Below are 52,979 nucleotides of genomic sequence, written 5' to 3' on the forward strand. Positions count from 1 at the left end.
CCCCGCCCGGCTCGCCGCGCGCCGCGACACCGCCTTTGGCACCGGGGCCTCCGGTGCGCCGCGGTCGCGCATCTTGGTTACGGTCCCGACCGAGGCCGCCTCTGATCCCAGTCTGACCCGTGACATGATCCGAGCGGGGGCGGACGCCATGCGGATCAATTGCGCCCATGATGGTCCCGAGGTCTGGGACGCGATGATCACCAACATCCGCGCAGCGGGCGTTGAGATCGGACGCTATGTTCCGATCCTGATGGATTTGGCCGGGCCGAAACTGCGCACCAGCGCTGTCGCCGGTCCCAACAAAGCGCGGGTGTGTGTCGGTGATCGGCTTGATATTCTGCGCGAACCTCCGAAAGCCAAAGCCAAACACGCCGCCCTCTCGCTGAGCCACCCGGACCTGATCGACCGGCTGACCCCCGGTATGGCCGTGTTCATTGATGACGGAAAAATCGGCGCGGAAGTGGTTGAAATCACGTCAAAAGGCGCGAAATTGAAAGTCACCCGCGCCGGGCCTGAAGGCGTCAAACTCAAAGCCGAGAAAGGCTTTAACCTGCCGGCGGTCGAGATCGACATCCCCGCCCTGACCGAGGAGGACCGCCGCGCGCTTGATTTCGTCGTCGGGCGCGCCGATCTGATCGGCTATTCCTTTGTGCAGACGCCCGAAGACATCCGACTTTTGATCGCCGAAGTCGATAAACGCCTGACCGAAGGTGGCCACCGCCCCGGTGTCGTGTTGAAAATCGAGACCAGCCAAGCCATTCGCAACCTGCCCCGTTTGATCGTGCAATCGGGTGCCTTGTGTGAGACCGCCGTGATGATCGCGCGCGGCGATTTGGCGGTGGAGATCGGGTTGGAGCGCATGTCGGAGATGCAGGAGGAAATCCTCTGGCTCTGTGAAGCGGCGCATACGCCCGTGGTCTGGGCCACGCAGGTGCTTGAGGGCCTGATGAAAGAAGGCCTCGCCACCCGTGCTGAAACCACTGACGCCGCCATGGCCCAACGCGCCGATTGTGTGATGCTCAACAAGGGGCCGTATGTCTGTGACACCATCCGGTTTTTGTCGCGGGTTTTGGGTCGGATGGATCGGCATATGTCGAAAAAATCCGCCCGCCTTGGACCGCTGCGCTCTTGGCGTGGAAATATTTCGGTGTAACACCCCCTCTGGACGCCCGCCCGCCTATTCCCTATATGTTCACTCGGATATAGGAGAACGCGCAGATGAGCGAAGAGGCAAATCCCGTCGAGGGCACACCGCTGATCAAACCGTCGAGCACGGATCACCCGCTGCATGATGCTGTGGTTGAGGCCTGTCGCACGGTCTATGACCCGGAAATTCCGGTCAACATTTATGACCTTGGTCTCGTCTATACGATTGATATCAATGATGAAAATGAAGTTCTCATCTTGATGACCCTGACCGCGCCGGGCTGTCCGGTTGCTGGCGAAATGCCGGGTTGGTTGGCCGATGCGATCGAACCTTTGGCCGGGGTGAAACATGTCGATGTCGAACTGACATGGAACCCGCCATGGGGCATGGAAATGATGTCCGACGAGGCGCGTCTTGAGCTTGGCTTCATGTAAACACCGGGATTTGACCCAGATTTGAGACCCAAAATGGCCTGTGCGCTGCGGCGGCAGGCCATTTTTATGGCAGATCCTTTGGGGTGCGTCGTTTGGTCCCCGGCCAAAGCCAAAACTGCCACCGCCGGTCCCGCGCCCGCAGCCGCCGAAGCTCCGCCTCACGCAGCGCTTTCTCGGTCTGATAGCCCGTTGGGGCCTGCGTGCCGACACGCGGCAGATTGATCGGAAAGACCGGCCACATGGGCATCTCCACAGTTGCAATTTTAAAAGATTGAAGCGACTGTAACGACGGAGGTATATCCAAAACACCCAACATATTGGCAATTCAGGTTTCAAAAATGAAAGACGCCCTTGGTCGCGGCATGCCAAAATTGGATGATTATTACCTGTTTCTCGCCGTGGCGGATGCGGGCGGACTGTCGGGGGCAGAAAAGGCCACTGGCACCTCCCAGCCCACGCTGTCCCGCCGCATGGGGGAACTGGAACGCACTCTTGGCAAGCGCTTGTTCGAACGTGGCCCCCGCGGCTACACATTGACGTCAGAGGGCCGCGCGTTGTTGCAAGAGGCCGAAGCGCTGCGCGAAGCCGCCACGCGTCTGTGCCGCTTTCAACTCAGAGACACAGCGCCCGAAGTCCGCATCACCGCAGGCGGTTGGACCACGCGCTATGTCGCCCGTCACCTGTCCAAAATATGGACGCCGGACTGTGCGTGGCGTCCGGCCCTGATGGCCTCAAACTCCAACGTCGACATTGCCCGACGCGAAGCCGACATCGGCATCCGCAACCGCCGTCCAGATCAAAGCTGGCTCGCCGGGCGCAAACTTTCACCGATCACCTATGCCGAATATGCGGCCGGGCCAGAGGTGGCGGGCTATGTCACCCTGCACCACGACATGCCAACCACGCCGTCGGAACGTTGGCTGCGCAGCACGCTCCCCAACGAGATCATCGCCACCGCCTCAGACGCCCGCTCCGCCGCCGACATGGCGGTTGCAGGCATCGGTCGCGCGATCTTGCCAACCTTCGCCGGGCGCGATGTCGCGGGCCTCATGCAGGTCTCGCCAGAGATCGCCGCGCTGACCCATGACGAATGGCTGGTCTGCCACCATGACGCCCGCCATGACCCTCCCGTGCGCGCCGCCTTGGACGGTTTGGCGGAGCTGTTGACGGCCCCGGAACGGTTTGCCGCGTAGAGCAACCTGTTTTGGGTGCATAACACAAAACGCACCCCATATAGGGTGCAAATATAACAACGCACCCTAAAATGGTTGCATATCATAAAACGCACCCTATATTGGGTGCATCATGACCCAAAACACCCGTAAAATCGCCGTTTTGACCGGCGACCTCGTCAATTCCACCGGGCTTGGCCCCGCAAAAATCGAACGCGCCTTCGCCGCTCTCGAAGACTGCGCCGCAACGCAGGCCGAGTGGATGGGCGAAAGCCTGCACTTCACCCGCCACCGCGGCGATGGCTGGCAAGTCGCACTGGCCGAGCCGAAATACGCGTTGCGGTCCGCTTTGGCGTTTCGGGCGGCTTTGCGGGCGCAGGGAGAGGAATTTGACAGTTATATTGGGATTGCAGAGGGTGAGGTTGAGGGTGAGATTGGACCGGATTTGAATGAGGAAACGGCAAAAGCATTTTCTGTATCTGGAGAAAAACTAGAGCATGTAAAATCGGGGGAAGCCTTGGCAGACATAAAACTGTCTTCAACCGGAATACGAATGCTTTACGACCGATCCACCCCACAGGATGCTCTCGCAATTGCTCTCGACGGATACGCTTCGGAATGGACGCAAGTACAGGCCGCAACCATTCAAGAAATTCTGTCTCCTGATTACGATCTAAACTTTTCAAAGACAGCGATAAAACTTGGAAAGTCACGCCAAACAGTTACGAAAACAATTCGCGCATCCCAATACGTGAGAATATCTCTCGCATTGGCGAGCATGGAAACTTGGATTGACAACAATGCCTGAAACCCTCGCCGCACTTTTCCTCGCCCATGTCCTTGCCGACTACGTGTTTCAGTCCTCCGCCATGGTCGACACCAAATCCAAACCCGAAACGCTGTTTCTGCATTTTCTCATCGTCTTGCTCACCGCCATGGCGACCACTGGCCAAGTGGCCTCCCCGGCAATTTACGCTCTTGCGTTGGTCCACGTCACCATTGATGCGATCAAGGTCACAGCCTTTTCCGACAAATTCCTGCCACATCTCAGCGACCAAGCGCTGCACCTGCTCACCCTTGCGATCTTCGCCAAAGCCACACCAGACATCTACGCCACCGGTGCCTATGGCGATCTCTCCTGGTTGCCCAAACTCATGCTTTATGCCGCCGGATTGATTTATGTCACCCGCGCGGGCGGGTTTGCTGTGGGCAAATTGATGGCGGGGTTTGGTGCCAATCCGATTGAGGAGAGCCTTGATAAGGGCGGGTTTTGGATTGGGCTGTTGGAACGCGGGCTGATTTTTCTGTTGTTGATCGGCAATATGGCGGGCGGCATCGGGTTTTTGGTCGCGGCGAAATCGGTGTTGCGCTTTGAGGCGACGCAAGACGGAAAAAAGGCGGAATGGGTGATCATCGGCACATTGGCCTCGTTCGGCTGGGCCCTTGCGGTGACGCTGGCGGTGATGTTCGTGGGCGCACAGCTACCAGACCTTGGAATCGCGGGCCAAACACCCTAGATTAGGCTCAAAGGAGACCTTCTCATGTTCGGCATTCCCGGAAAACAAGCTGTCACCCTCACGCCAGCCGCAACCAAGCAAATCGCGCGGTTGATGGAGAAAGATGGCTCCAAAGGCCTGCGCATCGGCATCAAAAAGGGCGCTGCGCCGGGATGGAATACACCATGGACTATGTGTGCGAGGTGGATGCGATGGACGAGGTCGTTGAACAGGACGGCGCGCGGGTGATGATCGCACCCATGGCGCAGATGTTCCTGTTTGGCACCGAGATTGATTACGAGGTCTCGCTTTTGGAATCCGGTTTCAAATTCCGCAACCCGAACGTGGTGGACGCCTGTGGCTGTGGCGAGTCGATCAAGTTTGACGAAAGCCTGACGCAGGGCACCTGATGGCCGCTACCCCCGACGAGATAGAACATGCGCGCGACCTTTTCGCAGCGCTGTCGCCGATCACAACGGGACGGATGTTTGGCGGCACTGCGCTTTATGTCGATGGGGATGTGATGTTTGCCTGTCTCTTGGGCGGAACGATCTGGATGAAATCCGACACCAGCACAGAGGCGGCGTTTACTGAGGCTGGCGCGCGCCCATTTTCATATCAAAAATCCGGCGGCACCACGGTGGTACCCTCCCTCATGTCCCTGCCCGACAGTGCTCTGGACGATCCAGAAGAGGCCATGCACTGGGCGCGATTGTCCTATCCCCCCGCCCTGAAAGCCGCCGAAGACAAACGCCGTCAAAAGGCCCGCAAAGCCGCGAAAAAGGCCGCATCATGAGCGTGTCCGACGAAGACATCGCCTTTGTCCACGAGTTGTTTGAGGCCGTCGGTCCGATCAGTCATCGCAAAATGATGGGCGGGCTGTCGATCTATTCGGACGGTCAGATTTTCGCGATCCTCTCCTCCGAGGGCCGGATTTACCTCAAGGCCAAGGACGCGTTCGCCGAAGCCCTCGCAGTCGAGGGTGCGGAGAAATTCGAGATGGGGGACGGGCGTGGGATGAATTACTGGACCCTGCCCGAAGCCGCACTTGATGATCCAGAGCTTGCGGGCGGTTGGGCACGGCGGGCCTTGGACGCGCTTTAACGCGCCCAGCCCTTTTCCCTACCTGTGCCTTACTGTTCCAAAGCGTCGATCATATCGACCCGCGTGCCGTGACGACCGCCCTCAAATTCAGCCGTCAAAAAGGCCTCAACGACACTGAGCGCCAGACCCTCCCCAATCACACGCGCGCCAAGCGACAGCATGTTGGCGTTGTTGTGCTGGCGGATCATGCGAGCGGAAAACTCATCGGTACAGACGCCACAGCGGATGCCTTTGACCTTGTTGGCCGCCATCATGATGCCCTGCCCCGTGCCGCAGACAATAATGCCAAACCGACAGTCGCCGGAGGCCACATGCCGCGCGGCAGCTTCACCATGGAGCGGATAATGCGTGCTTTCGGGGGTCGTCGGGCCAATATCGACCACCTCCCAACCTAGAGAGGCGACATGCGTGGCAATCGCTTGGCGCAACGCAATGGCGGCGTGATCACTGGAAAGAACGATGCGGGTGTTGGCGGTCATGGCAATGTGGTCCCGTTGTTTCAAAGCCGGTGTGCGGCGTGTCTCTGCTGCCGCTTGTGGCGTCAATTTCACCGCAATTCAAGTCCGCGTGGCCGCCTCTTTGCCACCAAAGGCTCAGCCCAAATGTCGCAGATCCCCGCCATCGCCCCAAAGCGCAGCTCTCGACGGCACATTTACCCCGATTTGCGCCACATCAGAGACGTTAGCGCCCACAGTCGCTTGACTAGCCCCAAGAGGCTGCAATGATGCGGCCAACATGGAGAAGGAGAGCACGCATGGGACGCAAACTGGCCGCAGGCAATTGGAAAATGAACGGGCTCAACGCCAGCCTCAAAGAAGCGCAGGCGCTGGCCGAGATGTTCCCGGCTCCGAAAGTCGACATTCTGTTGTGCCCGCCCGCGACCTTGGTGGCAAGCATGGCCGCCGCGCTGGCTCACACCAAAATCGACGTTGGCGGGCAGGATTGCCATATGAAAACCTCCGGCGCGCATACGGGCGACATTTCGGCGGAAATGCTGGCCGATGCGGGCGCGGATTACGTCATTTTGGGTCACTCCGAGCGGCGCGCCGACCATGGCGAAACCGACGCTGTGGTCTGTGAAAAAACCATGGCGGCGGTGATGGCGGGGCTCAAACCCGTGGTCTGCGTTGGCGAAACCTTGGCACAGCGCGAGGCGGGCGAGACATTGGAGATCATTCACCACCAACTCTCGGCATCTCTTCCCGACGCGGTGGACCTGTCGAAACTCGTGGTCGCCTATGAGCCGGTTTGGGCCATCGGCACCGGCAAAATCCCGACACTTGAACAGATCGCAGAGGTCCATGACGACATCCGTGCCACGTTGACCGCGCGCTATGGCGACACGGCCAACGATGTACCGTTGCTCTATGGCGGCTCGGTCAAACCGGGCAATGCCGCCGAAATTTTCGCCACCTCCAATGTCGATGGCGCGCTGGTCGGTGGCGCCTCGCTGAAAGCGGCGGATTTTGCCGGCATCATCACGGCGCTCGAAGCAGCCTGACATAGAAAACGCCGCGCTTTTCCAAAAGCGCGGCGTCCCCCGCCTTTAGAGCGCGGTCACATCATGGTCATAGAGCCAGGCAAATCGTTCGACCGCCTGGCGCGGTGCAATCTGACCGGCAAAGCGCAAAGCGGCATGACCGACAAAGCGTTTTGCCCCGCTCAAATGATAGTTTTTCGCATTGGCATTGGCCGCCTCGATCACCCGAACCACCCGCGCGCGGCGCAGTGATTGATAGGCCGGAAGCGCTTGATCTAACGGCAGTTTTGCCAAACAATCGGCCAAGACCCAAGCATCCTCCAAGGCCATATTCGCGCCCTGCGCCAAAAATGGCAGGGTCGGATGGGCCGCATCCCCCAAAAGCGCTGTGCGATCTGAATGCCAACGCAACGCCACCGGATGCCGGAACAGCCCCCAGCGCGCAACCTCTGTGACCCGCCCCAAAAGCCCCTTCACCCCGGGGCAGAAATTGGCAAAATGGCTCAACATCTCCGCCGGATCACCGGGGTGGTTCCAGCCTTCTTCACGCCACTCCGGGCGCTCTTCGACCGCGACGATGTTGATCAAACTGCCGCCCCGTAACGGGTAGCTGACCACATGCCGCCCCGCCGCCATATGGACCATCGCCAAAGGCGCCTCGCCGCCCGTCGCCGCAACCGTGGCGCGCCATGCGGTTTGGCCGGTGAAAAACGGTTTGGCCGGACCATTGAGTATCGGGCGCAGCACGGAGTTGACCCCATCCGCCCCGAGCACCACGTCATGACGCGCCTCTTGTTTTCCCGACTCTGCCCCCGCGGCAAACACAAGGCTCACCCCATCCGCATCGCCATGAATGGCCTGAACGCTGTGCGACAGGCGGATGTCGACCGCCAGATCACGCGCGCCCTGTTCGAGCAACCCGATCAAGTCGGCGCGGTGCATCAGCAAGAAGTCGTCATTCGGACGGGCTGTTTTGACATCCAGGTGCAAGACCTCGCGCCCCGTATAGCCATCCATCAACCGCACCCCCTCTGAGCGCATCGACACGGCTCCCGCATCCAGCCCCAAAGCGGTCAAAACCCGCGCGCCATTAGGGGTGATTTGCAACCCGGCGCCGACTTCGGTGATCTCGGGGGCGCGTTCATAAACGGTGACCTTGGCCCCGCGCAGCGCCAAGGCCCGCGCAAGTGCAAGCCCCGCCACACCCGCGCCGAGGACGGCAATATCCTGACCAATCAACATGGAACGTTCCTTATCTCTGGTCCCGCTGTCGCAAAAGAAAACACCGGGAGATGTCCCCCGGTGTTTGCCATATCTGTACACAGTCTGTCACGCGCGCATAATGCCGCGAGAGGACATAGCGAACGACCCAGTTCAGCGATCAATCATCCCCCGATCGCGTGAGCGATCAATCGTCCCCCGATCGCCTAAGCGATCAATCGTCGCGATGTACTTTTTCGCGGCGCTCGTGGCGTTCTTGTGCTTCCAAAGTCATGGTCGCAATCGGACGCGCGTCGAGACGCTTGAGCGAAATCGGCTCGCCCGTCACTTCGCAATAGCCATATTCGCCCTCATCAATCCGGCGCAGCGCCTGTTCGATCTTGAGCACCAGTTTGCGCTGACGGTCCCGTGTGCGCAGCTCAAGCGCGCGGTCGGTCTCCTCAGAGGCCCGGTCGGTGATGTCAGGAATATTACGCGTGCCGTCCTGCAAGCCTTCGATGGTGTGGCGGCTTTCGTCCAAAAGATCGGCTTTCCATGCCAAAAGCTTGCGGCGGAAATATTCGAGCTGACGCTCATTCATGAAAGGTTCACCCTCAGCGGGGCGGTAGTCATCAGGCAGGAAAGCTTCGGCCTTCATCTTTGTCACCTTTGTCGTGTCAGTGAGCGCGCCTATGGCCAATGATGTATTGTCGTCAGCCATCCGGCACCCTCCAATTGCGGCTCGTTTACCGCGTTTGTTCAGGGATGTCACGTCACAATCTCTGTCGCATTGCACCTTTCCCAAGCCTTGTTATGATCCGGCTTACCCCTTGTCAGAGAGCGCACATAAACCGATGAAATTCTCCTCCACCGACAGCTATATTGCCCCCACAGACCTCACCGTCGCCGTGAATGCCGCCATCGCTTTAGAGCGGCCTTTACTGGTCAAAGGCGAACCGGGCACGGGCAAAACCGAACTGGCCCGCCAAATCGCCAACGCCTTGGGGCTTGAGATGATTGAGTGGAACATCAAATCCACCACCCGCGCCCAACAAGGCCTTTATGAATATGATGCGGTGTCGCGGTTACGCGACAGTCAATTGGGCGATCCCCGCGTCGAGGACGTGCGTCATTACATCAAAAAGGGCAAACTCTGGCAGGCGTTTGAGGCCGACAAAAAGGTCGTGTTGTTGATTGACGAGGTTGACAAGGCCGATATCGAATTCCCCAACGACCTGTTGCAAGAGCTCGATAAAATGGCGTTTCACGTCTATGAAACCGGCGAGACCGTCAGCGCGAAACAGCGCCCGGTGGTGATCATCACCTCAAACAACGAAAAGGAACTGCCCGACGCGTTTTTGCGCCGCTGTTTTTTCCATTACATCCGATTCCCCGACATGGACACGATGCGCGCCATCGTCGGCGTGCATTTCCCCGGGATCAAAGAGCGGCTTTTGAGCACCGCCCTGAGCCAGTTTTACGACATCCGCGACACGCCAGGCCTAAAGAAAAAGCCCTCGACCTCCGAGGTTCTGGATTGGCTGAAACTGTTGCTGGCCGAGGACCTGTCGCCCGAAGATTTGGCGCGTGACGGCAAGGATGCGCTACCGAAATTGCACGGCGCGCTTTTGAAGAATGAACAAGACGTGGCGCTGTTTGAACGCCTGGCCTTTATGGCGCGCGGCGGCGGGCGGCGTTAACCGCCGTTGCCTCACTCCGCCTTGGCTGCGGCTTTGGGCGCGCGGGGCTTTTTCGGCTTGGCTGCGGGGGCGACGGGTTTCGCCGCGGCCTCTGCCTTGGTCGCGGCTGCCGCTTTGGCGGCGCGCGGTTTCGCAGCCGCCTTTTTGCGTGGCGCTTTGGGCTTTGGCGTCTCCGCCACTTGCGTCAGTTCCGCCTGTGCCGCAAGCCAATGCTCTTGATCCCGACCCTCGGGTTGCCCGTCTTTGAGCCAAAGGAAATAGGCCGCATCGCGGATGTGATCGTCGGTTTGGGTCTGTTGTGTCATGTGTCAATCTGATGGGTTGTGAGGGGTGATGCCAGTGTAACACTGGGACTAAGCACCCGTGGTTAAGATTTCGTGACAGAACCCGCAGGCTACACCACCTTAAGGCGAAAACCGCCGCGCAAATGCACCGAAGCCATACAGGGCGCATGGTTTTCAGGCAGTTCAAAAACGCACACACGGGCTTGCCTCGGGTCGCACAAAAGATCACAGCTTGCAGCAAGACCCCACAAGGAGTGCCCCATGTCCCTGATCATTCGCCCGTTGACCCCAGAAGACCGCGCGCCTTGGGCAGCGCTTTGGCGCGAGTACCTGACCTTTTATGACACCACGCTGCCCCAAGAGATTTATGACGCCACATTCGCGCGTCTGGTTGACCCTCAGGCGGCGGAACGCGGCGCTTTGGTGGCAGAGCTTGACGGGCAACTCATTGGGCTGGTTCATTATATTTTCCACGCCCACAATTGGCGGATTGAAGATGTGTGTTACCTCCAAGACCTGTTTGTCTCTGAAGCGGCGCGCGGCACCGGGGCCGGGCGGGCGCTGATCGAAGGCGTTTATGCGCTGGCCGATGCCCATGGCACCCCCAATGTCTATTGGATGACGCAGGAGTTCAACGCCACGGCGCGCCAGCTCTATGACCGCATCGCCACCCTCACGCCTTTTATCAAATATACGCGCAGCTAGAGGCCCGGGCGCAGGCTTTGATTTGCTTTTGGCGCGCAGTGCCGTAAATTCTCCTCGAATTGGAGACGCGCGCGCCACAGTTGCTTGGTTTGATCCCTGATACTCAGCTCATAATGCGTAAAGACATAAGGTTTGGCACATATGAAAACCGATCCCCGCACGGCGCCTGTTCCCGCGCCCACAGCGCCGACAAAGCCCCGTGTCTTTCGCCCCGCTTTTGGCCTCCTAAGCCTGTCGCTTTTGGCTGCCTGCGCCACGACCCTGCCGCCACACCCGCACTTGACGCGCGCCCCCGCAATGATGCTGGACCTGCCACCGATGAAAGTGTTTTCCGGTACAGTGCCGCGCCAAACCACCCGCTCCAATGCCTCTCTGGCGCGCGACTTCCTTGATCTCAGCTTTGCCCTGGAAAACGGCACGCCGCTCGCACAAATGACCCGGTTTGAAGGCCCGATCACCCTGCGCGTCACCGGCGCACACCCACCGATCTCGCTTGGCCCCGATCTGGCCGCGCTTTTGCGCCGCTTGGACCAGGAGGCCGGGATCAAAATCACCCGAGTTTCGGCCCATAGCTCCGCCTCGATCACCATCGAAACCCTCCCCCATGGCGAATTGGCCCGCCGCGCCCCCAACACCGCCTGTATCGTCGCGCCCAATGTCTCGGACTGGGGCGAATTCAAACGCGCGCGGCGGCAAAATCTGAGTTGGACCCAAGTCGACACCCGCACCCGGCTGGCGATTTTCATCCCCGATGATGTCGCGCCGCAAGAAATCCGCGATTGCCTGCACGAAGAATTGGCACAGGCCCTCGGCCCCCTCAACGATCTCTACCGCCTTGCGGATTCGGTCTATAACGACGACAATATCCATTCGGTTTTGACCCCGTTTGACATGTTGATGCTCAAAGTCACCTATGCGCCCGAGTTACAGTCCGGCATGACCCGCGCCGAGGTGGCCGCCCGCCTACCCGCGATTTTGAAACGGCTGCATCCGGCGGGTGAAGCCGTCCAGACCCCCATCCAAAGCCCGACCCCGCGCGCTTGGACCGATCATGTGATCGACGCGATGAGCGCGGGGCCGATCCCGGCGCGCAAAGCCGCCGCCGACTCCGCCGTGGCCATCGCCCGCGCCCAAGGCTGGGATGACACCCGTGCCGGGTTTTCGTGGTTCCTTTTGGGCCGTTTGGCGCTAAGTTCTGATCGTGCCTTGGCCCATAGTGCCTTGACGCAGGCGGCGCATATTTACGGCGCGCATCCCGAAACCCGATTTCATGCTGCCCATGTCGCGATGCAACTCTCGGCGCTGGCCCTCGCCGAAGGTCAAGATCAAGCCGCCTATGAAATCGCCGCCCGCGCCATTCCTGCCGCGACCGAGGCCGAAAACGCCGCGCTCTTGGCCTCGTTGATGTTGACCGAAGCCGAGGCCTTGGATGCCATGGGCCGCAGCGGTGATGCGCGCGCGCTGCGCCTCGACAGTCTGGGCTGGGCACGATATGGCTTTGGCTCAGATGCAATGGTTCGGGCCCGCGCCGCCGAGATTGCCGCCCTCGCGCCATGAAGGCACGCGGTTTGGTCGGTTTTAGCGCACAGCTTGGCGCAAGGGACCCGCACAAGGGAGCAAAAAGATGATCGTGATCCTTCTGGCGCTGATCGGCGGCCTCTTTGGCTGGCGCATGGCCAAAACACGCGGCGGCAACCGCCTTGATAAGCTGCAATATGCTGCGGTGTATTTGATGGTCGGTGCTATGGTCGGCCTGCTGTTGACCGTGATCATCGAGCGGCTGATCTAAGGGGACGGGCCGATGTTCCTGCCGTTCTTCCATAGCTTGCGCGCCGAGGGCATTCCGGTCTCTTTGCGCGAATATTTGGCCTTTTTGGAAGGCATGGATCGCGGACTGACGACCTATGACATCGACGGGTTTTACTATCTCGCCCGCGTCACCATGGTCAAAGACGAACGTCACCTGGATCGTTTTGATCGCGCCTTTTCCAAATCTTTTCAGGGCCTTGAAAGCATTTCCTCAGAAGACGTCTTAAACGCCGTCGATCTGCCCGAAGACTGGCTGCGGCGCGAGATGGAGAAACATCTCAGCCCGGAAGAAATGGCCGAAATCGAAGCCTTGGGCGGGTTTGAAAAGCTGATGGAGACGCTCAAACAGCGCCTTGAAGAACAAAAAGGTCGGCACCAAGGCGGCAACAAATGGATCGGAACAGGCGGCACCTCGCCCTTTGGTGCCTATGGCTACAACCCCGAAGGCGTGCGCATCGGTCAGGATAAATCCCGCCACCGCCGCGCCACCAAAGTCTGGGACAAACGCGAATTTCGCAACCTTGACGACACGGTCGAACTGGGCACGCGCAACATCAAAGTGGCGATGAAACGGCTGCGCAAATGGGCCAGGGACGGCGCGCATGAAGAGCTTGATCTCGACGGCACCATCCGTTCCACCGCCGAACATGGCTATCTCGACGTACAAACCCGGCCAGAGCGGCGCAATGCCGTCAAAGTGTTGATGTTTTTCGATGTCGGCGGCTCGATGGACGATCATATTCGGGTGGTCGAGGAGTTGTTTTCCGCCGCCCGCGCCGAGTTCAAGCACCTCGAATATTACTATTTCCACAATTGCCTTTACGAAGGCGTCTGGCGCGACAATGCTCGCCGTTGGGGCGAAACCGTGCCGACGCGCGAGGTGATGAACACCTATGGCAAGGATTACAAAGTGATTTTTGTCGGTGACGCCTCGATGTCTCCCTATGAAATCGCCATGGCAGGCGGCGCGAATGAGCATTGGAACCAAGAGGCGGGCGAGGTCTGGCTGACCCGGGCGCGCAACACCTGGCCCGATCACATCTGGCTCAACCCGGTGCCGGAGGCGCATTGGGGCTACACCCACTCCATCGGCATGGTGGAAGAGATCTTCGACCACCGCATGGTGCCGATGACGCTTGAGGGGTTGGAACGCGGCATGAAGCTTTTGGGACGATAACACTTGGCCAACGCCCGCCCTGCCCCCATATTCACATCATGTTGAGATTTACCCCCATCCTCCTCGCCCTGATCATGGGCCTTGTCATGTACCGCGTCTCGGCGTGGCGCACTGTGCGGCAGTTGGAGGCGCAATCCAATGAGCTGGCCGACCCGGAGCTATCGCGCGTGTTTCGGCGCTTGGCCGAGGCGCTCGATCTGCCGCGCGTTCGGGTCTATCTCTATGAGATCGACCCGGTCAACGGCCTCGCAGCCCCCGATGGCAAGGTCTATATCACCCGTGGATTTTACAACAAATTCCGCGCAGGCGAGATCACATCTGAGGAAATGGCCTCCGTCGTCGCGCATGAATTGGGGCATGTCGCCTTGGGCCATTCCAAACGGCGGATGATTGATTTTTCAGGGCAGAATGCGCTGCGCAGCGCCATGGCGATGATCTTTTCACGGTTCATTCCGGGCATCGGCCCCTATATCGCCACCTGGCTCACCCAAATGCTGGCGGCCAAGCTGTCGCGTTCGGATGAGTATGAGGCGGACGCCTATGCCTCCGCCCTGCTGATGAAAGCCGGGATCGGCACAGGGCCACAAAAGTCACTGTTTGACAAGTTGAACCGCCTGACCGGCGCGCATGGGGCCAAGACGCCCGCGTGGTTCATGAGCCACCCCAAGGTCGAAGAGCGGATCAAAGCGATTGAGGCCAATGAGGCGAAATGGGCGCGTTAAGCCGCCCTTCATTGCAGGTCAAATACTCAAATGCTTTACGACAAAGCCTTACCCAAACGCGGCATCCGCGCCTTTTTCATCAGCTTGCGCAGCTCCCACGGCTGACCTGAGAGACGTTCCGCCTCTTGCCGCACGGTCTCAACCGCGCTTGCGACCTCGTCGGGATAATCCGACCAGAGCCGCCACAAAAAGCTGTCCGGGTCCCAGCGTTCAAGCCCCTCTTCGGCCAAGATATGCCGTGGGAAATCCTGCGCGTTCATCGTGATGATCGCATCGGCATTGCCGGCAATCGCCGCGGCCAAAACATGGATGTCATTTTCGTCTTTGAGGTGCAATCGCGCCTCAAGACCTTCGTGGCGTTTGATCGAGGCATTGGGAAAGGCGGCTTTGACCAATGCCACCTCACCCCGCGCTTGCGCCTCGCCCAAAGGGCCGATTTTACGCGCGGCGCGGGCCCATTCCTCAAGGATGCGATCGGACCAGAGGGGGGTGAAAAGCCCCTTGGACGCCACAGTCAAAAGCACCTCCCGCATGACGGTGGGGTACAAGACACAGGCGTCCAAAAGCGCTTTCATATCAAGGCCTTTCGCACCGATCTTAGGGCATCATGCGGTAGAACAGGGCTTTCAAATAGCCGCTTTCCGCAAGCTGCGGCATGAGGGGATGATCCGCGCCCGCAAAGCCCGTATGAATCAGTTGCGCCGAGCGTGCGGCACGTCCAATGCCCCGGTTACAGGCGTTGCGGAAAGTTTCAAGATCGGCAGCGTGCGAGCAAGAACACAGACCCAAATAGCCGCCCTCACGCACCAAGGGAGCCGCCATTCGCGCAACCCGCTCATAAGCGCGCATGCCCTTTTCGAGGGCGTTTTTCGAGGGCGCAAAAGCGGGTGGATCACAGATCACCACGTCAAATGTTTCGCCCTCTTCCAACAGCGCCGCCATGGTGTCAAACGCGTCGCCTTTGCGGGTGGCAAAACGATCTGTCGCGCCCATCGCCGCCGCGCCCTGTTCGGCCAGTTCAAGCGCCGGTGCGGAACTGTCAACGGAGAGCGCAGACGTGGCCCCGCCCGCGAGCGTTGCCAAGGCAAAGCCGCCAACATGAGAAAAGACGTCCAGAACGCGCTGGCCGTGACCAAGGCGTTGGGCGAAAGCGTGGTTTGGCCGTTGATCGTAGAACAGCCCGGTTTTTTGCCCGCCCATGATGTCGGCCATATAGGTGGCGCCGTTCATCTGAACCGGGATCGGACCATCAATCGCGCCCGTGAGGATATCGGTCTTTTCGTCCAAACCCTCAAGCCCGCGCGCCCGGCCCGTGCCGTTCATCACCACGGTGGAGACGCCGGTCACTTGGCGGAGGGCGGCGGTGAGCATCTCGATGCGCACATCGGCCCAGGCGGCGTTGGGTTGCACCACGCAAGTGTCCCCGAACCGGTCGATCACCACGCCCGGAAGGCCATCGGCCTCGGCATGGACCAGCCGGTAAAACGGCGCGTCAAACATATGGGCGCGGTGCGTCAGTGCTGCGGCGAGTTTGGCCACAAACCACGCCTCGTCAATCTGCTCGTCTTCTTCGCGGGCCAGGACCCGGCCAAAGATGCGTGAATTTGGATTGACGGCAACGAGGGCCAGAAAATGGCGCTCTGCGTCTTCCAGCCGGGCGATGGTGCCGGGCTGGATGGATTTGGTACGGCGATCAACGACCAATTCATTGTCATAGACCCAAGGGGCGCCGTGGCGAATGGCCCGGGCGTTGGCTTTGGGTTTGAGGCGGATGGTCGGGATGGAAAATGAGGGCTCTGTCATAGAGCCCTCATATCTGTGTTCTGACCCTCAGGACAAGAGGGATCCGTGCAAGCGGGATCAGAGCGTCATCGGTTTGCCAAGTTCCGCTGTGATCACTTGCGCCAGATGGGCATCAATCCGCGATTTTTGGGTGATGCCAGCCCGGTCGGCCACAATGGCGGCATTGCCCCCCAGCGCATCCAACGTGGCGTTGACCATATGCGCGGGCACAATCACCGCGCCGGTGTTGGTATCGCGCACCGTCAACAGGAATTCGATCTCATGTTTGCTAGGCAAGTTGGAATAGCGCACCCGTTCGGTTTGCGCATGAAACCGGACCAATTGAACATCCAAAATCACCGCTTTTTGACCCGAAAGCGTTTTCGCACCCTGCATCAATCCTGCTTCCATCACCGCTTTGACCTGCGCGTAGCGATCACCATAGGGGTCTTCGCGCCACACGATGTCTGCGCGCGGTTTGATGCCATTGTCCTCAGACACTGTCAACGTGTCGGGCACGACAACATTGACCTGAGTGACGCGGAAATCCGGTGCGAGCAGAACCGCATCGGCGGACGGCATCGTGGCTCCAAGCGGCGCACTCAGCGGCACGGCGCGGGAGATTGTTTCCGTTGTGCAGGCGCTGGTGGCGGCTGCGAGTGTCAGGGCTGCGGCAAGTTTGATGAGCTTTGTCATGTTCGGCCTCCGGGGGATACCCCCTCTTCATTCATGGTTAATTTCCATAAAGATTGAGGCAGAAATAAGAAAATCCCGGAGCATTTCCGGGATTTCATAGGTGTTTCAGGTCATTTACGGCTCAGCACGCCTGAGAGCAGCCGCGGCCTGAGAGTCAGGCCAATTTGGAGGAATGCGACGCGGCAAAACGGCGGCGCAGCCATTTGCCGAAGCCCAGAACCATCTCACGAGCGGCCTCAGCGCGCAGTTGATGGGCCTGCTGCTCGATGGCGAATGTGTCAATATAAGAAACAGTACGCGTGTCTGTGTGAGTGTTCATAGGATCATCCTTTTCAAATTCTGGTGTCGATCTGAGCGACCACCGGATCAATGTGTCGATCCTCCCGTTGAGAGCTAAATTAGGTCACACCCCCTGACATGACGAGAGACAATCCCGAAGACCCGCCATGCGTCAGCCGCAAAGCCTTTGCACTGACCACATATCTCTGGCAGGTTGGGCCCAAACAAAGGCGCCGCATTGCCGCATGTGGTGGACAGAGGCGCCGATACCGTTTAAGTTAGCGCTAACGGGTCAATCGGACCGCACACCCCGCATCAGGGGCGCGCGGCACAAATGCGCCCGAGCCACACAAGATACGCACCCAACGACACGCACCCGAAGACACGCACCCAAAAGGCCACGCCATGCCCCTCAATGATCAAATCGCCGCCGTCACAGCCCGCATCGTCGAACGGTCCCGTCCGACCCGCACCGCCTATCTTGAACGTTTGTCCAAAGCCGCGGATCAAGGCCCGGTACGTGCGCATCTGTCCTGTGGCAATCAGGCCCATGCCTATGCCGCAATGGCCGAAGACAAGGACACACTGGCCGATGGGCGCGCGCCGAACCTCGGCATCGTGACCGCCTATAATGACATGCTATCGGCGCATAAACCCTATGAACATTACCCCGATCTGATCCGCGCAGCCGCCCGTGCCGCAGGCGGTACAGCCCAGGTCGCAGGCGGCGTGCCCGCGATGTGTGATGGCGTCACCCAAGGTCAACCGGGCATGGAATTGTCACTATTCTCGCGTGACACCATTGCGCTCTCGGCCTCTATCGCCATGTCGCACAACTGTTTCGACGCGGCGCTTTATATGGGCGTCTGCGATAAAATCGTTCCCGGCCTGATCATGGCCGCCGCCGCCTTTGGCCATGTGCCGACCGTGTTTGTGCCCGCCGGACCGATGACTTCGGGCATCACCAATGATGAAAAATCGAAAGTCCGTCAGAAATTTGCCACCGGAGAAATCACCCGCCGCGAATTGATGGACAGCGAGATGAAGGCCTACCACGGCCAAGGCACCTGTACCTTTTACGGCACCGCCAACACCAACCAGATGCTGATGGAGATCATGGGGCTGCACCTTCCGGGCGCATCCTTTGTCAATCCGGGCACCGCGCTGCGCGATGCTTTGACCACACAGGCGGCGAAACGGGCGATGGAAATCACCGCTTTGGGCAATGACTACCGCCCGGTTGGGCATATCCTGGACGAGAAAGTGTTTGTGAACGGCATCGTCGGCCTGATGGCCACAGGCGGCTCGACCAACCTTGTGCTGCACCTGCCCGCCATGGCGCGCGCCGCCGGGATCATTTTGGACCTGCAAGATTTTTCCGACATCTCGGACGCCACGCCTCTCCTCGCCAAGGTCTACCCCAACGGCCTGGCCGATGTGAACCATTTCCACGCCGCAGGTGGGCTTGGCTATCTGATTGGCGAATTGTTGGAAGCCGGGCTTTTGCACGAGGATGTGAAAACCATCGTCGGAGACGGGCTGTCGCTCTACACCAAAGAGCCGAAATTGCGCGATGGCGTTTTGACCTTTGAAGATGGCCCAGAGGAGAGCCTCAACGACAAGATCATTCGCCCGGCGTCGAACCCGTTCCTGCCTGTGGGCGGCCTCAAAGAGCTGAAGGGCAACATCGGACGCGGGGTGATGAAAGTCTCCGCCGTCAAACCCGAACATCATGTGGTCGAAGCAAAAGTGCGGATTTTCCACGAACAACATGACGTTAAAACCGCGTTTCAAAACGGCGAATTCACCGAGGACACCGTGGTCGTCGTCCGATTCCAAGGTCCGCGCGCCAATGGGATGCCGGAGCTGCATTCGCTGACGCCGACCTTGGCCGTGTTGCAAGACCGTGGGCTGAAAGTGGCGCTTGTGACCGATGGCCGGATGTCAGGTGCGTCGGGCAAGGTCCCGGCCTGCATCCATGTCTCCCCCGAGGCCGCCTGTGGCGGTCCCATCGCCAAACTGCGTGATGGGGACTTGGTTCGGGTCGATGCCACCCATGGCGTGTTAGAGGTGCTCGAAGAGGGCTTTGACGCCCGCGAATTGGTCACCGCTGACCTCTCTGCCAACGCGGTTGGCATGGGCCGCGAGCTGTTTGAAACCTTCCGCCAAAATGCCGGTCCCGCAACCGAAGGCGCCTGTTCACTCTACTAACAACGAGACCAAAAATGAGGCACGTGCCTTTTAATCCTTGTACAAAACCTGCAAAACCCCCGAATTCATCGCGGCATTCGGGGGTTTTCTTATCTCATTCGATCTTTAGACCAATTCCGCCAAAGCGGCTGCATCAAAGTTTTGCAACCGGTCCATGGCCCCGGCCTTGACCTTTTCGACCCACTGGGCATCGCCCAAAAGCGCACGCCCCACGGCGATCAGATCAAACTCGTCGTTCTCCATCCGGCGCACCAGCTTATCAAGCGGCGTGACCTCCGAGCCCTGCCCGGCGAAAGCCCCACCGAAGTCGCTCGACAGGCCGACGGAGCCGACAGAGATTGTCGGAACCCCGGTGATTTTCTTTGCCCAACCGGCAAAGTTCAGCCCGTCTTCGCCATCCACCTCGGGGAATTCAGGTTCCCAGAACCGGCGTTGCGAACAATGCAGGATGTCAACGCCCGCATCGACCAAAGGCTGCAACCAGCGTTCCATTTCAGCCGGATCGACGGCCAATTTGGCGGCATAATCCTGTTGCTTCCATTGGCTCAGCCGCAGGATGATCGGAAAATCTGGCCCCACAGCGGCGCGCACCGCTTTGACCACCTCAACCGCAAACCTTGAACGCGCCTCGATCGTCTCGCCGCCCCACGCATCCGCGCGCAGGTTGGTGCCGGACCAGAAGAATTGATCGATCAAATAGCCATGCGCGCCGTGCAATTCCGCAACATCAAAGCCCAAATCCTTGGCCGCTTTGGCGGATTTGGCAAAGGCCGCGATTGTCGCCTCGATATCGGCCTCAGACATCGCCACGCCGCGCGGATCACCGGGGCCGACCAAGCCAGAGGGGCTCTCTACCGGGGCCTCGGGTTCCCATGCGCCCGCGCGCGTCGATCCGGTGTGCCAAAGCTGCGGCCCCATTTTGCCACCCTTATCATGCACCGCGTCAATCACGCCTTTCCAGCCCGCCAAAGCCGCGTCACCATGGAAAAACGGAATCCCCGGCAAGTTGCGCGAGGCCGGGCGGTCGATCACCGTGCCCTCGGACAGGATCAACCCCACCTCATGCGCGGCGCGTTTGGCGTAATAATCCGCGTTGGCGGCACCGGGGATGCCTTCGGGGGCCATGCCGCGCGTCATCGGGGCCATGACGATACGGTTTTTGAGGCTGAGGGATTTGTAAGAAAACGGGCGGAAAAGCGTGTCGGTTTTCGCCGAAATATCTGTCGTCATCGTGGTCTCCGGGGACTATATCTGAATCTGTCTCGCCTCACTTATGTTGGCGCAAACACCACACAAGGGGCGCGCAGGGCACTGGACAAAAACGCTCACCCCCTCTCCCTGCCCCAATGCACACGCAAAGCCGTAATCGCGTCAAGTTTGACTTTATTTCCGACGCATTTAGCGCTAACAGGGTGACAACCCTCCAGACCCGAAAGGACGCGCCATGACCCCGCAAGAGGCAAGCCTGAAAGCCGCCGAAATCTGTGCCCTCGCCCCCGTGGTGCCCGTGCTCGTGGTCCATGACGTGGCCCATGCCCGCCCCTTGGCGGAGGCTTTGGTCGCGGGCGGATTGCCCGCCCTCGAAGTCACGTTGCGCACGCCCGTGGCGCTCGACGTGATCCGCGAAATGGCCAAAGTCGAGGGCGGGGTTGTCGGTGCCGGCACACTTTTGACCCCCGCCGATGTCACTGCCGCGATTGCAGCGGGCGCGACATTTGGCGTCTCGCCGGGGGCAACCGATCTGTTGCTCGATGCCTGCGAGGCCGCCGATCTGCCGCTTTTGGCGGGCACCTCCACCGCCTCCGACGTGATGCGCCTGTTGGAACGCGGCTACACGGTGGCGAAATTTTTCCCGGCTGAGGCCAATGGCGGCGCCCCCGCGCTCAAGGCCATCGGCGCACCTTTGCCGCAAATGAAATTCTGTCCGACTGGCGGCATTTCTTTGAAAAATGCCAATGAATACCTGAGCTTGTCCAACACGATGTGTGTCGGTGGCTCTTGGGTGGCACCGACGGATTTGGTCAACAAGGGCGATTGGAAAGCGATCGAAGAACTGGCGCGCGAGGCGGCGGCCCTGCCCCGCTAGAGCGGTCCAAACGGGTCAAACAACCGGGTCAGAGCCGCCGCTCTGGCCCTTTTGCCTTAAGGGCGACGCGCCCGCGATCCGCCCCGGCGGTGCGGTGCCTCCGCCAACTCCCCCAACCCCTCTTGCAACACAACCGTCATCGGATGCGACGGGCCGCCATAGGGCGCATAGAGCGCCAAAAGGCGACGAATGGCGATTTGGGGCTGAAGTTCGGGCGCGAGTTTGATCGCCCAATCGAGGAAAATCGAGCGCGCCTCGGACATGCTGAGCCCGTCAATCCGGTAAGATTCCCGGATCAACCCGCCGGGATCGAGCGCGGCGTCGACTGTGACCTCTGCGGTCGTCTTTTGATCCGAACTGGCCATGGGTGTCTCCTATTCCCCCGCACGTCATCTTTCTCGGTGCTATCCCTCGCAGGCCGGGCGCGCAAGCACCTGATCCAAGGTCAGCGCCGCCGCCCGCGCCCGCACCGCCACCTCCTCCGACAAAGCCGCCATGCTCACCGCCCCGTTCGAGCGCAGCAAAAACGCCCGCCCCCCCTCGCCCACGGCCTCCGGGTCGAGTTTTTCGCCAGTCAAAAGCCGGGCCGCCGATTGCAGCCGCCACATCAACCGATAGGTCTCACAAAGCAACGCATGTTCCGCCTCGGTCAACCAGCCACAGTCCAACCCGGCGCGCAATTGCGCATAGACGTCCTGACAGCCTGCACCTGCGATCAAGGCGGCGGCTTCGGCACTCAATTCGATGTCCATCATCCGACCGGGGCCGTTTTTCGGATCCCAAAGCGAGCCGGGTTTGGCCTCGGCCAAGCGCAGCCGCATCTCTTGGGTCTCTTGTCGGATACGCGCCTCGTCTTTCGGCGCGGTCAGGATTTCGGTGCGAAACGCCTCGACCGCCGTCACCAAAGCCTGATCCCCGGCAATCGCCGTGCCCCGCGTCAGCGCCAGATGCTCCCAGACCCAGGCCTCGTTTTTCTGATAGTTTACAAAGCTTTCAAAAGAGGTTGCCACAGGCCCCTGTTTGCCCGACGGGCGCAGCCGCATATCGACCTCATACAGCCGCCCTTCGGCAGTTTGGGCGGTCATCGCAGTGATCAAAGCTTGGGTCAGCCGGGCGTAATAGGTCCGCGCGGGCAAGACGCGCGGGCCGTCCGAGGCCTCAACACCATCCGCGTCATAGATCACGATCATGTCCAGATCAGAGGCCGCCGTCAGTCGCCCCGCCCCCAATGAGCCCATGCCTAAAACCATCGCCCCCTTGCCCGGTGGCAGGCCATATTTGCCGGAAAATTCGGCCACAACGCGGGGGTAAAGCGCGGCGACACAGGCCGCAGCGAGGTCGCAATATTGCGCGCCCGCCTCATCTGCGGTGATCAAATCTCGCAACTGGTGCACACCGACGCGAAAATGCCATTCCTTGGCCCAGCGACGACAGGTGTCGAGTTGCCGCTCATAATCTCCGGCGCGTTCCAACACCTCACACAGCTCCGCCGTGATCCCCGCCCGCCCCGGCCATGGCGCAAAAAACGATCCGCCGATGACCGCGTCCAAAACGCTGGCGTTGCGCGACAGGTAACGGGCCAAATGCGGCGCGGTGGAAACGATGTCGAGGATCAGATCAATCAACTGCGGATTGGCCTCAAACAACGCAAAGAGTTGTACCCCTGCGGGCAGTCCGGCCAAGAAACCGTCAAGATGTGTGAGCGCCTCGGCGGGACGATCAAGCCGTTGAATACGCGCCAAAAGATCGGGTTTGAGCCGATCAAAAATCTGTTGCGCGCGCAGTGTGCGCAGGCAAGGATAGGTTGACCAGCGTTTGGTGATTTCCTCCTGTTCGGGCGGCAAATCCGGCGCGGGGGCGGTCTCTCCGGGGGCAAAAAACTCCTCGGTCAACCCATGCACCCGCAGGCAGCGGTCACGCAGATCGGCGCGCATCGCCTCCGTGGTCGTCCCCATCAGAGCAGCCAAACGATCGAATTCCTCGGGCGTGTTGGGCAGGCTGTGGGTCTGAGCGTCGCGCAGCATTTGCAGGCGGTGTTCGACCTCGCGATGCGCCTCATAATCGCGGCTGAGCGTCTCGGCCACCTCCGCCTCGACCCAGCCCTTTTCGGCCAGTTTCGCCAAGGCCGGCACGGTCCCGCGCGCACGTAGCTCCGGGTCACGTCCGCCCGCGATCAACTGTCGGGTCTGGGCGAAAAATTCGATCTCGCGAATGCCGCCAAGACCCAATTTCATATTGTGCCCTTCAAGTTTCAGCGCCCCGCCCAACCCCTTATGAGCGCGGATTTTCAACCGCATATCATGGGTCTCGCGGATGGCATTGAAATCAAGGTGTTTGCGCCACACGAACGGGGTGAGCTGGTTCAAAAACCGCTCCCCTGCCGCAATGTCCCCAGCACAGGCGCGGGCTTTGATATAGGCGGCGCGTTCCCAGGTCCGGCCGACGCTTTCGTAATAGCGCTCGGCGGCATCCATCGAAAAACACACCGGCGTCACCGAAGGGTCCGGGCGCAGGCGCAGATCGGTGCGAAACACATAGCCGTCGCCGGTCAAATCCGACAGCGAGGCCATGGCACGGCGGGTGGCGCGGATAAAGCCTGCGCGCGCCTCCATCTGGTCGACACCCTCAAACCGGCTTTCGTCAAACAGGCAAATCAGGTCAATATCAGAGGAATAATTCAACTCCGCCGCGCCATGTTTGCCCATGGCCAGCGCCACCATTCCGCCACAGCTTTCGATGTCATCTTCGGTCTGACCGGGGATTTTGCCACGCTTGATTTCGCGCGCCACATGCGCCCGCATCGCCACATGACAGGCCCGATCCGCCAGCAAAGACAGCGACCCGGTGACATCGCTGAGCGCCCAAACCCCGCCCAGATCACAGAGCGCCGCCAAAAGTGCGATGCGCCGTTTGGCTTGGCGCAGACCGGGGTCGATTTGGTCAAAGGGCAAGGCCTCGATCCGGGCCATTTCATCGGACAGCGCGCGCATCGGGTCGTCAAAAGCAGGCATCAGCCACGCCGCCTCTTTCAACACCAAACCATGCAGATAGGGCGCAGATCCCGCCGCGCCTTCAACCAGGGCGATTTCGTCTTTGGTCAGCCCCGCGACGGCCTCGGCCGCCTCGGAGCCACGCTCGGGATCATAGGCGCGTGGCAGGCGGGTTATGCGACGGGACACGGCGCTGATGTCGGACATGGTTCCTCCTGAAATCTTGTCCCGAGCATGGCCGATTGCACGTCTTGCGCAACCCAAATCGACATGGTTTGGTGCGGTAAATCAGATGGTGCCGCCGATGTCCGAAAGCCTCGCCGTGCCGAAACGGCGCTCAGGGCGGCGGGCCGCTCAATCCATATTTTGCGATCGCACCGGCAGATTTGGCGACACTCGCAGGGGCCGGATGGCGATGTTCACAAGTTGAAGCGTCAAATGCGCGTCGCGTAGGCCGCAAGCAGCGCCGGGAATTGCGCCGGGTCGGGCATCCCGTCAAAACTGTGTTGGACCGGGATACGCACCCAAGGCAACCGGGCCGAGGTCATCGTTTCGATGAACGGAACGGTCCATTCAGCGACCTCAAACAGGGTCGGCCGTACATTGACCACCGCGTCAAAGCCGGTGATGCGAGTGAACATCCAGGTCTTGCAGAAGGGGCAGACATAATGATCCAACTCAGGCCCCTGAATGCCGCCCTTTACCACGTCGCCACTGACGACGCGAAAGCCTTCGGCAGGTACCATCGCGGTCAAGGAAAAGGCGCTGGCGCTCATTTTCTGACAGCCGCGACAATGACAGGCCGCAGTCATGATCGGGGCCTTTGCCACCTCAAGCATCACCTCACCGCATCGGCACGAGCCGATTTGGGGCAGTTTCACATCTACAGTCACATTTAATACCCTTGTAGTGAGACACGTATTCTTGCAGTAATGCGAAGACATGAGATGTTGTGCGAAGATGTGCGATGAAGCCTTGAAAATAAGGGCTTTGGAGAAGATTTAAGACTTTCAGGAAGTTGCCGATCATGTCTTGCAGCAATGCGCTAAAAAGGCCGTTTGGATGCCTTTGCGGGGAATTATGACATCAATATCTGCAAACCCTATAACCGCCATGAAAGGCCATTAAATAAGGGCTTTCAGGCGGTTTAAGCAGCCGTTTAATCGCTGGATAGAGGTGAAAGAGCAATCTGAACTGGAAAGAGGTCTTGCGAGTTTGATCCACGCTTTCCAGAAAGAGATTACATTATAAAAATCAAATACATAGATATTTTTAAGCTGAAAATGTGCCGCACGGAACTGGAAAGAGATTTTCAACACGTTTGGGGGAGAAACTACTCCCCACCAATGATAGCATGCATTGGCAAACGTGGAATTGGAGCTCAATATGGAACCGGTCAAACTCCTGCTCGACCTTCCTTTCGACATACTCGCTCAACTGGCTGCGGGCTATCTATCTTATCGGCTCGCGTTCATCGGCCGAGACTCACATCACACAGCAATCGACGTTACATTTATCAGTCTAGCCTTTGCCGCTATGACAAAAGCCATTGTGATTGTCATCGGTTTGGTCATGCTGAAGGTCGGATATGACCCTCTCACCATTCTCCCGTCGATAGGAGCTGCATTCGTCGTTTTGGGCGCAGCGGCGCTTTGGCGGCGTTGGGGGCAAGATCGCGTGTATAATTTTTTCCGCAATGGCGGCATTTCTGATCACGATGGGCAACCAGACGTCTGGCGCAGCATGTTGGCGCGACAGTTGAAGGGGCCAACTCGGCTGGTGATCAAGTTGAAGGATGGCACAGAATTGATGTGCAATCAGTTAGCAAAGTTCAATGACGCACCCCTTGGGCCATGCCTGTTAGGGATGGATGGATCTGTTGCACTCTATGTGACCGATGTGCGGAAAAAAGGCACAGCAGACTGGGAGGAAATATCCCCCTTTGATGCAGAATTACCCGGTTGGGGCTACGAGATGAGTTTCATCCCCGCGTCTGAAATTGCCCGCATTGATGTGACACGTCCGAATTAACCCTTGGGCTTCGGCTTTGGAGGGACGGATTGGAGTTCATTTTTGAGTGGCTGCTGTGACCCTTGAACGGGCCTAACTCCGCCATCTTGCCTAACCGCAACTTCACGCTTCAAATCTTCCAGAAATGTTGGCTTTTTCATCGTCTCAGCCTTTCGGTTTCGGCTTTGGTGGCGGTGGTGAAGTCGGCTTTGAGGCCGTTGGCTGCTGAGAGTCGCCTATAAAAACTCTTTCGCCTTTGGGCGTTGGTTTCGAATCCGCCATGCGATTATCCTTTCTGTTGTTAATTTCACTGCCGTGCCGCTCACCCTTGAGTACGGCATTTCGTTAGGGGTAGCTTCAACGATATTGCACTGCTATTGCCTGGATAGAACGGTGGCCAAGTTGTCCAGTCGGTGAGTTTGAGCGAACTTGCATGCTCTTCGGCGATCCTTTGTTCAACATCACATATATCCAGCCGAAATTCCCAATCTTTATTGAGGCGATGAGGCTCCTGCCATTGCAGAAAATCGCGGCGTGAGTTGATTGAGAACGAAAGCGTGAGATCTAGCAAAAGCATGCGTTTGGCGTGCAACGGATTCGGCCACTTCTGAGCCTCTTTTTCTATCCTGAGCCATTGCGACGGATAGCTATTTTCGGCCTTAAAGCGTTTACGCCATCTATCGAACTCAGGCCACTTCCACGCACTCAACCCAGCCAAAGGCGACAGTGCAGCTTTGGTCCGCCGAGGATCGCCAGCGCGCGCAGCTTCAAGCCACATTGGAAGCATGCATATTCGAATAGTGTCTGGAATTGCTATTTTATCCATGACTGATTGGTAAACGACGACCATCTCGCTTGAGCTGAGCGTGAATGGCTTATCTTCGTTATCAAACTCAAATTTGAGTGTCAGTCCTGACAAAGCCTCAACCCCGATCCGTGTGTGCCCACCACATAACACGTCCAATGAGGTGCATGTCATGGAGGGCTTTTCCTGTTTTAAACTCTATCGGAAATTCCGCATCGTTGTCCGATATGACGGCATAAAAGTCTGTTTCGACGCGCTCAATGCGCTTGACCCGTGCCTCCCCAGATTCGACGAAAGCATAGACGTGCGGTTTACTTGTTTTGCGAGCATGACCCCGTGACTGGATCTCCACCTTTGATGTGTCAATCAGCACCATGTCGCCTGACCTAATTGTCGGCTGCATGCTCTCACCTTTGATGCGTGCCATGACAGCATTCGACGGCGCGACACCTATTGTGCGCAGCCAGTCGCGGCGGAACGATAGATAATCAATGATAGGCTCAACACCATTCTCGGCCCCTGCCCCGGCGGCGAGGCTTGCAGCGTGGACTGGGATATTCGCAAATTCTTCTGGATCTGATGCCGGTGGCTGTGGTGCGCCAACAATGTCCCGAGGAGGACCAAAATAAAACTCTAAATCAAGGACTTCGGCGAGCTTCATCAACGCTGGTAGATTATAACGCTTCTCACCCTGACGAGGCATTCGCAGGTTTTTAATCAAAGAAGGATGACCCACCGCCAGCTTTGAAGCTGCGGCGTCGGATAACCCCTTATCCTTAAGGGCTTTGTCTATGGTTTCGAGAATCGGGTCCATACGCACAGATTTAGCCTGTTGTGGCTAAATCGTAAATGCTTAGCTTGTACAGGCTTGACTATTGAAGCCTCTACAGGCTAACATTTGAGCATGGAACAGAGAACAGCACTCATAACCCTCGCAGATACGCTCGCCTCTCACCAAGGTGTAACGCACTACGCGATTTCGATGCGCGCCCTCAAAAAGGGCGACTTTTTCAAGAATATGAAGGACGGCAGTGATTGCCGTACGACAACGGCAGCTAAAGTGCTGGAGTTCTTCCACACCAACTGGCCCGAAGACCTTGAATGGCCTTCAGACATCCCCCGCCCGAAAACATCCAAGAAGGAGGCCGCGTGATGCTGATCGCCCTTCTTCTGCTCATTTGCATCGGCCCTGCCGTCATCCTCTTCGCTTTCGCAGCGCTGCTGGCGCTCGCTCCGGATGCCACCCCTCATGGCTGGTGGGTTTTGCCGGCAATCGCGCTCGGACTTCTCGTCTGGGCCGTCATCTTCAAATTTGTAGGGGTGATCTGATGAAAAAAGGAACATATCTGCGTTGTGTCACCAGGCATGGTTTCATCCAGATTGAGGGGCGCAGATATAGCACCAATGCGGCGCGTCCCGGCGATACTGTCTTGGTACGTGTGGACGCCCAAGATCTGGATCTTGCTCATGTCTTCCGGCCTGAAAGTGAGGCACTCATTGGCTGGGCCTTTCGGAGAACTGTTCCCCACACCCGCCTCCGCGCCCCATCCTCCCCCCCTATGGGTGCGCGTGAGCCTGCCAGACCGCGCGACTGCTCGCGTGCGGTCTGGCTCAGGCTCGCAGAGATCAACCGGAAGATTGAGGACAGCTGGATCGGCGACCTGATTGGCACGATCTTCCTATTCGTCATCATCTTCGGATCGTTCTGGATTTTACCCCTGATTTACGAGGTGTTTAAATGATCGACACACGTTCTCCTGATCAGCGCATGGCCGACCTGCGCAGCAAGATCGCCACCCTGAAATCCGCCCCTGTTCCGCCCTATGGGCTTTTGAGCGAGATGGTCTTTGACCTGTTGCAGATGGAAGAGGCCGGACACCTTGCAGAGTGCGAAGAGTGCCTGCGCATGACCTATGGAGGTCGGCCATGAGCGTTCATTTTGCCAAACCCTCGCATCGCTATGCGCTCAAGCAAATTTTGGGCGGTTATGTCGTCATCGACCCGGACGGAGGCCACGCCAGCCGGTTGATCCGGTTTCGGCCTGAGGCGGACCAACTGCGCGCCAAATTGCAACGCAAGGCGGATGCCAAGGCCAAGCGCGGGCCGCGTCCGTGCCTGTGTTGCGGTGCGTCATTCGTCTCCGAAGGCGTTCACAATCGGCTGTGTGGGGGCTGTCGCACCAAGGGCGATATGCTCGGCGATCTTTCCATGACCAACTATAAATCTTCGATGAAAAAGGCCCCACGATGAGCGCCCCCACCCTCATGCAAATCAATCGTGTGCGCCTGGACGATGTGATCATCAGTCTGCACCGCCTGCGCCCGGTCAGTGTCGCCGGAGTAGAAAGCCTGATCGCGTCGATCAATGAGACTGGCGTGATGAAAGACGCCATCCATGTGCGCAAGAAAAAGGATGGCACGCTCCACCTGTTGGCCGGTGCCCACCGGATTGAAGCGGCTCGCCGCCTTGGCTGGGAAGAGATTGAGGCCAAGGTCTGGACCGATGTCACCGATGATTGGGCTTTGCTCATGGAGATTGACGACAACCTGGCGGGCGCTGAGATGAACGCGCTGGACACGGCGGTGTTTTTGGCGACCCGTAAAGAGGTCTATGAGCGGCTGCATCCTGAGACGAAGGCTGATGCCTTTAAGGGTAATCAGCACACTGGAAAACTGGCGGCGGACATCGTGTCCTTCGCCACATCGACCGCTGAGAAATTCGGCCTGACAGACCGCCATGTCCGGCGCCTGATCACCGCAGGCTCAAAGTTGGCGTCCAATGAAGTCGCGCAGCTGCGCGCTGCACCCAAGCCGGTCACGCTCAAAGACCTGACCGAGATTGCCAAGATCGGCGAAGCCTCTGAGCGCGGCAATGTGGTTGCACGCCTGGCTCAAGGCACGGCGAAATCCGTCACGGATGCGCGTAAACAGATCAACGCCAAACCCGGCGATGCGCATGTCAGCGCTGCCGATCAAAGCCTGCGCAAGCTCAACGATGCCTTTGCCCGCGCGCCCCTCGCCGCCCGCCGCGCCTTTGTGGCCGAGCATGCCGACGTGTTGCGCGAGTTGCTGCCCAATAAAGAGGCCGAACCCACAGGCGTCGTGCCCTTTGTGAGAGCGAGGGCCTGACCCATGACGCGCCTTGAGCCTTCAAAGATTTGGTGGACCGCCGATGAGTTGGCAGCCGCAAAGCTGCCCACCCTGCCCGGCACCCGCCAAGGCATCAACTTGTTGGCGGGTGCCTGGCGCGCGCAGCCAGGCTGTGCGCAACGCAAGGCTGGGCGTGGTGGCGGCTGGCAATATCATTGGTCGGTGTTGCCGCTTGAGGCCCGCAAGGCGCTCTTGGTGCGCTCTGAGACGACCCCTGACGCCAAGCCAGACCGCGGCGCAGCTTGGGCTGCCTTTGATGGCTTGCCGCAGAAAACAAAGGACGAGGCCGCGCGCCGCCTGACCATCATCCAGAAGGTCGAGGAGCTGGTGTCGATTGGCACCACGCAGGTGGCTGCTATTGGCGCAATTGCCGCGCAAACGACCAAGGCGTCGCCACGCTCGATCTACAACTGGCTGGACATGATTGAGGGCGTCGCGGTGGATGACCGCTTGGCCTATTTGGCACCGCGCCACCGATTGGCCCAACGCAAAACGACAACAAGCGCAGAAACGCGGCCCTTTATGGAGTTTTTAAAGAGCCTTTTTCTGCGGCTGGAAGGGCCAACGTACAAGGATTGCTACAGAGATGCGAAGAAGGTCGCAAAATCAAAGGGCTGGGCCATTGTCCCTGAGCGCACGGCCTCGCGGCGGATTGAGAAGGAGGTCCCGCGCGTTACTAGGGTCTTTGCCCGCGAAGGTTTGAAGGGATTGATGCGCTGTTTTCCCGCCCAAATCCGCGACCGCAGCGGCTTGCATGCATTGGAAGCCGTGAACGCGGATTGCCATAAGATCGACGTCTTTGTGGAATGGCCTGACGGCACCATAAACCGCCCGCAGATCATCGGTTTCCAAGACCTCTATTCGAACAAAATCCTGTCTTGGCGGGTTGATCATGACCCGAACAAAGTGATGGTCATGGCAGCCTTTGGCGAGATGATCGAACATTGGGGCATCCCGCGCCGGTGCCTGTTTGATAACGGCCACGAATTTGCCAACAAATGGATGACAGGCGGCGCTAAACATCGGTTCCGCTTTAAAATCCGCGACGACGAGCCGCTTGGGGTTTTGCCCTTGCTGGGCATTCAGGTCACCTTTGCGACGCCCGCCCATGGCCAAGCCAAACCGATTGAGCGCGGGTTTCGCGACTTTGCCAGTTCCATCGCCAAAGATGTTCGGTTCGCAGGGGCCTATGTCGGCAACAAGCCCACGGCAAAGCCAGAAAACTACGGCAGCCGCGCGGTGCCCGCAGAGACGTTCTTGCAGGTCTTGGCCGAACGGGTCGCAGAGCACAATGCCCGCGAAGGCCGCCTCTCCGATACGGCCATGGGGCGCTCCTTTGATCAGACCTTTGAGGAAAGCTATGTCAAAGCGCCCATTCAAAAGGCCTCTGAGGAACAGCGCCGCCTTTGGATGATGGGGCAATACGCGGGCAAGCTGAACAAGAACAACGGCGAGCTGAAATTCCAAGGCAACCACTATCACAGCGACTGGATGTCAGAACATCCAAGCCGGGACGTTGTGGCGCGGTTTGATCCCGAGGACCTGCACAGCGGCGTGCATATCTATGGCACCGATGGCGCGTATTTGGGCTTTGCAGAATGCCGTCAACAAACCGGCTTCTTCGATCTGTCTGGCGCACAACGAACCGCCAAACGCGTCGCCCGCATCAAGAGCGCCGAAAAGGCACTGCTCAAAGCGCATGCACCCATCAGCCCCGCCGATTTGGGCGAGGCCTTGAATCAAGCAGCGACACCCGCATTGGATCGCCCTGCGGCCAAGGTGGTCAGGCCCATGTTTGGAAAGACCCCCACAAAAATGCAGCAGCCACCGCGCAAGATTGAGGTGCCGGCAAACCCGGCGGTCGACGCGGCACGTGAGGCGATGATTTTGAACCTGCCCGCGAAGGTCGCATCAAACGAAGACGCTGAAAAAGCTGCGACACCGGGTGATCGTTTTCGGCGTGCTCAAGACATTTTGGCACGCTCAGAGGCCGGGCAACCCATCGGCGAAGAAGAGGCAAAATGGCTCAACAGCTACAGGCAAAGCGCTGAATACAAGGGCCAATTGCTGATGTTCAAACAATACGGGGCGAGCGGCATCCGATAGCCGCATCGAGACAAAAAGCAAGGAACGTAAAAAATGACACATGCATTGACGACAGGTGACAGTATCAAGCCTCTGCGCAACGTCGCAGCCCTAAACTTGCTGGCCAGTGAACTGATGGACCGCACGTTTGGATTGCCGGGCTTGGGCGTGTTTCATGGGCCATCGGGGTTGGGCAAGAGCTTTGCCTGTGCCAGCGTGTGCGCCAGCCTGGATGCCATCCACATTTCGATTGAGGCCGATTGGACCGCCAGCATGCTGTATTTTGCGATCCTGTCCGAGCTGGGCGTGGAGGCAAAAGGCACCGTCGCCGAAAGGTCCTATCAGTGCAAAAAGGAACTGATGCGCGCCAATCGCCCGCTGATCCTGGACGAAGCCGACTATCTGATCAAGAAACGCGCCTCCCCGATGATTGAGCGGGTGCGCGACATCCATGACAAAACGGGCATCCCCATCATTCTGGTCGGTATGGAAGAGCTGCCGCAAAAGCTGCGCCAGTGGGAACAGGTCGACAACCGCATTTATCGTTGGGTCGGCGCCGAGCGCGCCGACATGCAAGATGCGCAAATGCTCGCGGATCATTACGCACCCGGCATCGGCATCACCCCAGATTTGCTCGACCACATTCGTATCCGCAACGACGGTGTCGTGCGCAAAATGGCGATGGATTTCGCCTATGTGGCGCAGCAAGCCCAGATGATGAACCTCTCCACCATGTCACTCGACAAATGGGGTGATGCACCATTTTTGCGCAACTCAGCGCCGACGGCTCGGAGGGTTGCATAACCATGACCAGCATGTGCTTTAAACCAAAAAATGACGCTGAAAAGGCGATGTGGGACTACATGTCAGCCTGCCCAGAAGTGACCCATGCCATGATCAAAGACGCGGTTGATGTGTCCGATTATTGCCGGACGAACTTTGTCGCAAAGCTCAAGCGCCTTGGCCTTTTGCATGAATGCGGCAAGCGTGATGGGCAAGTTCTGTTTTCGATCCATGATGGCGAAAAGCGCCGCCAAACTGCGACTGAGAAACGCCAGTCCCCGCAAGGCGCGATGTGGACGATCATGCGTGTCTTAAAGACCTTTTCGCCGATTGATATCCATTTGGCGCTTGGGGCGTCCCACCCAGAAATCACCCAGAAAGTCGTCACCACCTACTGCCAACAGTTGCTCCGCGCGGACTACTTCCGCGTCATCCAGAAAGCCAACAAACAGCGGCCAGCACGGTATCAGCTGATCAAAGACACAGGACCTCTGCCACCGACAGTACAACGCAAAGCGGTCATTATTGACGGCAATGACGGCAAGGTCGCTCACGTTGAGGGGGCACAGCTATGAGTGCGCGGTTCAGAAAAGCCGAAGACGCATGGTGCGGAGAGCTGCCCGATTGGGTGGCAGTGCTGGTCGCAGCCTGCGACGCCGATGGAGCGTCACAGAACAAAGTCGCCAAGAAAATCGGTTACTCCAGCGCCGTGATCAGCCTCGTGTTGAACAACACCTACACCGGCGACATGGACAAGATCGAAAAGAACGTGCGTGATTTTTTCATGCGCGGCGTGACCTGCCCTGCCCTTGGCGACATCACCGCCGACCAGTGCCTGGCATGGCGTCTGGAAAGCAAAGAGCCGAACCCCTCCTCACCGCACAAATCCCGCATGTTTCATGCCTGCCGAAAGTGCCCGCGCAACCGCAAAGACGGGCCGGAGGGCGTCAACAAATGAGCGCCCCAAAGACACATGCCCCTTTCTCTGAGGACGAAATGCTCGATCTGGCTGCCCGTGCCATCGGCAAGATTGATGCGCGCGGAAGCCGTGGGATCGAGCGCCTCACCAACGACGAAATCGAAGCCATGGCGCTCACTCTTGTTTGCCTCGGCATGAAGCCAATCCCGTATCATCAGGAGACCTGACATGAAAAACAAGCTCCACGACCTCAATAACCATCTGTTTGCGCAACTCGAACGCCTCGCCGACGAGGATTTGGACGCCGATGCAATCGCCCGTGAGGTGAAGCGTGCTGATGCCATCGTAGGCTTGTCTGATCAGGTTTTGAGCATCGCAAATACCGGATTGAAAGCGGCCAAACTCTTTGCAGAACACGGCGAGGCCGTGTTGCCACACCTTCCCCAAATCGGGCCCCAAATCGGGAGCAAGACGGAATGAAACGCGCATGCATTCCATATAGCGCGATCGAGCTTGCCTGGCTGAAGGAACGGGCCACGACCAAGCGCACGGAACTGCATGCCGAGTTCTGTGCGACCTTTCGGCGTGAAGATGTGTCGTTTGAAAACCTGCGCGCTCTTATGAAGCGTAAGGGCTGGAATACAGGGCGCACGGGGTGCTTTGAAAAAGGTCAGCATTCCTGGAACAAGGGAAAAAGCCTGCCCGTGAGTGACGCTTTCAAAGCGCGCCAGTTTAAAAAGGGACATCGCCCCCATAATCAAAACGAAATCGGCCATGAGCGGATCAACCGAGAAGGCTATGTCGAGATCAGTGTGGCCGAGCGAAATCCATGGACCGACGCCGAACGCCGCTACATCGCAAAGCACAAATGGCTTTGGGAGAAGGCGCATGGCCCCGTGCCGGATGGTCACTGTCTCAAGTGCGTTGATGGCGACAAAACCAATACAGCGCCTTCGAACTGGACCCCGATCCCTCGCGCCCTTCTGCCTCGCCTCAATGGTCGCTGGGGAAATCTGAGTTACGACGACGCGGAGCCGGAATTGAAACCCTATGTTCTGGCCGCTGCGAAACTACAGAACGCCGCGCGGAATGCTCAAAAAAATCACTCTCAAAATGGACGTAAGAAATGAACCAGAACACCAATATTCAAACCGTGCCTGACGGCATCGATGTCATCAACGGCAAGCCCTACATGGCAGATGCCAAGGGCAGTCTCGTGCCTGTGGAAATGATCAAGGCCGAAGCTAAGCTCGAAGATCAAACCGTGCGCAAAATCATCGGCTATGCCTCGGACCTGAGTGATCAAGTGGCCCGGTTCAAAGGCCATACTTTTGAAGACCTCTCCACGCTTGAGGGCCTTTTGGCTGAGAAATACGGACGTACCAAAGGCGGATCTAAGGGCAACAAAACCTTCATGTCGCATGACGGCCTGTTCAAGGTGCTCATTCAGGTTGCCGACCACATTGACTTTGGGCCTCAGCTCCAGATCGCCAAAGAGCTGGTCGATGAATGCCTCAACGAATGGTCGGCTGAGAGCCGCCCGGAAATCCGCGCCATCGTCACGCGTGCGTTCAACACCGACAAAGCCGGTCAGATCAATCGCTCTGAGGTGTTCATGCTGTTGCGCCTTGAGATTGAAGATGCGCGTTGGAAACAGGCGATGACAGCCATCCGGGACGCCATGCGCGTGGTCGGGTCCAAAACCTATGTGCGCTGCTATCAGCGCGACACATATGATGGGCCTTGGCGGGCGATCACCATCGATCTGGCGAAAGCATAAGGGGAGTGGGATGACTGATCGCACGCTCCAGCGCCAAATCTTTGCGGGCTGCAAGCAGCTTGGCATTGATGATGACACGCGCCATGATCTGCAGCTCGTGGTGACCGGCAAGGCCTCTCTGTCCGACATGTCTGACGCCGAGTTGCGAGCTGTGGTTGAAAACCTCAAAGAGCGCGGATTTAAAGCGGGCTTTAACGGCGGCAAAAAGGGTAAGTTCAAGCCTGCGCCCCGTGCCGATCTGCGCCTTATCCATGTGCTTTGGAAGCTCCTTGGGGATGCCGGTGTCTTGGACCGCCCTGACCGCGCCGGTCTCAACGCCTTTGTGCGGTCTCGGTTTGAAGGCAAATGGCAGTCGGTGCCAATCGACATCGATGCGCTGCGCGATGCAGACCAGATCAACGCGGTGATCCGTGCCCTCAAAGACATGTGCCGCCGCAATGGGGTGCAGACGAAATGACCGAGCTGGGCGTCTCCGATCATGCGGTGTTGCGATACTTGGAGCGCGCTGGCGGTTTCGAGATCGAACGCCTGCGTGCGGAGATCGCCCGGAAAGTAGCTCAAGCCAGACGCCCAGATCAAACATATGTGCCGATTGGTGATCTGAATTTTATCGTTCGAGAAGGCGAAGAAGGCCTTGTCGTGACCACTGTTTTGCAACGTCCAGAACGCAAAAAGCGCAAGAAACCTAAAGCATGGAGGATTGAAGATGACCTCATCTGACTGGCCGTTTGGAGACCGCGATGCGTGGATTGACGAACTGGAGGCTGATCTTGGGCAGCCTGCCGTTTTGAAACTGTTGGCCAATGCCGGGGGCCAAAGACGTGATGTCCCCAAACGCGCCGCCGGATCTAATCTGGCCGCCGAAGTCGGCCAGCCTGTAGTCGAATGGTTGAGCGCACGCTTTGGCGGCACAGCCGTCGACATTCCAAGTCTGCGTGCTCGCAAGACGCAAGATCGCGCTGCCGAACTGCGCGCAGCTATTCTCGACGCCGGATTGACCAAACCGACGCGATCAGCCAATGTCATCGCGACCGAGTTTGGTGTGACAGCCGCTTGGATACACAAGTTGCGTACCCAAATGCGGCGTGAAAGCGGTCATGATGACCAGCTCTCCCTACCTTTCCCAAATCCGCAGTCCGAGTAGCCCCAAAACCGCATCCCCGGCCCAATCTGGCCTTTGACATGGCACCTCCAATTGTATTGGGGGTGCGTTCCGCCTCCGAATTGGAGGCATAGATGCGCGTTAAATCTCATAAGGTTGAAGGGCTGGAGTTCAAAAAGGCCTATTACACTGGTGGCATTATCACCCCGGAGATCGTCGTCCTTCATGATACGGCGGGCCGTCTGAGCAGGCTCAATTCGGCAGATTATCTAGCGTCTGAAAACGTCGCCAAGGCCAGTGTCCATTTTGTGATCGAAACCGATGGCACGATCACCCAGCTGGTCCCAACCAACCGAAAAGCAAATCATGCGGGCCGCTCCAGTTTTCACGGGCGCGATGGGTGCAATGGGTTCTCTATCGGCATCGAACTTGTCAATCCTGGCCGCATGACCAAGGACGGTGGGCAAGGTGTGGCTTGGTATGGGCAGAAATTCGATTTCAGCCTGTACGGCTTGGTGGAGATGACCACAGAGCCCCACGGCCACGGCATCTGGATGCCCTATGCAGAGAAGCAAATCACCGCACTCTTATCGCTCCTGGAGGCGCTTTTCCGCGACATCAAAACTCTGACTGACATCACCACGCACTGGTACGTGAGCCCCGGTCGCAAGGTCGACACCAATCCCCTCTTCCCGCTCGAACATGTCCGTGCCCACATTCTTGGCCGTGACGATCCGGCAGACGCAGCCGCAAACAAAGGCTCTGAGCTGTCAGATGAGATGGTCCAAGTCGAGACCTTTGGCGGCACACTCAATATGCGCCGCTGGCCATCGTTCAATCCCAACATCATCGCCTCCATTCCAGATGGCATGATCGTGCCCGTGCTGCGCACAGGTATGTTTGATCGTCGCCAATGGCTCCGTGTTCTCTATGGCGGCCAAGAAGGCTGGATCGTTGCCAAATATGCCGCCCCAATTCTCACGCCCACATCCTGAAAGAGGTTCCTATGAACGCCCTGTTTTCTGAAGTTATCACGATGTTTCTGCCGACCTTGTTGCAGATCATCTCGGCCATTCTTGGCACGCTCCTGATCCAAGCCGCAGCCGTCGCCAAAACGCGCTGGGGCATCCAGATTGAAGCGACCCATCGCGAGGCGCTTCACTCTGCTTTGATGTCGGGCATTCGTGCTGCACTCGCGCGCGGAGAAGACCGGCAGGCTGCCATCACGTCAGCCATCAAACATGCGGCTGTCAGCGTGCCCGACGCCATTGCCGCACTGGACCCCGCCCACGGCGTGTTGGCAAGTATCGCCGAGGCAAAGCTGCGCGAGGCCCTTGGTTCCTTGCCACCATTGCTCGGTTTCGACAGCGTCGCTGGTCTGTCTTCCAAAATGGCGGCGAGCGACAGCTGATGACTGTGGATGTCATCTCCATTCTGGCGGCGGTGCTCACATTATTGAGCATCGCCAATATCCTCTACACCTGGTGGCGCACGCGCGACAAGGACGTGGAGAAGCGCGATCAAGCCATCGAAGAGCGGTTCAAGGTTGGTAGTGCGCGCATGGATCGGCTTGATGGGCGGGTCGCCAGTGTCGAGCAGGCCTTGCGCGGGCAGCCGACACGCGAAGACCTCCATGAACTCCACCTCTCCCTGAAGGAAATGCAAGGCGAGATGAAAGCCATGGTTGCCGTGATGGAAGGCAACAGCAAAATTATGAGCCGTCTCGAAACGATTGTTGCACGGCATGAGGACCATTTGCTCGACGGAGGAAAACGATGAGCGACTACGTTGATACTGTGCGCAAACACCGCCGCCTTGCGATCCTGCGCCATCTTGAGGCTTGCGCCGAATATATGTCGAATGCCTCGATCCTTGGCGATATCCTCGCGGGTGTCGGCTTGCGCTCCACGCGCAGCCAAGTGGTGACGGAATTGGCCTGGTTGCGGGAAAACGGCTTTATCATCTACGATGACAACGCTGATTTCATTGTCGTGCAAGCCACTCAGTCAGGCGCGGAAATCGCACGTGGCGTGACAACACACCCCGAGATCCAGCGCCCACGGCCGAGGAGCTGATATGCCTCCTCCCCGTAAAATAGACCTGCTGCCCGCAGAGCTGCGCGTGTGGCTCCAAGACGAGCTGCGTGATCGCGGCTTTGCCGGGTATGTTGAACTCACCGAAGAGCTCAATCGTCGTCTGGCAGAGCACGGATCAAGTGAGACCCTGCATCCGGCAACGGTCAATCGCTTTGGCCAAGGATACGAAGCCTTTGTGAAAGCTCAGGAACAGGCCTCTGAATGGGCAGTTGAGTGGATGCAAAGCGAGGGTCTCGCGGATGAGGCCAAGCGCCACAACGTCCTTTTTCAAATGGTGACCACACTCGCCTTCAAGGTGATGCAGGCGCAGATGATCAAGGACGGTGGTGATATCAACCCGCAGGAATTGCACTTTATCGGGAAGATGCTCAAGGACGTCATGCAATCATCTGGCATGCGCGAGAAACTTGTCACAGATGAGCGTGAGCGGGTTGCCAAAGAGGCACGTGAACAGGCTCTCCAAGAGGTCGATGACAGGCTCGCCGGGGCTGGAGCCGAGGCTGGGCTTTCGGAAGATCGGGTTGAGTTCATGCGCAACAAGTTACTTGGCAAAAAACCGAAGCAGGTGAAGAGGTGATACTCGAAGAAACACTCGCGCCGAAAAATCCTGTTCTTTCACGAGACCCGGAAAAGGTTCCTGACGGGTTTCTCTCAAGCGGTGACTTGCCGGATGATCTGGACCCGACCGCCGACGGCATCCTTATGGATCACCAGCTCGAATGGATTTACGACGAAAGCGATCTCAAGATCGCGGAAAAGGGGCGTCGTACCGGGATCACGTTTGCCGAAGCTCTGAATGATACGCTCATCGCGGCGGCCTCACGCTCCGCTGGTGGCGACAATGTCTTCTACATCGGCGACACCAAGGACAAAGGCCGTGAATTCATCGGATATGTTGCCCATTTCGCGAAGGTGATCTCGGGGGAGCTGGCGCAGATCGAGGAGTTCATCTTTCAGGATGAGCGCCCCGATGGAACGTCCAAGGACATCACCGCTTTCCGCATCCGGTTTGCCAGCGGCTTTCGTATTGAGGCCCTGTCCTCCAACCCTGCGAACATTCGCGGTCTTCAGGGGATCGTGGTCATTGACGAGGCCGGGTTTCACCAGGACGTGCGCGAAGTCATCGACGCGGTGAACGCCCTTTTGATCTGGGGCGGCAAGGTTCGGGTAATCTCGACGCACAATGGCTATCTGAACCCGTTCAATGAACTGGTGCAGGAAGCCCTTGCCGGAAAGGTACCGTTCAACGTCCATCACATCCCCTTTTCAAAGGCCGTTGAAAACGGGCTTTATAAGCGCGTCTGCTACATGAAGGGGCGGGAGTGGACGCAGGAAGGCCAAGACGCATGGGAGGCGCTCATTCGCGGCGCTTACGGGGTGCGCAAGGCAGCCATGCGGCAAGAGCTCGATGCGGTGCCTGCGGACACGGCCGGAGCGGCGCTGACGCGCGTCCAGATCGAAAAGTGCATGGCGAAACCGGACGAAGTCCCGATTGCTAAATGGATTTGCGACGATGACTTCCGGGATCAGTCGGAAGAGGTGCGCACAAAAGCTGCCCTGGACTGGTGCGAGAAAGAGCTGAAACCCGCTCTGGCGCGGCTCGACAAGGGACGCCCCCACTTCTTGGGCGGTGACTTTGCGCGCACCGGGGACGCGACAGATTTCGTCATCGCGCAAGACGGTGTCGATCTGGTCCATCGCTGGAAGCTGGTGATCGAACTGCGCAATATCCCCTTCGATCAGCAACGCGAGATTCTATACTACGCCTGTGATCGTATACCGCGCTTCTCGAAAGGTGCTTTCGACAAGGGGGGAAACGGCGCTTATCTCGCGGAGAAAGCAGCCCAAAAATATGGCCCCACGATTGTCGAAGTATCCTTTTCACGCGAATGGTACGCGCGGGAGATGATACCCTACATCGAAGCGTTCGGAGATCAGACGATTTTGCTGGCGCGCCATGAAGATGTTCTCAGAGACCATCAGGCGCTCACCTATGAGAACGGTGTGATCAAGGTGCCCCAAAATTTTCGGTTCAAAGGATCTGACGGTTTGGATCGGCACGGCGACAGTGCGATCGCCGGGGCTTTGGCTTTCTTTGCCAGCCGTCAGGAAATCTCAGAATACGCCTATCAAGGTGTCCCTGGCACACGATCCCGTTGGGCTAAACCAGATCACGATGATGATGACGAAGATAAAAGCTCCACACGTTGGGGCAATGCTGGAGGTGCTTGGTGATGCCGATCCTTGATCAATTTGGCCGACCGCTGCAAAGCGTGCCGGAATCGGAACTGTTGGAGCGTCAGGCAGTCGCGTCATTTGGCTCTGTGCGACAAATCCAATCTGGGCACCCGGCAGATGGCCTGACGCCTTTGCGCCTTGCCGCCATCTTGCGTGAGGCGGAAAATGGCGACGCCACCTCCTATCTCGAACTCGCGGAGCAAATGGAAGAGAAGGACCTGCACTACGCGGCCGTGCTCGGCGTGCGAAAGCGCGCCATTCGCTCGCTGGCCAGTCAGGTCGATCCCGGAGACGACAGCGACGCCGCCAATGAAGCGGCGGACATGGTCCGTCAAACACTCTCTGCCGCGCCTGTCAAAACCGCGCTGATTGACGTGATGGATGCGCTTGGGAAAAGCTATTCCGTCAGCGAGATTGGTTGGGAACGTGAAGGACGCAACCTCAAAGTCTCCTCGCTTGAGCTGGTGGATCCGCGCTGGTTCGAGTTTGATCAAGAAAACGGCAAGCACATCTATTTGCGCGATAATGCCGGACCGCAGCCTTTGCGACCTGACAGCTATGTCATCCATATGGCCAAGGTGAAGAGCGGCTTGCCGATCCGAGGCGGTCTCGCGCGGCTTGCGGCTTGGGGCTACATTTTCAAGAACTACACTTTGAAAGACTGGGCCATTTTCTGTGAGGCCTATGGCCACCCGCTCCGGCTTGGTAAGTATGACACCACTGCCACGCCCGAGGACCGTCAGACGCTTCTTAGAGCCGTACGTCAGATCGGCGCAGATATGGCTGCGATCATCCCGAAATCCATGGAGGTTGATATTGTCTCTGCGGCTGCGACCGGCGCGGACAAGCTCTATGAGGGCAATGCGCGCTATTGGGACGAGCAGCTCTCCAAAGGCGTGCTTGGTCAGGTTGCCACAACGGACGCAATCTCCGGCGGCCATGCCGTTGGCAAAATCCACGAGGAAGTCCGCTCCGATATTCGCGACGCCGATGCAGAGCAACTCGCAGCAACGCTTCAGCGCGATCTGGCCGGGCCTATTGTTCGGCTGAACTTTGACCCCCGCCACAACGTGGCTATGCCGGTCATCAGTTTTGTGACCCCCGAACGCGCTGATCCTGATCTCTTGCTGCGACTGCTGGATAAGGGACCACGCCTGGGACTGCGGATCGCGACGTCAGATGTGCGTAAGGCCTTCAACCTGCGTGAGCCTGAAGACGGCGAAGAAGTCCTGATGGCACCAGCGCCGGCCAAACCCGAAGCAACAGTACCGCCGAATTTGGACCAACAAGCGGCCTCCACGCTGTCTGAGGCTGCGCCCAAAGACAGCATTGATGCGCTGATCGAAGAGCTGATGTCTGATGGCGAGCTTCAGAAGGTCGCCGAAGGCGAGTTGGCTGAACTGCTCGACATCTTGGGAAGTGCAACTGACTTTGATCAGGTGCGCGACATTCTTGACGTCTTCACGGAAGGCAGCGGGTCAGCAGCCCTGCGCGAGCATCTCAGCCAGACCACCTTTGCAGCCCGACTGGCGGGGGAGGTTGGGGCCGAGGTGAGTGACGCATGATCACCTTGGAGCCATTGCCGCATCGCGAGGCCATTGAATATTTCCGCTCCAAGGGGTTTGCGCCGCAGCTGCAGCGTTTCAGCCATCTCGATCTCTGGCGTGAAGAGCATGCGCGCAATTTTGTCGTCGCCAAAGGCATGCGCGATGACGTCTTGGCACTCATTCGCGGGGAGCTTGATCAAGCACTCAGCGAAGGCCGCACACCCGCCCAGTTCCAAGCCAACCTTGAGCCCGCCCTCCAAAAAGCCGGATGGTGGGGCAAATCTGTCATGACAGACCCTTTGACCGGCGAGCTGCAAGACGTGCAGCTGGGATCGGTTCGGCGTCTGCGGACGATCTATGACACCAATATGCGCACGGCACATGCTGCTGGTCACTGGGCGCGCATCCAGCGCACCAAGAAGGCGTTCCCTTATCTGCAGTATATTCAGGTTGAACGCCCCAGTAAGCGCCATGACCACGAGCGGTTCCACGACAAAATATGGCGTGTCGATGATCCGATCTGGCAGCGGATTTATCCACCGAATGGGTATTTTTGCGGCTGCCATGTTGTGCAACGCACCGAAGGCTGGATGAAACGGCACAATCGGCAGGTGTCGCCCTCCATTGATCTTGACGAACAACCGTGGACCAATAAACGCACCGGCGAAGTGTTCGACGTGCCACGGGGCGTTCATCCCGGCTTTGATGCCAATCCGGGTGCAGCTTGGCTTGACATCAAAGAGCGCGTTTCTGAAGTCATGCCGGATCTTAATGACGAGAGACAGGCTTACGAGCGCGGCATTTTGCAAGGGTTGCGGCTTCGCCAAATGGGGATTGGCCGGGAGACGCTTGTCGTCTCCGATGCAGACGAGCAAAGCTCTATCCTGTTTGACGCGCCACCGGATCGGCCAGGTGCGGTATCGGTGGATGCGGCCCTGCTTGAGGGCAGTGGCAGTTTTCAGGCGGATCGCATCACGTTGCTGCACAGCCATCTCACAGACTCACCGCTGTCCTATTCTGACATTCAGACGCTCGGCCACCCCCGCGTCCTGTCGGTGACCGCAATCTCTCCGGGTGGGGCGATCTGGCGCGCAAAACCCGGCTCTCAAATTCTGGGGCCACAGTTTCGGGAATTTGCAATCCGAGCCAAACCCATCGTCGAAAGCGACCTGAAAGCGTTGTCAGAAAGTGACCGCGCTTATATCATCCAACATGCTCTCGGGCTTTTCCTTGAGCGCCGCGGCGCGATCCACTATCATTATAGCCTAACAGACCGGCTCAAACAGTTCTTTGCCAAATACGCCGATCTGATCGAAAGGCTTTCGACATGAAACTCGCGCTGCTTCCAGATCCTGACTTTCTCGACTTGGCCGCCTGGACGAAGCGCTTGGAAGAGCTGCGTGCTATGTCATCGGATGTTGCAGGCTTAGAGGCCAGTCTTGATCATGCTCGGGCCATGGTAGACCTCTTGAGTGCCGAGGCCGATAAATTTCCCGCACAGGCCATCTGAGGCGCGGGGCGGACACTTGCTGCTAAAACCTGCTTAAAGGCATTTTTAAACGCTCTGCGGGATTTTTAAACACTATCAGATGGCATAGCCCCGGTTGCGATTGCGCGACAGAGGGCAAGTATCCCCAAAACTGCATCCCCGGCCCTTTGAGGCGACGGTCATGGCATTGCTTGCCCATGACCAAAACAACTCGACATATCTGCGCTCTTGCGCCGCTACCCGGAGGGGTGCCTGATCAAATCGAGATCATGCACCTTGGTGCATTGCGCTTTGCTCCGGCGGACATTCGCAATGCAGCTGGTTTGCATCTGGTCCCGGATCAAGCCGAGGCTGTCATTTCTGCGAGCTTTGAAATGGCGGCTGGTGGCGTGCTGCCCATTGACTTCGATCACCGCTCTCTGTCGGCCCAAGGCACCGCGAACAGTCGCGCCGCCGGGTGGATCACGGCAATGCATGTGGATGGTGATCGGGTGATGGCGTCTGTCGAGTGGACCTCCGAGGGTCGCCGCGCCATCGAAGACAAAAGCTACCGCTTCATTTCTCCCGTATTCAAAACGCTGCGCTCGAATGGGTCTGTCGTTCTGATCGAGGGCGCTGGTCTCGTCAACAATCCAGCCCTTCCCGAAATTCGTCAAATCGCATCAAAGGATGAACACATGGACCCGATCGAAGAGATCGCGGGCCTGCTTGGCCTGTCGGCTAAGGAGCCCGATAAACTCACCGCGCGCATTGAGGCGCTCGTTGGGACCGAAACCCAGATGGCCTCTATCGCGAAAGCTGCCGGTGTCTCCGGCGATGATGCCGTGACACAGGTCTGCGCCCGCTTGAAGGTCCCCTCAGCCGACCCGGCCAAGTATGTGCCACTGAGCCAGTTTACCGATCTGCAAACCCAGTTTGCCTCGCTTCAAAAAGAGGTCTCTGGCGACAAGGCCGAGGCTGCATTGGAGCGCGCCCGTGAAGCAGGCAAGCTGACACCCGCCATGGAAGACTGGGCCACTCAGCTGGCATCGAAGGACCTCGGTGAATTTGAGGCATGGGCCGCATCGGCTCCCGCCGTCATCGACCTCAAAGGCGGTCGTAAACTCGCTGGCAAAAACCCGCCCGTCAAGACCGACGCGCTTGATGAGACCGAGCGTCAGGTCGCCTCGGTTATGGGCATCAGCGAGGACGCATTCCTCAAAACCCGCAATGCCACTGTGAAGGAGGTCTGAGATGACGGCTCTGGCAAAAAACACCCCTCGCACCCGCGTCGGTCATGGTCTGCTCTTTCAAGACCCCGTGGCCGCAGCCACCATTATCTATAACGGGTCTATGGTTGCGCTTGATGCGTCCGGCAATGCCATCCCGGCCATTCCGGCTGGGACGGTCATGCGTGGTGTCGCGACCGAAGGTGTCGACAATTCTGATGGGGTTGCAGGCGATGCCTCTGTTCCCATCGAGCGCGGTCCCTTCGTGGTCGCGAACGATGGCAGCGTTGATCGCACTCACATTGGCACCGACGTCTATGTCGTTGACGACAACACCGTCGGCGCCGTCGGCACGTTGGTCGCCGGAAAATGCCTTGACGTCCTGATCGCAGGCGTCGTGGTCGAAATTCTCTAAAGGGGTCCGCAAAATGGATATCACACACGCCGCACTTGCGGCTCTGAATATCGCCTTCACCACGGCGTTCAATGAGCGTTTGACGGGTGTTGAAACCACCTATGGCCGTATCGCTATGACGGTCAGATCAACCACACGCAATCAGGCCTACCCGAAACTCTCTGAGCTTGGGCCGATGCGCGAATGGGTTGGCGAGCGCTTCATCGAACGCCTGGAGACTGACGGCTTTGTCATCCGCAACCGCAAGTTCGAGAAAACGGTTGCTGTCCAGGTTGATGACATCTCCGACGATCAGGTCGGCATTTATGCTCCCATCATCAGTGACATGGGCCAAACGGCCGCTGAATTGCCTGATGATCTGGTCTGGGAGATGCTCGAAAAAGGCTTCACCACTGAACATTACGACGGCCAGATGTTTTTCGACACCGATCACCCGGTGCTGGACAAAGATGGCAATGAGCAGTCGGTTTCCAACTTCCAAGGCGGTGCCGGCGCAGCCTGGTATTTGATCGATGACACACGCGTCATCAAGCCGGTCATCTTCCAAAATCGCGAAGCCGCAAAAATCACCGCAAAAACCTCTCTCACAGATGACAACGTATTTGAACGCGACGAATTCCTGTGGGGGGCAAAACGGCGCGCTGCTGCCGGCTTTGGCGCATGGCAGTTGATCTATGCCTCACGTCAGCCGCTGACGCCAGAGAACTATGCGGCTGCGCGTGCCGCGATGATTGGCGCAACCGGACATCGTGGCCGCAAGCTGAACCTGAAGCCCAAGTTGCTTGTCGTCTCCGCCTCCAACGAAGGGGCTGCACGCAACATTTTGCTCAACGAGCGTGATGACGCCGGCGCTACCAACACCTGGCGCAATACGGCTGAGCTGCATGTCGAGGGTCGCCTGACCCTCTGATCTAGCCCGAGAGGCGATCAGTTTTTCAAGGGGCCGGTAGGTCCGGCCCCTTTTGTGAACTGATGGAAACTAACAGGAGACCAGAAATGGCCCGCAAGACCACAAGCATCATCAAACCCGAAGCCGCAGCCTCCAAAGACGCTGCAGACATCAAAACTGCTGATGCCGTAAAGGTCGCAGCGACAGGCGAGGACGCCACGAAAGTGACCACCGATGCGCCAACCGATGCAGGCAACGCCAATGAACAGGCCAAGGCCAGCGATACGGATGCCGTAAAGGAAACCGACAAGGTGGCCGACGCAGGCATCAATGACGACCAAGCCGACAAAGAGGCAAAATCCGATGATGAAACCATTCCGGCAGAGCCTCACCTCATCGTGCTCTGTCATCGCCAGGACGGTCGCCGCCGCTGTGGTCGCCGCTGGCCGCATGGTGAGACCATCGTGCCTGAAGCGGACTTGACCGCGTTTCAGATTGCTCAGCTCGAAGCCGATCCGCATTTCACTGTCGCAAAGCTGGCTGACTGATCATGACCTACGCCACCGTCGCCCAGCTCAAGGCCGTGATCCCGTCCGGGGATCTCGCTCTGCTCACCGATTTTGAGGGGGCAGATACGCCGTCTGATGATCGTCTGACGCAGGCGCTGGACGACGCGACGGCGGAGATCAACAGCTATATCGCCAAAGCCGTCACCCTGCCCTTGGCCGATCCGCCGCACATCCTGACGGTGATCTGCCGCGATCTCGCGATGCACCGGCTTTACGTCAACCTTGGTCACGATGCCGAGGTTTACGGCACCCTGCGCAAGGATGCGATATCGACCCTGAAAAGCATTGCCAAAGGCGACACCTCTATTGGCGACGATGGCGATGGTGACACCGAGCTCACCTCTCCCGGTGTGGCCATGACCGACGGCCCTGCCCGTCAGTTCACCCGCGACAGTTTGAAGGGGTTCTGAGATGGCTGGCGTGACCTTTACCCTCCGGCTTGACGATGTCGCCCCCCGCGCAGCCTTGGCGCGCGCCGTAGCCGGTGCCCGTGATCTCACGCCCCTGATGGAGGAAATCGGGTCCGTGTTGGTCAACGGAGCTGTCGAGCGGATTGGCCAGACCAACGTCACACCCGAAGGGACGCCTTGGCCGAAGAGCCTGCGCGCTCAGCTTGAACAGGGCACGACCCTGCATGACAGCGGTCAGTTGATGCGATCTATCACAGAAGAGGCCTCGCCAGGTCAAGCCGTGGTCGGATCGAACATGATCTATGCTGGGGTGCATCAGGCAGGCGCGACGATCCGGGCGAAATCAGGCGGCGCTCTGTCTTTCACATTGGCAAATGGCGAAAGCGTCATGGTTGGGTCCGTCACGATCCCGGCACGCCCTTATCTTGGCGTCAGTGAGGACGAAGCCGCAGACATCGAAGGTCTGTCGGTTCTGTATTTCACGGACCTGCTCGAAGGCGAGGTTCACTGATGCTGCAGCTTGACCCGGCCATCGTCAAAGACCGGCTCGCCGAAATCGGCGCGTTTAAGACCATCGGCCTTTCCGCCGATCTCGGGCGCGTCAGTGCGCGCGCGCTGCAATACCCGTCTGCCTTCGTCATCCTGTTAGGCGAGCAAGCGGGCGACAACCGCTACATGTCAGAGGACATGGTCGAGCAGGCCGTGACAGCCCGGATCGGCGTGATCATGGCCGTGCGCGACATCGCTGACACCAGCGGCGCGCGCGCCTCGACCAGTCTCGCCCCCCTGCGTGAAGCGGTGCTGCTGTCGCTGTGCCGCTTTGTGCCAGAGGTCGGAGGCAATGCTTTCCGCTTTGCCAAGGGCGCACTCCAAAGCGGTATCGACACCCACGGCGGTCTCTTTTGGCAGGACGATTACACATTGCGCTTTGATCGGCGCATCCAGATCACTTGAGGAGTTAGACTATGGCAACCTGGAAACAGCGGCTGATCCGCGAAGTGTTGGAAACCACCTCTGGCACGGCTGAGGCCACAACCGCAGCCAATGCGATCCTCGCTCGTGAGGTGACCTTCAATCTGCTTGATGCGGACTATACAGAGCAGGACTTTTTGACCGGCCAAGAGGGCGCACAGGTTGAAGACCTGAGCAACATTCGCGCGGGGGCCACCTATCAGGTCGAAGCCGCGCCCGGCCCCGTCAGCACCGTACCAGCCTATGCGCATCTGCTCCAATCATCGGCCATGGAGATGGCAGATGACGTTGGGGATACAGTCTTTACGCCGTTGCCTGTCGGGACCGAGATCCCGTCATGCACACAACAGCTGCGCAACGGGGTGCATATGCAGACCGTGGTGGGCGTGCGCGGCTCCTTTGGCTTCACGGCCGAGGTCAACAAGCGGGCTTATTTCAGCTTCACGCGCCAAGGCCAATATCAGGCTCCCGTTGCCTTTGTCTCTGAGGCGCATGATTTCTCCGGCTGGCCGCGTGGTCTCGAATGTACGCCGGAGAACATGTTTGCCTTTACGCTGGGCGGCACCAAGCTCTGCGTGACGAGCTTCAGTTTTACCGATGGGCGCACGCCCAAAGTCAACGAATATATGAACTGCGTTGGCACCAAATTGAGCCCGCGCATGTTCACAGGGTCTATGACCGTGAAGCACCCGGATTTGGCCACCAAAGACCTGCTCAGCATGGTCAAGGATGTGGTGACTGAGCCGCTGATTTTCACGCTTGGCAAAACCGCAGGCCAAATCATCACGGTCACCGCACCCAAGGTGCAGATCAAAGCCCCGAGCGAGCAGGATATCAACGGTGACCTTGGCCTGAGTCTTGATCTGCGCTTCCTGCCCACCGCCGCGTCTGACGACGAAATCGAAATCCGCTTCAGCTGAGGAGCCGAGCTATGACGTGGTGGCAAATTCTTGGCGTCACGATGGTGGCTGGGTTCGGACTTCGGCTTGGTTGGCAAACCGCCAGCGAGATCATTGATGCGATCAATGCTGCAATGAGCAGCCTGTTTGAAGACACAGAGGGAAAATAAGCATGTTCGTTTTTGATCCGAATTACACCTTTGAATGGCCTGTAAAGGTCAAATATCCGAGCGCCGGTGGCGAGGATATCCGCGAGTTTACGGGCGTGTTTCGCCTGCCTGAAGACGAACTCGACCTCTACAAGCGCCCCGAAGATGGCACATTCCCGAGCCTGATCAACACCGTGCGTGACCGTCTGTCTGACTATTGGATTGGGTGGAGCGGCATCGAAACCGCATCTGGTGGCGAGTTGCCATTCTCGGAAGAGACCCGCGCCCGTCTGTTGCGCCAAAGCCCCATCCGTGAAGCCGTGGATCGTGCCTTTTCCGAAGCCTTGCTGGGGTTGCGTGAAAAAAACTGACAGCGGTCGCGCGCGCCATCTACGGCGGCGCGGCCATCTCAGACGATTTGATCGAAGACCTGATGGCTGAAGGTGGCATGAGCCGCGTCGATGCCGAAGCACAGGCCAAAGAGATGATGGGCGCGGAGACCCGCGATCTGCGCCTTCCATCCTCAGAGCAAGACCTGATCCGGCTGGCTTTGGCCACTGTTGGCAAATGGCGGGTCGCGGTCGGTCCGAGCGGCAAAGTGCTCCTTTTGGGGTTTGACTACGGCGAGATCGATGTGACGGCGCGCTGGATGGGGATCACCCCAAATCAGGACATGCAGGCCGGAATTGCAATCATAGAGCAGGCAGCGCTCAAGGTACTTGGTGAAACATGACGGAAATGCGCGCAAAACTGGTTGTCGATGCCGATGGGTCCTCCATCGTTGGCATGGCCCAGAAGACCGTATCCGGTCTTGATGCCGTCATGGATGCGGCGATCAAGACGGCGTCGGGTTTCAAACAATTAACCACCCATTCAAATGGTGTTGAAACCGGGTTTAGGCATGCTGTCTCTGCGCTCGTCGCCTCCGATACAGCCCTCGGCCGAGTTCAGGCTGGTGCAACAGGCCTGTCACAGGCGCTGAGGTCCCAATCCGCTGATTTGATTGCCACCCAGCGTGAAACGGCGGCGTGGACTGCGCAACTCAATCAGGTGCGCGCGCGCTTTGATCCGCTGTTCGCGGCGACCACGCGCTATGAGCAAGAGCTGCGCGATATTGCCGCCGCCGAAAAGATGGGGGCCTTGTCCGCCCAAACCGCAGCTGCGGCCAGGTCACGAGCCACGGCTGGGTATAATGCGCTGACCGGCGCGCAGGACCGTGTGACAAAATCCAGCAAGTTGATGCGCGGTGGCATCCAGAACGCCAGCTATCAGGTCGCAGATGCGGCAGTGCAACTGCAGATGGGCACGGCGGCCTCCATTGTGTTTGCTCAACAGATGCCGCAGCTTTTGGGCGGCATGGGCGTCATGGGTGCGGCTATGGGGGCCGTTGTGGCCGTTGGGGCCCCGCTGATCTCCATGCTGCTTACATCAGAGGACTCGGCAGGCACCTTAGATGAGCGCCTCGACAAACTCGACGGATCGCTGCAGTCCGTCACGGATCGCCTGAAACTGTTGCGTGATCAGGACCTGTCTCTGACCTTCGGTTCGATGGCCGGAGATGTGCGGACCCTGACCTCTACTTTGCTCGATCTGGATCGGGCTGCCGAACTGAAGAACCTGCGCAATACGCTCGAAGGGTTGCTGCAGGAGAACATTGAACCCGGTTTTTGGCAGAAACTCAGCCAGTCCATTTCGCTTGGCGCGGCTCCCATGCCCGGTCTCACGACTGAGGACTATCTGACAGGTAATTCAATTGCGCGCGGCAATTATAATGATCTGACAGGAGGTCGAGGGCCTTCTTTTGAAGAATTTGACACCCGCCGCGAAAACATCACGTCGCTGGCAAAAGCGGGTGAGGTGGAACAGGTCACCGCTGAAATCAAATCCCTCATTGCGGACTTTGCGGGCGACACACCTATCACCGACATGAACGACGAGCTGGTGAAAATGCTGCTTGCTCTGGGTGATGTTGCGCAAAAAACGGCTGAGGTCGAGGCTCAGTTCAATGGCTCTTCCCTTTCCGCACGCCTGGACAAAGAGACCGCGTCCATGGTCTCCGGCTATCAGCAGCAAGCGGAACTCGCTACCACGATCCTTCAGTTTGGCGAACACAGCGCTGAGGTCGAGGCGGTGCGCAACCGTCAAGCCAAGGAGGCCGTGACCTTGCGTCTGCGCGAGCTGGGCGTGGAGGAGGATAGTGTCCGTGAGCGGAATACGTTGGCAGAATTGGAAAAGGCTCAGGTCGCTGAGGTTAAGTTGCGCGCCGCAGAGCGCGAAAAGTCAATCACCGCCACGCTGACTGGATTGTCGGATGAGCTGACGCTGTCTCAGTCGATCATCTCCTATGGTGAAAACAGCGTCGAAGTCGAACGGTTGCGCACGGAGCAGGCACGGCAAACACTGGCCATTCGTCTCAAGGAAATCGGGGCAACAGAAGACCAGATCGTACAGGCTGAAGAGTTGCTCAAAAAGCAGCGCGAAGCGGCACAGGAGGTCAAGACCCAAAAGGCCGAAAAAGAGGCCGGTAAAACCCTCACAGACCTGCGCGCGCAGGCAGATATCAATGCTGCGATCCTGCAATACGGGAAAGACAGCCTTGAGGTCAAACGGCTCCAGATCGAAGCGGCCCGCGCGGAATATGTACAATCTTTGGCAACGATGCAGGTCTCCGAGGCGACGAAGGCCAATTTACTCGCGCAGTGGGATATCACCAAGGGGATGAAGGGTATCGATCCGTTTGGCACCCTGTCATCTGCACAGTCGATCCTTCAGGCACAGACCAAATCCATTGCAAAGCTCCAACTGGAGCAAAGCCTGATCGGGCAATCAGAAGCCACAAAGCGGCGCGTTTTGGCACTCTATGAGGCAGAATTGGATATCCGCCAAAAGGGTATCGACGTCGAGGGTAAGCTTGCCGCCAGAATCCGCGAAGGTGCATTGGCCGAGAGTGACCTTGCCGCAGAGGTCCAGCGTCAAGCTGATGCATGGGGC

At 58.5% G+C, this 52,979-nt stretch carries 70 protein-coding genes and 1 pseudogene (1 of these 71 running past the window's edge); 56 read left to right on the forward strand and 15 right to left on the reverse strand.

Annotated features, from left to right (window positions below; genetic code table 11):
- Both C8029_RS12660 and C8029_RS12665 read left to right on the forward strand, forming a co-directional pair.
- The coding region (locus C8029_RS12660; RefSeq protein ID WP_152003004.1) for a pyruvate kinase at positions 1–1,153 on the forward strand (1,153 nt) is incomplete at its 5' end.
- A gap of 65 nt (positions 1,154–1,218) precedes the next feature.
- Entirely contained in the window at positions 1,219–1,581 is a 363-nt protein-coding gene (locus tag C8029_RS12665; protein WP_152003005.1) for an SUF system Fe-S cluster assembly protein, read from the forward strand.
- A 64-nt stretch (positions 1,582–1,645) separates the two neighbouring features.
- On the opposite strand, the gene C8029_RS22070 is transcribed toward C8029_RS12665, so the two are convergent.
- Positions 1,646–1,822, reverse strand: coding sequence for a hypothetical protein (locus C8029_RS22070; protein ID WP_193217646.1), 177 nt, complete (start codon positions 1,820–1,822; stop codon positions 1,646–1,648).
- Positions 1,823–1,919: 97 nt separating this feature from the next.
- Here C8029_RS22070 and C8029_RS12670 point away from each other — a divergent pair, with 97 nt between their 5' ends.
- From C8029_RS12670 to C8029_RS12695, 6 genes and pseudogenes are all read left to right on the forward strand, one after another.
- Positions 1,920–2,774 (forward strand): LysR family transcriptional regulator, encoded by an 855-nt coding sequence (locus tag C8029_RS12670; RefSeq protein WP_152003006.1) that lies wholly within the window; start codon positions 1,920–1,922, stop codon positions 2,772–2,774.
- Positions 2,775–2,916: 142 nt separating this feature from the next.
- A complete protein-coding gene (locus C8029_RS12675) occupies positions 2,917–3,561 on the forward strand; it encodes a hypothetical protein (RefSeq protein ID WP_152003007.1) in 645 nt (214 codons plus the stop codon).
- Positions 3,554–4,270: a DUF3307 domain-containing protein gene (locus tag C8029_RS12680; RefSeq protein WP_009571657.1), complete on the forward strand. Its 717-nt coding sequence runs from the start codon at positions 3,554–3,556 to the stop codon at positions 4,268–4,270. Before C8029_RS12675 ends, C8029_RS12680 begins: the two co-directional genes overlap by 8 nt.
- Positions 4,271–4,294: 24 nt before the next feature.
- A pseudogene (locus C8029_RS12685) lies at positions 4,295–4,659 on the forward strand (HesB/IscA family protein).
- The gene (locus C8029_RS12690; protein ID WP_009571655.1) at positions 4,659–5,045 is read left to right on the forward strand and encodes a TfoX/Sxy family protein; all 387 of its coding nucleotides are present in this window, start codon (positions 4,659–4,661) and stop codon (positions 5,043–5,045) included. The pseudogene C8029_RS12685 and the gene C8029_RS12690 overlap by 1 nt, the downstream one beginning before the upstream one ends.
- Positions 5,042–5,353, forward strand: a complete 312-nt coding sequence (locus tag C8029_RS12695; RefSeq protein WP_009571654.1) for a TfoX/Sxy family protein — start codon at positions 5,042–5,044, stop codon at positions 5,351–5,353. The genes C8029_RS12690 and C8029_RS12695 overlap by 4 nt, the downstream gene beginning before the upstream one ends.
- 29 nt (positions 5,354–5,382) lie before the next feature.
- Here C8029_RS12695 and rpiB read toward each other — a convergent pair whose 3' ends face one another.
- A complete protein-coding gene (gene rpiB, locus C8029_RS12700) occupies positions 5,383–5,832 on the reverse strand; it encodes a ribose 5-phosphate isomerase B (protein WP_152003008.1) in 450 nt (149 codons plus the stop codon).
- 275 nt (positions 5,833–6,107) lie between these two features.
- On the opposite strand from rpiB, the gene tpiA reads away from it, so the two are divergent.
- Positions 6,108–6,854, forward strand: a complete 747-nt coding sequence (tpiA, locus tag C8029_RS12705; RefSeq protein ID WP_152003009.1) for a triose-phosphate isomerase — start codon at positions 6,108–6,110, stop codon at positions 6,852–6,854.
- A 45-nt stretch (positions 6,855–6,899) separates the two neighbouring features.
- On the opposite strand, the gene C8029_RS12710 is transcribed toward tpiA, so the two are convergent.
- On the reverse strand, positions 6,900–8,075 hold the full coding sequence (locus C8029_RS12710) for an FAD-dependent oxidoreductase (RefSeq protein ID WP_009571651.1): 1,176 nt from the start codon (positions 8,073–8,075) through the stop codon (positions 6,900–6,902).
- A 193-nt stretch (positions 8,076–8,268) separates the two neighbouring features.
- A complete protein-coding gene (dksA, locus tag C8029_RS12715) occupies positions 8,269–8,691 on the reverse strand; it encodes an RNA polymerase-binding protein DksA (protein ID WP_009571650.1) in 423 nt (140 codons plus the stop codon).
- A 196-nt stretch (positions 8,692–8,887) separates the two neighbouring features.
- On the opposite strand from dksA, the gene C8029_RS12720 reads away from it, so the two are divergent.
- Complete coding sequence (locus C8029_RS12720) at positions 8,888–9,733, forward strand: AAA family ATPase (RefSeq protein WP_009571649.1); 846 nt, start codon at positions 8,888–8,890, stop codon at positions 9,731–9,733.
- Positions 9,734–9,744: 11 nt separating this feature from the next.
- Here the strand turns inward: C8029_RS12720 and C8029_RS12725 are convergent, their stop codons facing one another.
- Positions 9,745–10,038 carry a DUF2934 domain-containing protein gene (locus C8029_RS12725; RefSeq protein WP_226946327.1) on the reverse strand — a complete coding sequence of 98 codons (294 nt, stop codon included), beginning with the start codon at positions 10,036–10,038 and terminating at the stop codon, positions 9,745–9,747.
- Between the two features lie 240 nt (positions 10,039–10,278).
- Here C8029_RS12725 and C8029_RS12730 point away from each other — a divergent pair, with 240 nt between their 5' ends.
- The 5 genes from C8029_RS12730 to C8029_RS12750 all read left to right on the forward strand — a co-directional run bounded on the left by C8029_RS12730 (position 10,279) and on the right by C8029_RS12750 (position 14,430).
- Entirely contained in the window at positions 10,279–10,722 is a 444-nt protein-coding gene (locus C8029_RS12730; protein ID WP_152003010.1) for a GNAT family N-acetyltransferase, read from the forward strand.
- Between the two features lie 141 nt (positions 10,723–10,863).
- Positions 10,864–12,279 carry a DUF2927 domain-containing protein gene (locus C8029_RS12735; protein WP_152003011.1) on the forward strand — a complete coding sequence of 472 codons (1,416 nt, stop codon included), beginning with the start codon at positions 10,864–10,866 and terminating at the stop codon, positions 12,277–12,279.
- 67 nt (positions 12,280–12,346) lie between these two features.
- The gene (locus tag C8029_RS12740; RefSeq protein WP_009571645.1) at positions 12,347–12,511 is read left to right on the forward strand and encodes a hypothetical protein; all 165 of its coding nucleotides are present in this window, start codon (positions 12,347–12,349) and stop codon (positions 12,509–12,511) included.
- A gap of 12 nt (positions 12,512–12,523) precedes the next feature.
- Positions 12,524–13,708 (forward strand): vWA domain-containing protein, encoded by a 1,185-nt coding sequence (locus C8029_RS12745; RefSeq protein WP_009571644.1) that lies wholly within the window; start codon positions 12,524–12,526, stop codon positions 13,706–13,708.
- A gap of 38 nt (positions 13,709–13,746) precedes the next feature.
- Complete coding sequence (locus C8029_RS12750; protein ID WP_009571643.1) at positions 13,747–14,430, forward strand: M48 family metallopeptidase; 684 nt, start codon at positions 13,747–13,749, stop codon at positions 14,428–14,430.
- Positions 14,431–14,465: 35 nt separating this feature from the next.
- Here C8029_RS12750 and C8029_RS12755 read toward each other — a convergent pair whose 3' ends face one another.
- From C8029_RS12755 to C8029_RS22075, 4 genes are all read right to left on the reverse strand, one after another.
- Positions 14,466–15,005 carry an RSP_2648 family PIN domain-containing protein gene (locus tag C8029_RS12755; RefSeq protein ID WP_009571642.1) on the reverse strand — a complete coding sequence of 180 codons (540 nt, stop codon included), beginning with the start codon at positions 15,003–15,005 and terminating at the stop codon, positions 14,466–14,468.
- Positions 15,006–15,027: 22 nt separating this feature from the next.
- A complete protein-coding gene (locus C8029_RS12760; RefSeq protein ID WP_152003012.1) occupies positions 15,028–16,233 on the reverse strand; it encodes an RSP_2647 family RNA methyltransferase in 1,206 nt (401 codons plus the stop codon).
- A 57-nt stretch (positions 16,234–16,290) separates the two neighbouring features.
- Positions 16,291–16,908 carry a DUF6778 family protein gene (locus C8029_RS12765; RefSeq protein ID WP_152003013.1) on the reverse strand — a complete coding sequence of 206 codons (618 nt, stop codon included), beginning with the start codon at positions 16,906–16,908 and terminating at the stop codon, positions 16,291–16,293.
- A 154-nt stretch (positions 16,909–17,062) separates the two neighbouring features.
- Positions 17,063–17,227: an RSP_7527 family protein gene (locus tag C8029_RS22075; RefSeq protein WP_157789801.1), complete on the reverse strand. Its 165-nt coding sequence runs from the start codon at positions 17,225–17,227 to the stop codon at positions 17,063–17,065.
- Between the two features lie 365 nt (positions 17,228–17,592).
- Between C8029_RS22075 and edd the strand changes: the two genes are divergently transcribed.
- Complete coding sequence (gene edd / locus C8029_RS12770) at positions 17,593–19,398, forward strand: phosphogluconate dehydratase (protein WP_009571639.1); 1,806 nt, start codon at positions 17,593–17,595, stop codon at positions 19,396–19,398.
- A gap of 105 nt (positions 19,399–19,503) precedes the next feature.
- On the opposite strand, the gene C8029_RS12775 is transcribed toward edd, so the two are convergent.
- Positions 19,504–20,628 carry an NADH:flavin oxidoreductase gene (locus C8029_RS12775; RefSeq protein WP_009571638.1) on the reverse strand — a complete coding sequence of 375 codons (1,125 nt, stop codon included), beginning with the start codon at positions 20,626–20,628 and terminating at the stop codon, positions 19,504–19,506.
- Positions 20,629–20,842: 214 nt separating this feature from the next.
- On the opposite strand from C8029_RS12775, the gene eda reads away from it, so the two are divergent.
- The gene (eda, locus tag C8029_RS12780; RefSeq protein WP_009571637.1) at positions 20,843–21,484 is read left to right on the forward strand and encodes a bifunctional 4-hydroxy-2-oxoglutarate aldolase/2-dehydro-3-deoxy-phosphogluconate aldolase; all 642 of its coding nucleotides are present in this window, start codon (positions 20,843–20,845) and stop codon (positions 21,482–21,484) included.
- A gap of 56 nt (positions 21,485–21,540) precedes the next feature.
- On the opposite strand, the gene C8029_RS12785 is transcribed toward eda, so the two are convergent.
- The 3 genes from C8029_RS12785 to C8029_RS12795 form a co-directional block, all read right to left on the reverse strand.
- Positions 21,541–21,849, reverse strand: coding sequence for a hypothetical protein (locus C8029_RS12785; protein WP_009571636.1), 309 nt, complete (start codon positions 21,847–21,849; stop codon positions 21,541–21,543).
- Between the two features lie 39 nt (positions 21,850–21,888).
- On the reverse strand, positions 21,889–24,681 hold the full coding sequence (gene glnE, locus C8029_RS12790) for a bifunctional [glutamate--ammonia ligase]-adenylyl-L-tyrosine phosphorylase/[glutamate--ammonia-ligase] adenylyltransferase (protein WP_152003014.1): 2,793 nt from the start codon (positions 24,679–24,681) through the stop codon (positions 21,889–21,891).
- A gap of 227 nt (positions 24,682–24,908) precedes the next feature.
- On the reverse strand, positions 24,909–25,367 hold the full coding sequence (locus C8029_RS12795; RefSeq protein ID WP_226946328.1) for a GFA family protein: 459 nt from the start codon (positions 25,365–25,367) through the stop codon (positions 24,909–24,911).
- Between the two features lie 493 nt (positions 25,368–25,860).
- Between C8029_RS12795 and C8029_RS12800 the strand changes: the two genes are divergently transcribed.
- Positions 25,861–26,505, forward strand: a complete 645-nt coding sequence (locus tag C8029_RS12800) for a hypothetical protein (protein WP_152003015.1) — start codon at positions 25,861–25,863, stop codon at positions 26,503–26,505.
- A 301-nt stretch (positions 26,506–26,806) separates the two neighbouring features.
- Here C8029_RS12800 and C8029_RS12805 read toward each other — a convergent pair whose 3' ends face one another.
- On the reverse strand, positions 26,807–27,403 hold the full coding sequence (locus C8029_RS12805; RefSeq protein WP_152003016.1) for a hypothetical protein: 597 nt from the start codon (positions 27,401–27,403) through the stop codon (positions 26,807–26,809).
- Between the two features lie 4 nt (positions 27,404–27,407).
- Positions 27,408–28,103, reverse strand: a complete 696-nt coding sequence (locus C8029_RS12810; RefSeq protein ID WP_152003017.1) for a S24 family peptidase — start codon at positions 28,101–28,103, stop codon at positions 27,408–27,410.
- Between the two features lie 90 nt (positions 28,104–28,193).
- Here C8029_RS12810 and C8029_RS12815 point away from each other — a divergent pair, with 90 nt between their 5' ends.
- From C8029_RS12815 to C8029_RS12990, 38 genes are all read left to right on the forward strand, one after another.
- Positions 28,194–28,442 carry a hypothetical protein gene (locus C8029_RS12815; RefSeq protein WP_152003018.1) on the forward strand — a complete coding sequence of 83 codons (249 nt, stop codon included), beginning with the start codon at positions 28,194–28,196 and terminating at the stop codon, positions 28,440–28,442.
- Positions 28,442–28,618 carry a hypothetical protein gene (locus C8029_RS22080; protein ID WP_193217647.1) on the forward strand — a complete coding sequence of 59 codons (177 nt, stop codon included), beginning with the start codon at positions 28,442–28,444 and terminating at the stop codon, positions 28,616–28,618. Before C8029_RS12815 ends, C8029_RS22080 begins: the two co-directional genes overlap by 1 nt.
- Positions 28,618–29,031 (forward strand): Mu transposase C-terminal domain-containing protein, encoded by a 414-nt coding sequence (locus C8029_RS12820; RefSeq protein ID WP_152003019.1) that lies wholly within the window; start codon positions 28,618–28,620, stop codon positions 29,029–29,031. The genes C8029_RS22080 and C8029_RS12820 overlap by 1 nt, the downstream gene beginning before the upstream one ends.
- On the forward strand, positions 29,028–29,219 hold the full coding sequence (locus C8029_RS12825; RefSeq protein WP_152003020.1) for a hypothetical protein: 192 nt from the start codon (positions 29,028–29,030) through the stop codon (positions 29,217–29,219). Before C8029_RS12820 ends, C8029_RS12825 begins: the two co-directional genes overlap by 4 nt.
- Positions 29,216–29,539, forward strand: a complete 324-nt coding sequence (locus C8029_RS12830) for a hypothetical protein (protein ID WP_152003021.1) — start codon at positions 29,216–29,218, stop codon at positions 29,537–29,539. Before C8029_RS12825 ends, C8029_RS12830 begins: the two co-directional genes overlap by 4 nt.
- Complete coding sequence (locus C8029_RS12835; protein WP_152003022.1) at positions 29,536–30,417, forward strand: ParB/RepB/Spo0J family partition protein; 882 nt, start codon at positions 29,536–29,538, stop codon at positions 30,415–30,417. Before C8029_RS12830 ends, C8029_RS12835 begins: the two co-directional genes overlap by 4 nt.
- A 3-nt stretch (positions 30,418–30,420) precedes the next feature.
- Positions 30,421–32,544: a transposase domain-containing protein gene (locus C8029_RS12840; RefSeq protein ID WP_152003023.1), complete on the forward strand. Its 2,124-nt coding sequence runs from the start codon at positions 30,421–30,423 to the stop codon at positions 32,542–32,544.
- 33 nt (positions 32,545–32,577) lie between these two features.
- Complete coding sequence (locus tag C8029_RS12845; RefSeq protein ID WP_152003024.1) at positions 32,578–33,327, forward strand: AAA family ATPase; 750 nt, start codon at positions 32,578–32,580, stop codon at positions 33,325–33,327.
- 2 nt (positions 33,328–33,329) lie between these two features.
- On the forward strand, positions 33,330–33,881 hold the full coding sequence (locus tag C8029_RS12850) for a hypothetical protein (RefSeq protein WP_152003025.1): 552 nt from the start codon (positions 33,330–33,332) through the stop codon (positions 33,879–33,881).
- Positions 33,878–34,264 (forward strand): hypothetical protein, encoded by a 387-nt coding sequence (locus C8029_RS12855; protein ID WP_152003026.1) that lies wholly within the window; start codon positions 33,878–33,880, stop codon positions 34,262–34,264. The genes C8029_RS12850 and C8029_RS12855 overlap by 4 nt, the downstream gene beginning before the upstream one ends.
- A complete protein-coding gene (locus C8029_RS12860) occupies positions 34,261–34,452 on the forward strand; it encodes a hypothetical protein (protein ID WP_152003027.1) in 192 nt (63 codons plus the stop codon). The genes C8029_RS12855 and C8029_RS12860 overlap by 4 nt, the downstream gene beginning before the upstream one ends.
- A 1-nt stretch (position 34,453) precedes the next feature.
- Complete coding sequence (locus C8029_RS12865; RefSeq protein ID WP_152003028.1) at positions 34,454–34,705, forward strand: hypothetical protein; 252 nt, start codon at positions 34,454–34,456, stop codon at positions 34,703–34,705.
- On the forward strand, positions 34,702–35,355 hold the full coding sequence (locus C8029_RS12870) for an HNH endonuclease (protein ID WP_152003029.1): 654 nt from the start codon (positions 34,702–34,704) through the stop codon (positions 35,353–35,355). Before C8029_RS12865 ends, C8029_RS12870 begins: the two co-directional genes overlap by 4 nt.
- Entirely contained in the window at positions 35,352–36,005 is a 654-nt protein-coding gene (locus C8029_RS12875) for a DUF3164 family protein (protein WP_152003030.1), read from the forward strand. Before C8029_RS12870 ends, C8029_RS12875 begins: the two co-directional genes overlap by 4 nt.
- Positions 36,006–36,015: 10 nt before the next feature.
- Positions 36,016–36,462 carry a gp16 family protein gene (locus tag C8029_RS12880; RefSeq protein ID WP_152003031.1) on the forward strand — a complete coding sequence of 149 codons (447 nt, stop codon included), beginning with the start codon at positions 36,016–36,018 and terminating at the stop codon, positions 36,460–36,462.
- Positions 36,459–36,725: a hypothetical protein gene (locus C8029_RS12885; protein ID WP_152003032.1), complete on the forward strand. Its 267-nt coding sequence runs from the start codon at positions 36,459–36,461 to the stop codon at positions 36,723–36,725. The genes C8029_RS12880 and C8029_RS12885 overlap by 4 nt, the downstream gene beginning before the upstream one ends.
- Positions 36,712–37,149 (forward strand): hypothetical protein, encoded by a 438-nt coding sequence (locus C8029_RS12890; protein ID WP_152003033.1) that lies wholly within the window; start codon positions 36,712–36,714, stop codon positions 37,147–37,149. The genes C8029_RS12885 and C8029_RS12890 overlap by 14 nt, the downstream gene beginning before the upstream one ends.
- Positions 37,150–37,241: 92 nt before the next feature.
- The gene (locus C8029_RS12895; protein WP_152003034.1) at positions 37,242–38,102 is read left to right on the forward strand and encodes an N-acetylmuramoyl-L-alanine amidase; all 861 of its coding nucleotides are present in this window, start codon (positions 37,242–37,244) and stop codon (positions 38,100–38,102) included.
- A gap of 11 nt (positions 38,103–38,113) precedes the next feature.
- On the forward strand, positions 38,114–38,518 hold the full coding sequence (locus C8029_RS12900) for a hypothetical protein (protein WP_152003035.1): 405 nt from the start codon (positions 38,114–38,116) through the stop codon (positions 38,516–38,518).
- Positions 38,518–38,886, forward strand: coding sequence for a DUF2730 family protein (locus C8029_RS12905; RefSeq protein WP_152003036.1), 369 nt, complete (start codon positions 38,518–38,520; stop codon positions 38,884–38,886). Before C8029_RS12900 ends, C8029_RS12905 begins: the two co-directional genes overlap by 1 nt.
- The gene (locus C8029_RS12910) at positions 38,883–39,182 is read left to right on the forward strand and encodes a VpaChn25_0724 family phage protein (RefSeq protein ID WP_152003037.1); all 300 of its coding nucleotides are present in this window, start codon (positions 38,883–38,885) and stop codon (positions 39,180–39,182) included. Before C8029_RS12905 ends, C8029_RS12910 begins: the two co-directional genes overlap by 4 nt.
- 1 nt (position 39,183) lies before the next feature.
- A complete protein-coding gene (locus C8029_RS12915; RefSeq protein WP_152003038.1) occupies positions 39,184–39,780 on the forward strand; it encodes a phage protein Gp27 family protein in 597 nt (198 codons plus the stop codon).
- Positions 39,777–41,438 carry a hypothetical protein gene (locus tag C8029_RS12920; RefSeq protein WP_152003039.1) on the forward strand — a complete coding sequence of 554 codons (1,662 nt, stop codon included), beginning with the start codon at positions 39,777–39,779 and terminating at the stop codon, positions 41,436–41,438. The genes C8029_RS12915 and C8029_RS12920 overlap by 4 nt, the downstream gene beginning before the upstream one ends.
- Positions 41,438–43,006 (forward strand): DUF935 domain-containing protein, encoded by a 1,569-nt coding sequence (locus C8029_RS12925; RefSeq protein WP_152003040.1) that lies wholly within the window; start codon positions 41,438–41,440, stop codon positions 43,004–43,006. Before C8029_RS12920 ends, C8029_RS12925 begins: the two co-directional genes overlap by 1 nt.
- On the forward strand, positions 43,003–44,319 hold the full coding sequence (locus C8029_RS12930; protein WP_152003041.1) for a phage head morphogenesis protein: 1,317 nt from the start codon (positions 43,003–43,005) through the stop codon (positions 44,317–44,319). The genes C8029_RS12925 and C8029_RS12930 overlap by 4 nt, the downstream gene beginning before the upstream one ends.
- Positions 44,316–44,498, forward strand: a complete 183-nt coding sequence (locus tag C8029_RS12935) for a hypothetical protein (protein ID WP_152003042.1) — start codon at positions 44,316–44,318, stop codon at positions 44,496–44,498. The genes C8029_RS12930 and C8029_RS12935 overlap by 4 nt, the downstream gene beginning before the upstream one ends.
- A 176-nt stretch (positions 44,499–44,674) precedes the next feature.
- Positions 44,675–45,709 carry a phage protease gene (locus C8029_RS12940; RefSeq protein WP_152003043.1) on the forward strand — a complete coding sequence of 345 codons (1,035 nt, stop codon included), beginning with the start codon at positions 44,675–44,677 and terminating at the stop codon, positions 45,707–45,709.
- A 1-nt stretch (position 45,710) separates the two neighbouring features.
- On the forward strand, positions 45,711–46,100 hold the full coding sequence (locus C8029_RS12945) for a hypothetical protein (protein WP_226946329.1): 390 nt from the start codon (positions 45,711–45,713) through the stop codon (positions 46,098–46,100).
- A gap of 13 nt (positions 46,101–46,113) precedes the next feature.
- A complete protein-coding gene (locus tag C8029_RS12950) occupies positions 46,114–47,010 on the forward strand; it encodes a Mu-like prophage major head subunit gpT family protein (RefSeq protein ID WP_152003044.1) in 897 nt (298 codons plus the stop codon).
- An 86-nt stretch (positions 47,011–47,096) separates the two neighbouring features.
- Complete coding sequence (locus tag C8029_RS12955; protein WP_152003045.1) at positions 47,097–47,537, forward strand: HI1506-related protein; 441 nt, start codon at positions 47,097–47,099, stop codon at positions 47,535–47,537.
- A 2-nt stretch (positions 47,538–47,539) separates the two neighbouring features.
- The gene (locus C8029_RS12960; RefSeq protein WP_152003046.1) at positions 47,540–47,968 is read left to right on the forward strand and encodes a gp436 family protein; all 429 of its coding nucleotides are present in this window, start codon (positions 47,540–47,542) and stop codon (positions 47,966–47,968) included.
- Position 47,969: 1 nt separating this feature from the next.
- On the forward strand, positions 47,970–48,479 hold the full coding sequence (locus tag C8029_RS12965; RefSeq protein WP_152003047.1) for a phage virion morphogenesis protein: 510 nt from the start codon (positions 47,970–47,972) through the stop codon (positions 48,477–48,479).
- Complete coding sequence (locus tag C8029_RS12970) at positions 48,479–48,922, forward strand: phage tail terminator protein (RefSeq protein ID WP_152003048.1); 444 nt, start codon at positions 48,479–48,481, stop codon at positions 48,920–48,922. The genes C8029_RS12965 and C8029_RS12970 overlap by 1 nt, the downstream gene beginning before the upstream one ends.
- Before the next feature lie 11 nt (positions 48,923–48,933).
- Positions 48,934–49,860: a phage tail tube protein gene (locus C8029_RS12975; protein WP_152003049.1), complete on the forward strand. Its 927-nt coding sequence runs from the start codon at positions 48,934–48,936 to the stop codon at positions 49,858–49,860.
- An 11-nt stretch (positions 49,861–49,871) separates the two neighbouring features.
- Positions 49,872–50,009 (forward strand): hypothetical protein, encoded by a 138-nt coding sequence (locus C8029_RS22085; protein ID WP_193217648.1) that lies wholly within the window; start codon positions 49,872–49,874, stop codon positions 50,007–50,009.
- Between the two features lie 2 nt (positions 50,010–50,011).
- Positions 50,012–50,359, forward strand: a complete 348-nt coding sequence (locus C8029_RS12980) for a hypothetical protein (RefSeq protein ID WP_152003050.1) — start codon at positions 50,012–50,014, stop codon at positions 50,357–50,359.
- A 77-nt stretch (positions 50,360–50,436) separates the two neighbouring features.
- Complete coding sequence (locus C8029_RS12985) at positions 50,437–50,721, forward strand: DUF1799 domain-containing protein (RefSeq protein ID WP_193217649.1); 285 nt, start codon at positions 50,437–50,439, stop codon at positions 50,719–50,721.
- Positions 50,718–52,979 carry the 5' portion of a phage tail tip lysozyme gene (locus C8029_RS12990; protein WP_152003052.1) on the forward strand. 1,389 nt of this gene lie beyond the right edge of the window, so 2,262 of the gene's 3,651 nt are visible here — the first part of the coding sequence; the start codon lies at positions 50,718–50,720; its stop codon lies off the right edge, out of view. The genes C8029_RS12985 and C8029_RS12990 overlap by 4 nt, the downstream gene beginning before the upstream one ends.

The sequence above is a fragment of the Roseobacter sp. TSBP12 genome (assembly GCF_009129705.1).
In the GTDB taxonomy this organism is placed as follows: domain Bacteria; phylum Pseudomonadota; class Alphaproteobacteria; order Rhodobacterales; family Rhodobacteraceae; genus Celeribacter; species Celeribacter baekdonensis_A.

Bases quoted from the DNA above. Each gene is read 5' to 3' on its own strand.
- eda (WP_009571637.1), top strand. From the start codon at position 20,843: ATGACCCCGCAAGAGGCAAGCCTGAAAGCCGCCGAAATCTGTGCCCTC.
- C8029_RS12665 (WP_152003005.1), top strand. From the start codon at position 1,219: ATGAGCGAAGAGGCAAATCCCGTCGAGGGCACACCGCTGATCAAACCG.
- C8029_RS12850 (WP_152003025.1), top strand. From the start codon at position 33,330: ATGACCAGCATGTGCTTTAAACCAAAAAATGACGCTGAAAAGGCGATG.
- C8029_RS12930 (WP_152003041.1), top strand. From the start codon at position 43,003: ATGATCACCTTGGAGCCATTGCCGCATCGCGAGGCCATTGAATATTTC.
- C8029_RS12915 (WP_152003038.1), top strand. From the start codon at position 39,184: ATGCCTCCTCCCCGTAAAATAGACCTGCTGCCCGCAGAGCTGCGCGTG.
- C8029_RS12935 (WP_152003042.1), top strand. From the start codon at position 44,316: ATGAAACTCGCGCTGCTTCCAGATCCTGACTTTCTCGACTTGGCCGCC.
- C8029_RS12750 (WP_009571643.1), top strand. From the start codon at position 13,747: ATGTTGAGATTTACCCCCATCCTCCTCGCCCTGATCATGGGCCTTGTC.
- C8029_RS12960 (WP_152003046.1), top strand. From the start codon at position 47,540: ATGACCTACGCCACCGTCGCCCAGCTCAAGGCCGTGATCCCGTCCGGG.
- C8029_RS12910 (WP_152003037.1), top strand. From the start codon at position 38,883: ATGAGCGACTACGTTGATACTGTGCGCAAACACCGCCGCCTTGCGATC.
- C8029_RS12885 (WP_152003032.1), top strand. From the start codon at position 36,459: ATGACCGAGCTGGGCGTCTCCGATCATGCGGTGTTGCGATACTTGGAG.
- C8029_RS12785 (WP_009571636.1), bottom strand. From the start codon at position 21,849: ATGGCCAGTTCGGATCAAAAGACGACCGCAGAGGTCACAGTCGACGCC.
- C8029_RS12890 (WP_152003033.1), top strand. From the start codon at position 36,712: ATGACCTCATCTGACTGGCCGTTTGGAGACCGCGATGCGTGGATTGAC.
- tpiA (WP_152003009.1), top strand. From the start codon at position 6,108: ATGGGACGCAAACTGGCCGCAGGCAATTGGAAAATGAACGGGCTCAAC.
- C8029_RS12775 (WP_009571638.1), bottom strand. From the start codon at position 20,628: ATGACGACAGATATTTCGGCGAAAACCGACACGCTTTTCCGCCCGTTT.
- C8029_RS12945 (WP_226946329.1), top strand. From the start codon at position 45,711: ATGACGGCTCTGGCAAAAAACACCCCTCGCACCCGCGTCGGTCATGGT.
- dksA (WP_009571650.1), bottom strand. From the start codon at position 8,691: ATGAAGGCCGAAGCTTTCCTGCCTGATGACTACCGCCCCGCTGAGGGT.
- C8029_RS12975 (WP_152003049.1), top strand. From the start codon at position 48,934: ATGGCAACCTGGAAACAGCGGCTGATCCGCGAAGTGTTGGAAACCACC.
- C8029_RS12830 (WP_152003021.1), top strand. From the start codon at position 29,216: ATGAGCGTTCATTTTGCCAAACCCTCGCATCGCTATGCGCTCAAGCAA.
- C8029_RS12800 (WP_152003015.1), top strand. From the start codon at position 25,861: ATGGAACCGGTCAAACTCCTGCTCGACCTTCCTTTCGACATACTCGCT.
- C8029_RS22085 (WP_193217648.1), top strand. From the start codon at position 49,872: ATGACGTGGTGGCAAATTCTTGGCGTCACGATGGTGGCTGGGTTCGGA.
- C8029_RS12720 (WP_009571649.1), top strand. From the start codon at position 8,888: ATGAAATTCTCCTCCACCGACAGCTATATTGCCCCCACAGACCTCACC.
- C8029_RS12695 (WP_009571654.1), top strand. From the start codon at position 5,042: ATGAGCGTGTCCGACGAAGACATCGCCTTTGTCCACGAGTTGTTTGAG.
- C8029_RS12860 (WP_152003027.1), top strand. From the start codon at position 34,261: ATGAGCGCCCCAAAGACACATGCCCCTTTCTCTGAGGACGAAATGCTC.
- C8029_RS12825 (WP_152003020.1), top strand. From the start codon at position 29,028: ATGATCGACACACGTTCTCCTGATCAGCGCATGGCCGACCTGCGCAGC.
- C8029_RS12740 (WP_009571645.1), top strand. From the start codon at position 12,347: ATGATCGTGATCCTTCTGGCGCTGATCGGCGGCCTCTTTGGCTGGCGC.
- C8029_RS12810 (WP_152003017.1), bottom strand. From the start codon at position 28,103: ATGGACCCGATTCTCGAAACCATAGACAAAGCCCTTAAGGATAAGGGG.
- C8029_RS12985 (WP_193217649.1), top strand. From the start codon at position 50,437: ATGAGCCGCGTCGATGCCGAAGCACAGGCCAAAGAGATGATGGGCGCG.
- rpiB (WP_152003008.1), bottom strand. From the start codon at position 5,832: ATGACCGCCAACACCCGCATCGTTCTTTCCAGTGATCACGCCGCCATT.
- C8029_RS22070 (WP_193217646.1), bottom strand. From the start codon at position 1,822: ATGTGGCCGGTCTTTCCGATCAATCTGCCGCGTGTCGGCACGCAGGCC.
- C8029_RS12970 (WP_152003048.1), top strand. From the start codon at position 48,479: ATGCTGCAGCTTGACCCGGCCATCGTCAAAGACCGGCTCGCCGAAATC.
- C8029_RS12870 (WP_152003029.1), top strand. From the start codon at position 34,702: ATGAAACGCGCATGCATTCCATATAGCGCGATCGAGCTTGCCTGGCTG.
- C8029_RS12895 (WP_152003034.1), top strand. From the start codon at position 37,242: ATGCGCGTTAAATCTCATAAGGTTGAAGGGCTGGAGTTCAAAAAGGCC.
- C8029_RS12710 (WP_009571651.1), bottom strand. From the start codon at position 8,075: ATGTTGATTGGTCAGGATATTGCCGTCCTCGGCGCGGGTGTGGCGGGG.
- C8029_RS12880 (WP_152003031.1), top strand. From the start codon at position 36,016: ATGACTGATCGCACGCTCCAGCGCCAAATCTTTGCGGGCTGCAAGCAG.
- C8029_RS12950 (WP_152003044.1), top strand. From the start codon at position 46,114: ATGGATATCACACACGCCGCACTTGCGGCTCTGAATATCGCCTTCACC.
- C8029_RS12965 (WP_152003047.1), top strand. From the start codon at position 47,970: ATGGCTGGCGTGACCTTTACCCTCCGGCTTGACGATGTCGCCCCCCGC.
- C8029_RS12755 (WP_009571642.1), bottom strand. From the start codon at position 15,005: ATGAAAGCGCTTTTGGACGCCTGTGTCTTGTACCCCACCGTCATGCGG.
- C8029_RS12875 (WP_152003030.1), top strand. From the start codon at position 35,352: ATGAACCAGAACACCAATATTCAAACCGTGCCTGACGGCATCGATGTC.
- C8029_RS12735 (WP_152003011.1), top strand. From the start codon at position 10,864: ATGAAAACCGATCCCCGCACGGCGCCTGTTCCCGCGCCCACAGCGCCG.
- C8029_RS12925 (WP_152003040.1), top strand. From the start codon at position 41,438: ATGCCGATCCTTGATCAATTTGGCCGACCGCTGCAAAGCGTGCCGGAA.
- C8029_RS22080 (WP_193217647.1), top strand. From the start codon at position 28,442: ATGCTGATCGCCCTTCTTCTGCTCATTTGCATCGGCCCTGCCGTCATC.
- C8029_RS12940 (WP_152003043.1), top strand. From the start codon at position 44,675: ATGACCAAAACAACTCGACATATCTGCGCTCTTGCGCCGCTACCCGGA.
- C8029_RS12855 (WP_152003026.1), top strand. From the start codon at position 33,878: ATGAGTGCGCGGTTCAGAAAAGCCGAAGACGCATGGTGCGGAGAGCTG.
- glnE (WP_152003014.1), bottom strand. From the start codon at position 24,681: ATGTCCGACATCAGCGCCGTGTCCCGTCGCATAACCCGCCTGCCACGC.
- C8029_RS12680 (WP_009571657.1), top strand. From the start codon at position 3,554: ATGCCTGAAACCCTCGCCGCACTTTTCCTCGCCCATGTCCTTGCCGAC.
- C8029_RS12900 (WP_152003035.1), top strand. From the start codon at position 38,114: ATGAACGCCCTGTTTTCTGAAGTTATCACGATGTTTCTGCCGACCTTG.
- edd (WP_009571639.1), top strand. From the start codon at position 17,593: ATGCCCCTCAATGATCAAATCGCCGCCGTCACAGCCCGCATCGTCGAA.
- C8029_RS12760 (WP_152003012.1), bottom strand. From the start codon at position 16,233: ATGACAGAGCCCTCATTTTCCATCCCGACCATCCGCCTCAAACCCAAA.
- C8029_RS12905 (WP_152003036.1), top strand. From the start codon at position 38,518: ATGACTGTGGATGTCATCTCCATTCTGGCGGCGGTGCTCACATTATTG.
- C8029_RS12835 (WP_152003022.1), top strand. From the start codon at position 29,536: ATGAGCGCCCCCACCCTCATGCAAATCAATCGTGTGCGCCTGGACGAT.
- C8029_RS12690 (WP_009571655.1), top strand. From the start codon at position 4,659: ATGGCCGCTACCCCCGACGAGATAGAACATGCGCGCGACCTTTTCGCA.
- C8029_RS12765 (WP_152003013.1), bottom strand. From the start codon at position 16,908: ATGACAAAGCTCATCAAACTTGCCGCAGCCCTGACACTCGCAGCCGCC.
- C8029_RS12955 (WP_152003045.1), top strand. From the start codon at position 47,097: ATGGCCCGCAAGACCACAAGCATCATCAAACCCGAAGCCGCAGCCTCC.
- C8029_RS12730 (WP_152003010.1), top strand. From the start codon at position 10,279: ATGTCCCTGATCATTCGCCCGTTGACCCCAGAAGACCGCGCGCCTTGG.
- C8029_RS12725 (WP_226946327.1), bottom strand. From the start codon at position 10,038: ATGACACAACAGACCCAAACCGACGATCACATCCGCGATGCGGCCTAT.
- C8029_RS12815 (WP_152003018.1), top strand. From the start codon at position 28,194: ATGGAACAGAGAACAGCACTCATAACCCTCGCAGATACGCTCGCCTCT.
- C8029_RS12745 (WP_009571644.1), top strand. From the start codon at position 12,524: ATGTTCCTGCCGTTCTTCCATAGCTTGCGCGCCGAGGGCATTCCGGTC.
- C8029_RS22075 (WP_157789801.1), bottom strand. From the start codon at position 17,227: ATGAACACTCACACAGACACGCGTACTGTTTCTTATATTGACACATTC.
- C8029_RS12670 (WP_152003006.1), top strand. From the start codon at position 1,920: ATGAAAGACGCCCTTGGTCGCGGCATGCCAAAATTGGATGATTATTAC.
- C8029_RS12980 (WP_152003050.1), top strand. From the start codon at position 50,012: ATGTTCGTTTTTGATCCGAATTACACCTTTGAATGGCCTGTAAAGGTC.
- C8029_RS12865 (WP_152003028.1), top strand. From the start codon at position 34,454: ATGAAAAACAAGCTCCACGACCTCAATAACCATCTGTTTGCGCAACTC.
- C8029_RS12845 (WP_152003024.1), top strand. From the start codon at position 32,578: ATGACACATGCATTGACGACAGGTGACAGTATCAAGCCTCTGCGCAAC.
- C8029_RS12840 (WP_152003023.1), top strand. From the start codon at position 30,421: ATGACGCGCCTTGAGCCTTCAAAGATTTGGTGGACCGCCGATGAGTTG.
- C8029_RS12820 (WP_152003019.1), top strand. From the start codon at position 28,618: ATGAAAAAAGGAACATATCTGCGTTGTGTCACCAGGCATGGTTTCATC.